Here is a 57,671-nt window from a genome sequence, read left to right on the forward strand (position 1 = left end):
GCACGACGACCACTGCCCCGGCAAATAACACGCCGGTGCTGGTTGAATACTACGGCGACTCGATCATCTGGGGCTGGCTGCCGAACAACGACTGGGTACGTGTCGAGAGCCCCGCTCCTGCGGTGTTCGCCGCCGATACCGGCCTGACGGTACACAACATGGGCAGCCCCGGCCGCCTCGCGGAAGCCGCGCTTGCCGGCGACGGCGTCTATCCGGCATGGAACCAGCAAATGGCACAGTCGAAGGCGACGCACGTCATCATCGAATATCACTCGCACGACACGGTGGCCAACACAACGTCGCGCGTGCGGCAACTGATCCAGATCGCCAAGGCCAATGGCAAGAAGGTGATCGTCGAAACGATCGGGCCGGGATATCACTCCGGCGACCTGAGCTTTGAGCAGATCACCCAGGCGCAGCGCGACGCGGCAGCGGCCGAGAACGTCCCCGTCATCGACCAGACCGCCTACCTCCAGCAATACCTCGCCAGCAGCGGCAAGGGCGTGTGGGACATTTGCCCGGACGGCCTGCATCCGGATCAGACGACGTACATCCTGAAGGGACATTACGCGGCCAAGCAATTTGCAGCCATGAAGTAAGCTCGCGCCGGAAGGCAACAACGGCATAATACGTACCGACTCAACGCTGAGAGGACGGACATGATGATGCTTCGATTGCTGCACTTCCGGATGACGACGGGCTGGCTGCTATTCCTTGCGGCGGCAAGCACGGCCGCTTTTTCGCCGTCGGCGCACGCATGGAGCAATCACGCCCTGGGGACATGGCAGGCGCTTGCGTCGGCTGACGAAGTCGCGAATGCCGCACCGGTTCGGGTCGAAGGCCTGGACGCTTTTCTGGCTGCGGAGGGGCCGGCGCTCGAACGCCTGCTGGATGCGGAAGAAAGCTGGGCCAGGAGCAATGTGCCGCACTACCCTGCGCGCCCCGCCGCCTTGGCCTTCAAGGCGGATGGCAGCGCACCCGAGATGCGCCGCCGATTCATCGCGGCACTGCGGATCAACCCGGCATCCCGGCTGACGCTCTTCATGCAGGTCCGCCCCGGAACCGCGGTTCCCGCGTCGGCCGCCATGCCGAGGTCCGAAGTAACGACGGTCGGCCAGCGCGACGATCACAACAAGGCCGCCTTCCTGCGCTTGCACGAGGGCGACCTGGTCACCCCACTGGACGTGACGGCGACCGCATCGGACGAGCCGGATTTCGGTTTGGACATCGGCATTTGGGCGGACAACGGCACCAGCTACGGCAGACAATACGGCTTCGGGAAACAGCCGTTCGGCAATCCCGCGCTCGAATTTTCCAGTCAGGCGCCGATGCACATGGGCTTTTTTCACGAGCAATGGATCGTGTACAAGGCCGCGCCATTCCTGCTGCGTACCTATCCGGAATACCGGATCCACCTCTACCAGACCCTGGCGCGCCACGCGCTGCGTAGCGGCCATCCCTACTGGGGCTGGCGGTTTGCGGGATGGGCGCTGCACTATGTGCAAGACCTGACCCAGCCATATCACGCCCGCGTCGTCCCCGGCGTCGGAACGGCCACGCTGCTATGGACCAACTCGCTCGCCCTGCTCGGAATGACGACGCAGAAGGAGCATGCCATCACGCTCGTATCGAACCGGCACCAGGCGCTGGAAAACTACCAGGTCCGCCGAATGCGGGATGCCTATGCCAGAAAGGATGACAAGGACGCACTCCTGCTTGCCGCACGCGACGCCACCGATGACAAGCGCTATCCGCGCTACACCGATGCCGCAGTACGGGCATCCATCACGCAGCAATCGCACGCCGCCGCGGACGCCACCGACGCCGCCCTGGAGCGCGGAATACCGCCGAAATACATCTCCGATCCCGATTACGTGATGACCGCCTCCGGTTCCGACGTCGACCTGTATGCGCTGGTGTCCGCCGGCCCGCAAGCGGCGCGCGACGAGATGACGACGCTGGTTGCGGGACTGATGAAGAACTTCGGCATCCACTCGCGCCTGTTCATCCGCGCGCTGGCTGAAGGGGCGCAGGCCGGAGCCAATTGAGGTTCGCAGGGAGCACAAGCTTCGGGAGACTGCGCCCTTCCTCGCTCAATACCTGTCCCAAGGCGGCACCGGTCCGAAATGCGCCATCAGGTGATCGATGAACGCGCGCACCTTCGGCTGCATGTATTTGTTCGGCATATAGGTCATGTAGAGCGACATGCCGGGATTGGCAATGCTGTCGGGCAGGATCTCCTGCAAGCGCCCGCTCTTCAGGTACTGGCCGACGATATAGGTCGGAAGCATCAGGATGCCCATGCCATCGAGTGCCAGCTGGATCATCACCTCGGAACTGTTGACCCGGCATTTCCCCTGCAGGTGGAGATGGACTTCCTTGTTGCCGACGACATAGCGCCAGCCGCTGCGCAAGGCAGGTATGTCCTGATAGACCAGGCAATGATGCTCACGCAAGTCCTGCGGCGTCTCCGGCGTGCCGTGGCGTTCCAGATAGGCGGGAGCAGCGCAGGTCACCCAGCGCACCGGCGCGATCTGGCGCGCAACCATGTTCGGCGCCGGACGATCCGTAATGCGTATCGCCAGGTCGTAGCCCTCTTCCACCAGATCGACCACGCGGTCGCTCGCATTCAACTCCACTTCGACCTGGTCATGCTGCTGCAGGAAAGCGCCGAGTGCCGGCGCAAGATGCAGTGATGCGAAGATCACCGGCGATGTCACGCGCAGCACGCCGCGCGGTTCCGCCTGCAGGTGCGTTACGGTTTCCGTCGCGGCATCGATCTCCTGCGCGATGCGCGCGCAATGCTCGTAATAGGCGGCGCCGATTTCCGTCAGGCTCAGGCGGCGCGTGGTGCGGTTCAACAGACGCACGCCCAGCGCCTGTTCCAGGCTGCTGACCTGTTTGCTGACCAGCGACTTCGAGGTCGCGAGTTCCAGCGCCGCCGCAGAAAAGCTCTTGGCTTCCACTACCTTGGCAAAGGTCATCATTTCCGCCAGTCGTTCCATAGTAGTTCCCTTTGATTGTCCACCCATGGAAACAATATTATTCCAATTTGCATAATTGTAAATCCATGAGAACAAATCATACTGTGCTTCATGGGGCCAAACGCCTCTAACCGATCGAAACAAGGAGATCGCCATGCATGCCACAGTCCACAAGACCTTCGCGGCCGACAAGCATCATGATCGTGATGACGCTGCGCCCGAATCACTGCTGAAACTCAACCCCGCCGGGGAATTGGTCCGTCTGCAAGCCAAACAACATCTGCGCCTGCACAAGGCGACCGGCTGGACCGTCCGGGTGCTGGCCGGTGCTGTCTGGCTCACGCAGGACGGCGATATTCGCGACATCGTGCTGCAAGCCGGCGAGAGCTACGTGCTCGACCGCAAGGGCCCCGCACTCCTGTCGCCGTTCAAGGATGCGCAGATTTGCATACAGCGCGACACAAGCCGGCAAGCGGTATCCCGCAGCCCGCTGACGAGCAGCCTCTCGCCGGCCACGGCCTGCGCATTACTGGCATGAAACGGAGGCGATCATGCGCAGCCTTTTACCTGTTACGCTGACTTGGAGGCAGGTCCTGTCGTTCGCCCCCGCCGCCTCGTCGCCTGCGATGCTGCAGTCCGAGGTGCACGATACCTGGCGCTTGCACGATGGCACAGCAGTCACGCTGCGCGCGGCGCGCGAGGACGATGGTGAACTGATGCAGGCATTCGTGCGCGGACTGTCGCAGGAGAGCCGCTACCATCGCTTCTTCTATCCCGCGCATGAGCTGCCGCCGAAAATGCTCGACCGCTTCACGCATAACGCGCCGGCCGCTGCAATGACGCTGCTGGCCTTCATTCAAAGGCAAGGCCGTGAAGTGATGATCGCGATGGCGCAATACGCTGCGGATCCCTATCCGAAACGTTGCGATTTCGCCGTTGTGGTCGGCGATGCATGGCAGCGCGAAGGTCTTGGCACCCGTTTGATTCAAACGCTCGTCTGCCTCGCACGCGAAGCCGGTTTTGAACGCGTCGAAGGCGACATCCTGGCAGAGAACAGAGCAATGCTGCGCCTGATGTCACGCATGGGATTCAGGCTGATGCAGCATGAGGATGGCCCGACTCTGGTGAGAGCAACGAAGGCGCTCGATGTGCCGGGATGGAAATGCTCTCCACTCACTGCACTGGCAAAGGCGGGCAACCAGGGATCGCGCATGCCATCGGCGGCATGCGCCTGAGACTGTGGACGTCGATCAGTATTCGACGTCCGCGCCCTTGACTCCGAGCTTGTCCGCCAGCATCTGCTTGAGCGCATCGGCGGGCGCAATCCGCCAGTCATCCGGCAGGCGGATCTCGCAACTGCCCACGCCATCGCGAATGTAACGCATCAGCAGCGGCAGGCCCGTCTCCGAGCGATAGGGCGACAGGATGGACTTGATCTGCGACGCATCGATCTGCGACGCCAGCGCAAACGAGAACTGCCGGCCGAACTGCACGCGCGCCATCGCGATGTCCATCACCTTGTCGGCGGTCACGCGCAGGCCGCCCGAGAAACGGTCCTCGGACACCTTGCCCTGCACCGCAAGGAATTCGTCTTCCTTGAACAAATGCCGGTTCGGCTCATACAGTTCGTTGTACACGGTGACGTCAACCGTCGCGGTACCGTCATCCAGCGTCACCACCACCATCTTGCCGCGCTGCGTCATCTGCACGCGCACGCCGCTGATGATCCCTGCCAGCACGCGCGCGTCGCGCGAGGGTTCGAGGTTGACCAGCTTGGTCTTGACGAACTTGCGCACCTCGTGCGCATAGGCATTGAACAGGTGGCCGGACAGATAAAAGCCGAGCGCCGCTTTCTCTTCGGTCAGCCGCTGCTTCTCGGTCCAGGGCGGCACCTTCACATATTCCGGCGGCGCCTCCATGTCGCTGTTTTCATCGCCGAACAGGCTCACCTGATTGATCGAGGCTTCCGCCTGCTCCGCACATTCCATCGCAAAGTTCACCGACGCGATCAGCACACCACGATCGACGCCGAAGCAATCCATTGCGCCGCCGCGGATCAAGGCTTCGATGGTGCGCCGGTTCATCTGCTTCTTGTCCACGCGCTTGACGAAGTCGAACAAGTCCTTGAACGGCCCACCCGCTTCGCGCGCGGCGACGATGGCTTCGATCGCATGCTGCCCCGAGCCCTTGACCGCGCCGAGGCCATAACGGATCTGCATCGCCTTCTTGCCCGGCTCGCCGACCGGCATGAAGCGGTAGTCGGACTGGTTGATATCCGGCGGCAGCAGTTGCAGCTTGCAGATATCGATCGCGTCCTCGACCAGGATCTTGATCTTGTCGGTGTCGTCCATCGCGAGCGACATGTTGGCTGCCATGAACGCGGCGGGATGATGTGCCTTCAGGTAGGCCGTGTGATACGACAGCAAGGCATAGGCGGCCGCATGCGACTTGTTGAAGCCGTAGCCCGCGAACTTCTCCATCAAGTCGAAGATCTCGTCGGCTTTTTCCTGCGACAGTCCGTTCTTGGCCGCACCTTCCCGGAAGATCTGGCGATGTTCCGCCATCTCTTCCGCCTTCTTTTTACCCATCGCGCGACGCAGCAAGTCGGCGCCGCCGAGCGAGTAACCGCCGATCACCTGCGCCATCTGCATCACCTGCTCCTGATACACCATGATGCCGTAGGTTTCGGACAGGATGCCCTCGGTACGCGGATCGGGATAATCGAATTTCTCGCCATGCTTGCGTCGGCAGAAATCCGGAATCAGGTCCATCGGTCCCGGACGGTACAGCGCCACCAGCGCGATGATGTCCTCGAAGCGGTCGGGACGCGCATCCTTCAGCATGCCTTGCATGCCGCGGCTTTCCAGCTGGAACACGGCGACCGTCTTGGCCTTGGTCAGCAGTTCGTAGGATGCCCTGTCATTCAGCGGCAGCTTCTCCAGCGCAAAGTCCTTCATCGCCGGATCGAGCTGCTTGATGTAGCGCACCGCGCGGTCGAGAATCGTCAGCGTGGTCAGGCCCAGAAAGTCGAACTTCACCAGGCCGACCGCTTCCACATCGTCCTTGTCGTACTGCGATACCACGCCGGTGTCGCCACCCTGCGTATAGAGCGGGCAGAAATCGGTCAGCTTGCCCGGCGCGATCAGCACGCCGCCGGCATGCATGCCGATGTTGCGCGTGATACCTTCCACCTGCTGCGCGAGGTCGAGCAACTGCTTGACCTCCTCTTCCTTCTCCATGCGCTCCTTGAGCAGCGGCTCTTCCTCGATCGCGTCGGCCAGCGTCACCAGCTTGCCCGGCTTGAAAGGAATCAGCTTCGAGATGCCGTCGCAGAAGTTGTAGCCCATGTCGAGCACGCGGCCGACGTCGCGCACTGCGCCCTTGGCCGCCATGGTGCCGAAGGTCGCAATCTGCGACACCGCATCGCGGCCGTAGCGGTCCTTCACGTACTGGATCACGCGGTCGCGGTTTTCCTGGCAGAAGTCGATGTCGAAGTCAGGCATCGATACGCGCTCGGGATTGAGGAAGCGCTCGAACAGCAGGTTGTACTGCAAGGGATCCAGATCCGTGATCTTCAGTGCATACGCCACCAGCGAACCGGCGCCCGAGCCGCGGCCCGGCCCGACCGGCACGCCGTTGTTCTTGCCCCACTGGATAAAGTCCGCCACGATCAGGAAGTAACCCGGGAAGCCCATCTTGATGATGGTATCCGTCTCGAACTTCAGGCGGTCTTCATAACGCTGCCGGTTCTTCTCGCGCTTTTCCTCGTCGGGATACAGTTGCTGCAAGCGGACTTCCAGGCCTTCCTTCGCCTGCTTCACGAGGAAATCGTCGAGCGACATGCCGTCCGGCGTCGGGAACAGCGGCAGCTTCGGCTTGCCCAGTTCCAGTTGCAGGTTGCAGCGCTTGGCGATCTCGATCGAGTTCTGCAATGCCGCCGGTATGTCGGCGAACAACTCGGCCATCTCGGCCTGCGTCTTGAAGCACTGCTGCTCGTTGAAGCGCTTCACGCGGCGCGGATTGGCAAGGATCTCGCCTTCCGCGATGCAGGTGCGCGCCTCATGCGCAATGAATTCTTCCGGCTTCAGGAACTGCGTCGGATGCGTCGCGACGACAGGCAGCTTGAGCTTCGCCGCGAGTGCCACCGCCTGCCGCACATGGTTGTCCATGTTGGGCTGGCCGTAGCGCTGGATTTCAATATAAAAATGGTTCGGAAAAATCGCCGCCCAGCGCTGCGCGCAACGCGCTGCCGCATCCGGATTGCCGTTGTCGATGGCAATCCCGACATCGCCGCTATGCGCGCCCGACAAGGCAATCAAATCGCTCGCCGCGCCGTTCTCCAGCCACTCGGTGCGGATCTCCGCGCGCCCGCGATGCACGTTCGTCAACCACGCTTTGGTCAGCAGTTCGCACAACTGCAAATAGCCGGTGCGATTTTTTACCAGCAACAGCAGTCGCGACGGCTTGTCGCGGTCGTCGTCGTTGGTGATCCAGACGTCGCAGCCGGCAATCGGCTTGACGCCCTTGCCGCGCGCCGCCTTGTAGAACTTCACCATGCCAAACAGATTGGCCAGATCGGTAATCGCGAGCGCGGGCTGACTGTCTTTTGCAGCCACTTTGACAACATCGTCGATGCGCACGAGGCCATCGACGATCGAGAATTCGGAATGGAGACGGAGATGAATGAATTGCGGCGAGGTCATCACGCTATTTTACCGTGCTTGGGCGCTTCCGATTGGCAATCCGGAAGCTGTTGCGCGTCGCATGCATCGCTTGATTTTTCGGCGCCCGACGATTTGACGGTGCGGCGTCTATAATGGCGGCAAATCAAGGACTTACTGCCTCCCTATGCCATCAAGCAACACCTACGTCAACATCGCCGCCTACAAATTCATCACCTTCAACGACACCGTCGAAAAGCGTCCGCAGTTCAGCGCGCTGTGTGAAGAGCTCGGCCTGAAAGGCACCATTCTGCTCAGCCCGGAAGGCATCAACCTGTTCCTCGCCGGCCTGCGCGAACCGATCGACCGCTTCCTCGCCTGGCTGCGCGCAGACGAACGATTCGCCGACATCGAGGTCAAGGAAAGTTATTCCGACCGCCAGCCCTTCACCAAGATGCTGGTCAAGCTCAAGCGCGAAATCATCACGATGAAGAACCCCTTGATCAAGCCGGAAGAAGGCCGCGCGCCCGCAGTCGATGCCAAGACCCTCAAGCGCTGGCTCGACCAGGGCCATGACGATGCAGGCAAGCCGGTCGTGATGATGGACACGCGCAATGCATTCGAAGTCGATGTCGGCACCTTCACCAACACGATCGATTACCGCATCGAGAAGTTCAGCGAATTCCCCGAAGTCGTCGCCCGCGACAAGGACGAACTCAGCGGCAAGACCGTCGTCACTTTCTGCACCGGCGGCATCCGCTGCGAGAAGGCGGCAATCCACATGCAGAACGTCGGCTTCGACAGCGTGTATCAACTGGAAGGCGGGATCCTGAAGTATTTCGAAGAAGTCGGCGGCGCGCATTACACCGGCGATTGCTTCGTCTTCGACTACCGGACGGCATTGAATCCGCAACTGGAAGCAACCGACACCAAGCAATGCTTCGCATGCCGCGCGGTCGTCACGCCGCGCGAGCAATTATCGCCGTATTACGTTCCGGGGAAGTCTTGTCCGCATTGCAGGAAGGCGACGCCGCAGGCATAAGCGGACAGTCCGCATCGCAAAACTTCCTCTTGACATGTTTTTGCTACATTGCATCTTTGCGGACGCGCTCCCACTGTTGAAAGAGTGAGCGCGCGCAAACATTCTCGTATTCAAGCTGTTCCCAAGCATCATCCCTTTACTTATCGCAAGGTCGGCACTGCAAGCCGACCTATATTTCCCTTGTCATCAGGATTTCTTACTGGGGAGGTAGTCATGCGCTGTTCGATAACGAGGGGTTTCCTCATTGCATTGTTGCTTGCCGGTTGTGGAGGCGGAGCGCCTGGCGACGAAATGAGCTCAGCCTTCAAGGCGGAAACTGTCGCCGTTCCCAAAGCGGTCGTCGCCGACGATTACCAGCCTATCGTCCAGGAACTGTACATCGCCTACTTCGGGCGCCCGGCCGATCCGCAGGGACTTGCAAATTTTGCTGCGCAACTTGTGTCCACCCAGGTGTCCACCGACATCCAGCAATTGGACGCGACATATAGCAGCAATCCGACTATACGGACGCTGGTAGACAGCTTTGGCAACAGTGATGAATCAAAGGCACTTTACACCGGCGATACGACGTCCTTTGTCACGTCCATCTACAGGAACATCCTGAGCAGGACGCCCGATGCAGAGGGATTGAATTTCTGGGTTACCGCCATCGACAACGGTACGTTGACCAGGGCTCACGCCGCCTTCTCGATGATGGCTGGCGCCCTGGCAAACCAAACCACGCAAGGACAGATTGACGCGGCATTGGTCAATCGACGCGTGCAGGCCGCATCCAGCTTCACCTCTGCCCTGACCACGCCGGAGTTAAAGACTGCGTATCAGGGTAATACCGCCGCAGCCATCGCACGCGACATGCTCGCCACGATCACCAATACCAGCGACGCCTCGGCAATCCAGTCCGGCATATCGTTAACCTTGCCGTTGCTGACGCAGGCAGCGACGGCACCGACAGCGGGCGAATTGCCCGCTGCGGTCCCTGCAGCCACACTGACCATGTCATGCATTGACGGACCAAGCGTCCAGTGCAGCGGCGATACCGTCCTGAGAACCGAAAACGGCGTTGCGCTCACCGGTTCCGGCGTGCAGGCACATGGGCGATCCACCAGTGACTTGGCAGTGCCAAATCTGACCATGACCGGCGCCTTCGGGCTTGCAGCAGCAACGGCAGGCATGGCTGAGGTGCGGCTGACAAAAGACGTCTCCGGTACCGTGTCCACCACGGCGCTGCTGCTGAAAGACCTTGGTTTGTCCTGGGACGGCAACACCGAACGCCCGCCAATCATTGAAACGTTCCGCACCGCGCAAGGCCATGTGCAGCTCGGCTCGAACGGCGCGCTGGCATCCATTGCGCTTCCACCGAGCACGGATCTGTCCTTCTACAACTACGCGACAACCGGCACTGCGGCGACGCAAGCCAACTATGCCAACAATGCCTACTTCCCGCGTACCGACCCCTCACGCTGCAGCCCAGGTACTGTTCCGTGCCCGACCGTAGAGACCGCCGGCGTCAGGTTTACCGCAGGTGACTGGAAATCGGGTGGCAACAATCCGGATATGACCAATGCCACCAGACTCCATGAGGACGGAGACATCCACGCCGGCAATGGCGTCCCCAACGCGGACGGGTCCGCGACCCTGCTGCCCGGCGCGACCGGGACCGGAGTCCCGTTCCCAGGCGCCAAGGGCTACCGTGAAATATTCAACTGGGGTTTGCGCTATGCAAATCTCTCCACCTGGCTCACTCAGGACACGGTCCAGATGGGAGACTGGGGAGCGATCGGCGATGAGCACAACAAGAACCGGCGCGGAGTGGTTGCATTCGGAGCGGTAACGGATCCAGCAATCATTCCGGCATCGGGCAGCGCGACCTATTCCGGCCTGGTATATGGATGGGAGGGCGGCAGCAACACGCTTGACCCCGACGTATTCCGCGGCGTGGCAACCATCACGGTCGACTTCGCGACACGCCGGGTGAATATCTCATTCACGAAAACTGCCACCTATGACTCGGCCAATGCATACGTCGCCATCCCAAGTTACGTCGCAGCCGCAATGGGAACGACCGGGACCAATGTAGCGAATTACTTCAAGGCGGGAGTTACCACCACGGCCTTCACCGGCGGCCTGAGCGGACGCTTCTTCGGACCGCTGGTCAGCACGGGAACGAGCGGAGTCGGTCCGGCCGAAATCGGTGGCGCCTTGACTCTCACGAGTGCGTCGACAAGCGCAGCGATGATCGGAGGCTTTATTGGCTGGAAGCAGTAAGGGCGAGCGGCGAACCAGCTTAGGCAATTCCAGCTGGTTCGCCGAACGTTCCCGCGCCGCGTGTATCACCTCGACAGCGGCAACCCGGCGCTACTACGCGCCACCTGGCTTGAAATAGGACGCCACCGTGTGCAGGTCTTCGGTAGTCAGTGTTCCGGCCGCAACGCGCAAGCGCAGGTAACTGATCAAATAGTTATAGCGAGCCTGCGCGAGGTCGCGCCTTGTCGCAAAAAGCTGCTGCTGAGCGTTCAGCACGTCCAGATTGATGCGCACGCCACCCTTGACGCTCTGCTGCGTTGCCTCCACCACCGCTTGCGCGGACTTCACTGACTTGACCAATGCATCAATCTTCGATGCACTGCTCAGCGTCTGGTTGAATTCCTTGCGCAACTCGACCAGCACTTGATTGGTCTTGGCATCCAGGTCGGCTTTCGCCTTCTCGCGGTTCGCCACCGCCTGGCTGCTTTGCGCGGCGACGGAGCCACCCGAGTACAGCGGAATATTCAATTGCACACCCAGGCTCCGCACGGTCGAATCCTGATTACGCGTCGTCAGTGTTTCCGACTTGCTGTCGCTATAGCTGGCCACGAAATCCAGACGCGGTGCATGTCCCGCGCGCGCCTTATTAACCTCCTGCTCCGCAGCTTCAACCGCAAAACGCTGGGTCGCAATTTCAGGGTTGTGCTCCTGCGCAATGGCGCGCCATTCATCGAAGCTGGCCGGCTGCATCGGCATGACGCGAAAATCTTCTGACAGCGCATCCAGGCCGGTTACCTCGGTGCCGATGATGGCAGCGAGGAAATTTCGTGCATGCGTCAGATTGTCCTGCGCCTCGAGGACCTGCGCCTCGGCCACATCGTACTTCGCCTGCGTCTCGAGCATGTCGGTCTTGGTGCCCTCGCCCTTTTGGAACATGCGTTCGTTGACTCGCTTCTGTTCTGCGAAGGTATCGCGCTGCGCGATCATCAACGCAAGCTGGTCTTCGGCAAACTTGGCGTCGGCATAGGCGCCAAATAACCGAATCATGAGATCGCTCTTCTTGAAAGCAAATTGCGCATCGCTGATGCTCGTCTGCGCCTCACCCTGGCGATACCGCGCCAGCGCTTCAAGATTGAATAAGGGCTGGCGCAGGGACACTACGCCCGACTCGCTGGTATAGGCCGGGTGGGTCGTGCTTAACTGCCCAATGATATTTGGCGCAGTGGTATCCGCTCGGTTCTTGTTCTTCGAATAGCTCATGCCCACGCTGGGCAGCAGATTCGCACGGCCGAGCACCCTGTACTGCTGACCAGCTTCATTTTCATGAACCGCCGATTGGAAGGTCGGGTCGTTCTGCACGGCGGCCTCGTATGCTTCGATCAGACCGAGTGCGCATGCCTGGCCAGCCTGCATTGTCAATACCGTCGCCAACGCCGTAGCGAGCAAGCGTTTTTTGGGAATGGACCTCACGCTTACTCCTCGGTCAGGGCCGTGTGGGCGCGATCAAGCACGGGCTTGAACAAATAGCTCATCATCGTGCGCTCACCGGTCTTGATAAACAACTCCACGGGCATACCGGGACGGACCTGCAGGTTGGACAGCAACTTCTTGCCTTCCGGTGTCACTGCGACCTGCACCTTGTAATAGGGCATGCCGGACTTTTCCTCGACGAGACGGTCCGCCGACACCTGCGTCACAACACCCGGAATCTGTGGCGTCTTGTTGCGATTGAAAGCAGCGAAACTCATCTCGACTTCCAGATCCTTATGTACCTTGTCGATCAAATGCACCGGTATCTGCCCTTCGACGATCAAGGGATCCTCGTTGGGCACCAGATCCATCAACCGGAAACCGCCGGGAATCACACCGCCACGCGTGAACACGTTCAAACCCACGATCGTGCCGTCCACCGGCGCCCTGACCACCGTGTTTTGCAGATCAAAATCGAGCCCGGTAAGCCGGCTTGCCAATGCCTCCGCCTCTTTCTGGGTATCCGTCAGTTGCGTACGCACTTCTTTTTGATAGTCCTGCAGCCGTTGCGCGCGACGCAAAGTCAGCTCCGCGATTTGACGTTGTCCGTGACCGATATTGCCAATGTTCTCGGCAATGCCTCCGTTGACCTGCGCATAGGTCCGCTCCAGGTCAAGCAAGCGATTGCGGGCGACATATCCATCCTTGGCCAGATCGCGCAAGCCTTCCAGTTGCTCCTTGAGGAAAACCTGTTGCTGCTTCTGACTTTCGAGGGACTCCTTCAGGCCCGTCAATTGCGCCTTCAGTCCGGCAATATTTTCATCAATCGCGGCCAATTCACTCTGCAGCGACGACTGGCGCGATGAAAACAATTGCGATTGCAATGCGATATTGCTGGCAACGCGAGGATCATTCTTCGCCGATTCCAGCTCCGGGGGAAAGGCAATCGTCTTCTTGCCATCGCGTTCAGCGATCAGACGCGCTTCAACAGCCCGATCGGTAAAGTACTGCACGCGAGTCATCTCCGCCGCCGACTTCGCCTGCACATCGTTCATACGCACCAGCGGCTGACCGGCTTTCACCACGTCGCCTTCCTTGACGAGGATGTCCTCGATGATGCCGCCGGTTTGATGCTGGATGATCTTGCGGTTGCCGGACACGATCACGGTTCCGGAGGCAGGCGCGCCCTTGTCGAGTGGTGCAAAGGACGCCCACAGCAAGAACCCGCCCACGCCCAGCAGCACGATGAGCCAGCCGAGCCGCGCATAGCGCGACGGATCGGTTTCCAGTTTGACCGGGGATACATCCTGCGCTTCGACGTCGGTCGCGACTTCTTTTGTCTTCAAGAGTTTCATGGGTATGCTCCTATTCCGCAACGGCAGCAGCGGTAACCTGCTGGGGCGCGCGTGCCGGCGCTTGTTGTTGCGGTTTGGCTTGTGCCTGTTGTGCCTGTTGCTGCGCCGGAACCTGGCCCGGCTTCTGGGCTTGCGCCAGTGTCGCCAGCACGTCATTTGTCGGACCAAACAGTTGCGCAACGCCGTCGCGCAACAACAGCAGCTTGTTGGTCGCGCTGATGACGCTGGTCCTGTGGGTGACTAGCACGACGGTCTTTCCGCGATTGCGCAGGTCGACAATAGCGGCGACCAGTGCCTGCTCTCCGACTTCGTCAAGGTTGGAATTGGGCTCGTCCAGCACCAGAAGGGACGGGTCGCCATACATGGCGCGGGCCAGGCCGATGCGCTGCTTCTGCCCGCCGGATAGTCCTGCGCCGCCATCGCCCAACGGTGTGTCATAGCCTTTCGGCAGGTGCAGGATCATGTCGTGCACGCCGGCGCGCTTGGCCGCATCCACCACCTTGTCCGAATCCACTTCGCCGAAGCGCGCGATATTTTCCGCAACGGTACCGCCGAACAGCTCGATATCCTGGGGCAGATACCCGATATACGGACCCAGTTCATCCTTGTTCCACTGGTAGATATCGGCGCCATCCAGGCGCACCTTTCCCATTGCGGCCGGCCAGATGCCGACCAGCAGGCGCGCCAATGTCGATTTGCCCGATCCGCTCGGGCCGATCACGCCCAGCGAGTCGCCTGCCTGCAGGGCGAGATTCAAGCCCCGGATCACCGGCACCTGAACACCCGGCGGTGCGGCGGACACCGATTCCACTGCAATTGCGCCCTGCGGCGCGGGCAGCGGCATGCCAACAACGCGTGGCGGATTGGCTTCCAGCAGTTGCGTCAGACGTGCATAGGCGCTGCGAGTGCTGCTCCACTGCTTCCAGACGCCGATCAGCATCTGCACAGGGCTGAGTGCGCGTCCCATCAGAATAGAGGCGGCAATCATCATGCCCGGGGTGATCTTGCCTTCGACAGCCAGCAGCGCGCCAAAGCCGAGCACCAGCGATTGCAGCGAAGTCTGGAAGAACTTGGTGATCGCACCGACGATGCCGGCCTTATCGCTGGCTTCGGCCTGCAATTGCAGGAAACGGCCGTGCAACTTGAACCAGCGGTGAATAAGGCTTTGCAGCATACCCATCGACTCGATCACTTCCGCATTGCGCAGATTGTTGTTGGCCAATGTGCTCGACATGACGGCCAGCGTGTTCGCTTCGGACAGCGGCTTGCGTGACACCTTCTCGTTGATATAAGCCAGCGCAATCAGGATCGCGGTACCGCCCAAGGCAAAGAATCCAAGCGAGGGTTCGAACAGGAAGATCACCGCCAGATAGATCGGAAACCACGGCGCATCGAAGAAAGCGAACAAGGCATTCCCCGTCAGGAACTGGCGAATGTTCGTCAGGTCTTGCAGTGCCTGCCCAGGATTGCCGCCACCCTTGCGCAGGTTCTGCTCAAACGCCGCCGTGTAGACGCGCTTGTTCAGCCGCATGTCGAGCTGTGCGCCAACCCGCACCAGCACGAAGGTACGCACATAGTCCAGCGCACTCAAGAACAGGTAGGCGCCCAACATGATGAGCGTCAGCATCAGCAGCGTGATCTCATTACGGCTGGGTATCACGCGGTCATAGACCTGCAACATGTAGAGTGACGGCACCAGCATGAGCATGTTGATGATCAGGCTGAAGACGCCCACGGTGCGGAAAGCACTCTTGAAACTCAAGAGCGCCTGCGTGATTTCATTCTGGGGAATCTGGAATTTTGGTTTCATTTTGGTTTCGGTCGATTGCAAGACACCCGATCCTGGCCGATTGAACAAGGCTAGCGAGAAGCTAAAAAACGCCGTCTTATCAACCATTTGCCAACTTTAAATGTGACGAATATCACATTTTCGGAAGCTTACCACAGAGGAAGTTGAAACTTAGAATATTTTTTCCGGGAACCTCTTTTGGCATTCAGGCGTGGCTCGTACGCAACGTGGCGGGCGTGCTGAGAGGAAGCAAGAAGGTCCGGAAATGGCTGCTAGCGGCCAGACAACCTGGTGGAGCTCAAGTCCGGGCAAAAAACATTTTCCTGCAGGATAGTAAGTGCCTGCTTAGCCCGTGACTATGACAACAGCAAAATAGCATTGCGCTTGGATGCGAAATGCCCAGCCGGTCCGGCGATGGGAAAGTGGTGGGGGAAGATGTCGGCGGCGGCAGGACTGCATCGTCCTGCACGCTCGGGGAGTGAAGCGATTACGGCTTGCGGAACAGCATGTAGGTGCCGACATCATCCCGTGGATAGGTCGGCTCGATACGGCGTGGTTGGGTTGCGAGAAGTTCGAGCGTAGGGAACAGGCGCTGATAAAGCGGCACCGGCCGCCCGATCGTGCACATGCCATTCGGATCATCAGTAGCACCGTCGCAATGCGACGGATCGGTTTCTTCGCAGATCAACAGATAACCACCCGGCTTCAGGATGCGAAGAATCTCTTTCGCTGTCGCCTCCGCCACCGGATTGGTCAGATGCTGGAGAACGGTAAAGGTCAGGACAAAGTCCATGCTCGCCGTCGCTGCCGGCAGCTCCTGGAGTGAACCGACCTGGACGAAGTTGATATTCGGAAGCAGGCGCGTAGCTTCCTCGACAAAATGCGCCTCACGCTCAAAACCGGTCACCCGGTCAGCGAATTCCGTGAGGACGACGGTCATGCGGCCGAAACCCGCCCCGACTTCGCAAGCAGACTGAAAGCGCCAAGCGCCTACGGCATTCCTGATCAAGGCACGCACATCGGCGTGCTCGCGGTAGGTTCGTGCGGCAAACGCGGCATCGCGCACATCGACGACATGCTGCTGTTGCCAAACAACGCGTTGAGGGGAAGTGGTCATATTTCGAAAAACAATTAGTGGCGGAGGTGATTCATTGCTGCAGGTGGTGACGGATCAAGGGTGGCGTGAAAATCGCGCTCCCAAGTCATTGTTTTCTCGTCAACCAGGCGAGTTTAGCATGAACGCGAAACTCGCCGGATTTCAGTACCGCTGGCACCGACCACCAAGTAAAAACCCCACCGCCTTGTGAGCAGTGGGGTTCAATTTGTTCGGCTTGCCTTGCCGCCGCCAGATTGCTCTGGCGGCGGCAGGAAAGCTTTTCAGCAGGTGCTGACGCCTGTTGGTATTACAGCAGGAAGTCGGAACCGGTCAGGCTGTCGACACCGATCAGCATGATCTGCATGTCGGCTGCACCGTCGTTATCTGCATCGATTTCGACGATTGCATTGCCGCCCGTGACCGTGTAACGAACTTGACCATTACCAATGCCCGTTTGGTCGAAGCTAGCGGTACCGATAAACTCTTGTACGCCAGCCCAAGTCAGGCCACTCAGGTCGATCACGTCACCACCAGCGATACCGCCATCGGTGAAGTCATTAATCACGTCGCGAGCTGCCGAACCGACACCCGAATCACCATCAGCGAAGATGAAGTGATCATCGCCTGCGCCACCGGTCATGGTATCCAGACCTGCACCGCCAGTGATGTTGTCACCGCCTGCAGCCGCTACGATCGTGTCGTTACCAGCACCACCGTCGATGGTGTCGGCATCTTCGCCGTCGTACAGGCTGTCGCCGTTGCCGCTACCAGTGATGGTCAGACCTGCACCGGCGTTGGTCACTGCAGTCACTGCAAAGTGCGAGTTGGTGCCGTTCTCACTCAGCGTCAGGCCATCAGCTTGCGCGGCCGTCAGCGTCACGGTGAACGCATCAGTACCAGCCGTACCTGCAGCGATCGTGTCGAGCGTGCCCAGATCCATCGATGCGAGCGAGATGCTGCCCGTTGCATGCAACTTCAGGGTCGCGTTAGCGGCCGATTCGGTGATGCCGCTGAAGTCATACGTTCCGGAATCCCCAACATTGACCGTCACGCCGCCGTTCGTCGTACCGTTAGCCGTGATCGTATGATCCGTAGCTTGCGCTGCGGACAGGGTCAGGGTCTTCGTATCAGCAACGGTGACACCAAAGCTGCCGAGATTCGTACCGGCGTTCAGCGTAGCGTCGGCCGCAACTTGTGCCGTCAGACTACCCGCAGTACCGCCGGCGGTGTTGTTACCGGCAGTGATATGGGTAAGGTCGTAAGCTGCTGCACCATCCAGACCGGTTACAACAACCGTACCACCGGTTTGACCGCCAGCCGTGGTGTTGTCACCACCGATGGTATGGCCAGTTGCCTTGGCTGCGGACAGGGTCAGCGTTGCACCAACGTCGACGCTGGTCGTGAAGCTGCCCAGGTTACCAGTGAAGGTGACGTTACCGGCGACGTTCGCCGTCTTCGTGCCCGTGACAGTAATCGTGCTCAGATCAGCGCCAGCCGTTGCGTTCAGCGCGGTCACTGCGACATTGCCAGCGCCCGAGATGGTTTCGCCAGTCAATACTGCAGCAGCACCGGTCAGGGTAGCACCGGAAGCAACGGTCACAACTGCCGTGCCGAGGTCGCCCGTGAAGGTCAGGTTGCTTGCCACGGTCGTGGTCACAGTACCATCCGTGTAGTTGGTTGCACCACCTGCATGGGTACCAGCCGTCAACGCGGAGAGGTCGGCTGCTGCCGTCAGACCGGTCACAACGATCGAACCGCCGTGATGTCCGTCACCCGTAGCGTTGTCGCCAGTCAGCGTGCCACCGGCGGTCGCGATACCAGTCGCTTGTGCAGCAGTCATCGTCACGGTCACGTCTTGGGCAATCGTCGCCGCCAGGTTTGCGGAACCGAGGTCGGTGCCTGCGTCCAAGGTCGTGTCCGCAGCAAATGCGACCACAACTGAACCGCCCGAAGCAGTTACGCCACTGATGTCATATGCAGCCGCGCCGTTCAGACCGGTGACGATAACGTTTGCTGCGCTGTTATCTACCGATGCGCCGTTAGCTACTGCAGCCGACATGGTGAGGTCGCCGCCACCGCTTACCGTTACGGCAACATCGCCGAAGTTACCGGTGAAGGTGACGTCATTCGTTGCACCGGTGGTAACCAGCGTGCCATCGATCGTGCCCGAACCGCTCACGCCAGACAGATCAGCGTTCAGCGTGTCGATCAGGTTAGCGACATGCAGCGTGCCGGTAACCGTTGCAGAATGGCCAGAGATGGTATCTGCATCCAGGGTCAGGGTGCCGGAAACATCGGTGAAGCTGTAGCTGCCCAGTGCGCTGAAGCCCGTTACGCCCTTGATGTCGGCCGTTTCAGTACCAGCGATGGTTATCCGGATCAAGTTGGAGCCGGTAACGATGATCTTGCCGTCCGCGACCATTTGCGCCAAATCAGCAGTTTGGCCGTTATCGGCGTTAGCAATCTCGATGTTGTGGTTCTGGCTGATAGTAACCGGGGAACCAGTCGTTGCAGCACGCAATGCAGCCAGCGTCTTGGTTGCGAAGTCGCCCACGACGCTCAGCGAAACATCATTGCTGACCGTGTCGGTGCCGTCGCCAGACGTGTAGGTAACATTGACTGCGCGGCCTGCGATTGCAGTCGACAGATCGACCGTCAACGAACGGATCAAGGTCTGAACCAGAGCGTCAGTTGCGCTGCTATTGAAGGTGATCGTCATGCCAGTGCCGGCAGCAGGTGCTGCGGACACGGTACCGATGATCGTTTCCACGCCGGCGCCGTCAGCAACAGCAACGCTGGTGCCGATGAGGCGAGCTTGGCTGGCAACTGCTGCGTTGGTGGTGTTGACCAGACCCAGCGTGTCGCCGGAACCGATGCCGGACACTACCAAGGTGCCGCCAGTGATGGCCGAACCGTTGGATGCGAAAGTTGCATTGCCCGTTGCATCGATGTTGACGATGCCCACGTTTGCCACTTCGACTTCGCGGTCATCTGTTGCGCCAAGGTTGGCAATGGCTGCGGCGTCGTTCAAGTCGAACAGACGGGTGACGGAACCAGTTGCACCAGATGCATCGGCGACGGTAATGGTCACGTTGGCATCGCTGGCGCCTTGTGCTGCTGCCAGGCTGGTGTTGTCGATCAGCTGGTTGATCAGCGTGTTGGTAACACGTGCGCTGTTGAAAGTAATGATAGCGCCGTTTGCTTCGCCGTTATCGAACGTGCCTGCAGTGCCGCCAGTCACGTCGGTATAGGTGTCAACGATCGTACCGATAACTTCGTCGGTGGTGGTGCCGAGCAGTGCCGAATCAGCGATGATGGCATTGCCGACGCGATAGAAATTGGTGCCGTCAAACGTCAGAGCTTGCTTCGCAGCACCGAAGGTATTTCCAGTCGCAGCGATGGTCAGCGTGCCACCATTGAAGTTTGCTTCCGGATCTGCCACGTTGAAGTTGATGTCCACCAGATCGCCGGTGTTTGCGCCACCGTTGTCATCGATTTGAACAGCATCTGCGGTCACAACCGGTGATTCGTTGACATCAGTAACGGTCAGCGTGACTGCTTGCGTTGCGGTGTTGGTGCCATCGCTAGCGACGACGTCGAAGCTGTAGGAAGCCTTGGCTTCAAAGTTTGCAGATGCGTTCAGCGTAACTGCACCGGTCGCAGCATCGACGGTCAGGAAGGCTACATCAGCGCCAGCCAGACTGTAAGTCAACGGATTGCCATCCACGTCGCTTGCCGCTGCCTGGTAAACGACGGTGGCAACATCAGCGTTTTCAACCACAGTCGCGGTTGTTGCGCTCGTGATAACAGGCGCTTCATTCACGTTGGTAACGTCGAGCGTGACGGCCTGGCTGGTCGAAGCGGTGCCATCGCTGGCAACGACGTTAAAGGTGTAGGAAGCCTTGGTTTCGAAGTCGGCCGACGCCTTCAGCGTCACTGCACCGGTCGCCGCATCAATGTCGAACAGGGCTGCGTCATCGCCGGTCAGGCTGTAGGTTACCGTGTTGCCGTCAGCATCGGTTGCTGTGGCTTGGTAGACAACGGTAGCAACATCAGCATTTTCAGCCACAGTTGCGGTTGCTGCACTGGTCACAACCGGCGCATCATTCGCGTTGGTGACTGTCAGGGTGACCGCCTGGCTGCTTGACGTAGCACCATCGCTGGCAACAACGTTGAAGCTGTAGGAAGCCTTGGTTTCAAAGTCAGCCGACGCCTTCAAGGTCACTGCGCCGGTCGCAGTATTGATATCGAGCAGAGCAGAGTCGGCGCCAGTGAGACTGTAAGTCACTGTATTGCCATCTGCATCACTTGCAGCTGCCTGGTAGACAACGGTAGCAACATCGGCGTTCTCAGCGACCGTGGCGGTTGCGCCGCTGCTAATTACCGGGGTGTTGTCGTTGGCGTTGGTGACGTTGATCGTCACGGTTTGCTCTGTGGAGCTGAGGGACGCATCAGCCGCCTTCACGCCCAGCGTGTAGCTGGTAGCGGTTTCATAGTCCAGAGCAGCAGCACCAGCAGCGGTCAGCGTGATTGCGCCGGTGGTGGCGTTGATCGCGAAGTAGCCAGCGTCATTGCCGGAGGTAATGGCGAATTCAATGACATTGCCGTCCGGATCGGTACCGGTGACGGTGCCAACTACAGCATCAGCAGCGGAACCTTCAGCGATGGACAGGGTAGCAGCCGTGACGGACGGAGCATGGTTCGTCATGCCATACAGCGTGGAGACGATGTCGTCTTGCACGGTGCTGATGTCGGTCGTCGCGGTAATCGTCTTCAGCAGGTCACGTGCAGCCTGAGCAGCAGCGTCGCCCGAATATGTCGCGCTTTCGGTCGTGATGGCAGCGGTGAAGTCGTCAGCGACGGCCAGCATGTTGGTGATCTTCGCGGCGTCCTGTTGGCCTTGCGTGGTCGTGTTGGCCAATGCGCCGGCCATCATCGAAATCGCGGCCTTGCCCATGGTCAGGGTGCCGTTGTTGATGCTTTCAACCCAGAACGAATATCCGGCAGCGTCGGGCAGACGGCCGAGCACGTTTTGGTAGAAGGAGAATACGAAGTTTTCAGCCGAAGTGCCGTACAGATTTGCGGACTCGGTGCCACCGAAGTTGTCAAGAATCGTTTTGACGCCCACATTGGTGGAGTACGAAGCATTGAACGCCTGGATGTCAGTCGGCGCGCCGTTTGCGAGCAGGGAGTCAGCCATGCTCTGCAAGCCAGCGGGATCAGCCGGACGGCCGAAATAGGCGACGTACAGTTGCTGTACTAGCGGGAAATAATCTGCTGCTATTGCCATGGTATGGTCCTTAAGGAAATTGTTTAAACCAGGTTTGTCTGCTACTCAGGGCACACAGCGCTGTGTACGGCCTGAGTGCTTTTTGCAGAACTGGGAGTATATTGCCACACAGCCACCCCATTGTTGTGACGGTTGTCACATTGAAAGAAATATTGTTGTATTTCTGCAGGTGATATCAGGCGGAAAGTTTTCGGTCCTGAATCCGGTATTGGGGGCACATTGGCAGGCACGGCCTGGGAGCTCATGCTGCAACGCAGCACCTCATGTTTAATGAGGTGAATAGATTAGTGCAGACGCTTGACGAACAGAAAACGGCGCGCAGGAAGAGCCGAGTCTCGACTGGCGAGGCCCAGCTAATTCAAATAGTTGGGAAAAAGTGTCGGCCGATGAAATACAACCCCAACCGCCGTCAGCCCGTCACATCATTGCATGACCCCGGTGGAAGCAGCTCAAGCTCGGAGCTTTCAGATCACCCCCGACCAAGACAAAAGAGGCTTGAAGGGAACTCTCGGAAGCAGGCGGCTTTCTTCGCCGATCGTCGGATTTATCGTGACCAGGCGGTGCCGCCGTACGCAACAGGACCGGTCGTATTGGTCGTATTGAAGATATAGCCGGCCTCGTTGGCACCCGCTCCGCCCAGATACCCACGAATATTGGCGTTCGAGCTTGCGGCCGTACTGATCAGCTCGCCCCCGGCCGTCACCCCGCCCTGTGCATTTACCCTGACTGTCGTGCTGTCTGGAGCAACCACCGTGAGGCTGGTGGAGAAGGCACTCGTCGCAAAATCAACGGCCAGGCGCGCATCCTGAACGCTTGCCGCAACTGCCGTTTGATTGGGCTTGCGGATAAACGCTTCGCTGCTACCCAGTGCAAATTCAGCACGCCCTTCCTGCGGCTTCACAAATTCGGTGTCTTTCACCCGGGCGATCATGTATGGGCCAATGATCTTGTACTGGGCATACGCACCGCCTTTGATCTTGGCCAGGAACTCGGAATCCGGAGTGAGGTTGGCGACAGCCTGCCACCTTCCCCACAATACCTCGGGCGGACGGGGCACCGGGTTTTCAGTTGGAGGCGTTGACGGCCCCTCGACGATTGGTGGCTGCGGTGGGGTGGGCGGCTCCGTAACCGGCGTTTCTGCCGGCGGCAACTGGTTTCCGGCAAGAATGTCGCTACTCTTCTTGGCTTCCAGGCTAACGTCAGTTGCCGTATGCGGCGTAGAAGCGGCGGCCTTGCTTACCGGCTCGTCGTTACGCGGCGGAGCAACCAGATCGGGCGAATTGCCATTGCTGCGCAACAGCCGGGGCGCATCCTGCCCTTTCTGAATTTGCAAGAGCTGGCCGGTCTGCTCGGCGAATAATTCGCGGCTGTTGCCACCTTCGCAAGGCCCGCCGCCCTCCGGCCCGCATGCAGCACTAAAACCGCTCACCACAACACCGCCTGAAATGACGGCTACGCGGGAGGTTTGCTGATCGGTAAATACGGTGAAATCGGTTCCACGCACGCCAATGGCGGCGACCGGGGTGTTGAAGCGGAAATTTTGACGCGCTTTCTTGACAGCCTGGCCGGAAATCGTCCGTGCGACACCACTGAGCAGTTCCAGCTTGACTCGGGTATTCTCCGGCTTCTTCGTATCGACGTGGTAAGTGACGATACGAGCGCGACTGCCCGGGCGCAGAATCAGGAAGCCATTGTCGACGGTCTTCATATATATATAGCCGTCGGCACCAGTCACGAATTCCGCCCCTTCCTGAATCGCATCACCGAGCGAGACCTGCCGATTATCAACCTGTACCTGGCCTGTGACAAAAACGACATGTCCCGCCTCTCCTGCCTGAACAAGGCTTGAGGCAAATAACAGACCAATGGTGGCAATTAATCGACGCAACATGGGACTTCTCCTGATGAGCCATTATGTGCTTTCAAGCACTACTTTCTGTGATGGCGATCACATTTTACCCCGAGAAAGGCGTATCGTTGTATTTTCATACCTTTGGGGAAATGCCGCGACCGCCAGAACCTTCGGCAATCGACATCTCGGTAAATTCGGGCGAACAAGATATGGCGCTTTTGATTAGGCGATCGGCCGCCACCCCAATCTATGGCGTGCCGCCTATAAAGAACATGGGATAGTCCTACAGGAAACATGGCGTTATACTTCCCGGCTACAATTTAATGCATCTACGGCCCCCTGGCGTGCCTGTCTGTGTTCCCTGTCACAGTTCCGATAAAGCAAGCGACTAATTCCGCATGAATTTTCCGACAGTTGCCGCAATGCGCTTCATGATCGCGCTGATCGCGGTTCTTTTGACGGTCTGGTCGGAATGGTTCCCCGCGCCGATGCACTCTTATTTTGCGGACGAATGGCTGCGTGACCACTTCGTCCGCTCCCAGGCTTCCGCAGTTCCGGAATCCCGCATCGCAATCATCGATATCGACGAGGCCAGCCTGGCGACGGTTGGCCCCTGGCCGTGGCCAAGGAATCGCATCGCCGACCTGCTTGAAAAACTCATCGGCGAGTACGGTGCACGCGGCGTTGCTCTCGACCTCGTTTTTCCGGAACGAGCCGATGCCGAGGGTGACATGCGACTGGCAATGCTGGCACAGCATGGACCTGTCGTATTGGCTCAGGCGTTCGACTACGTTCAGCGCTCGTCCGCTGTACGTGTCGGCCAGATTGCCGGGGGAACCACCGCAATTGCGGAAGGGAAGATGGCGGTTGCGACCGGTTTTATCGGCAATCACGCAGGACTGGCGGAAGCCCGTCATGTTGGCAATATCGGTTTCATCCCGGACGATGACGGAACGATCCGCCGCTTGCCGATGATGACACTCTTTGACGGGCGCGCATATCCGACCTTGTCCAAGGCCTTGCTGGACTGTTGTGGAAACCCGGATGAAATCCGCATGCCTGAAGCGGTGGGCGACTTTCGGCGCGTTCCCTTTCCTCGCGATTGGTCGGCATATACAGTGGTGCCGGCCATCAATATCTTGAACGGTTCAGCGCCTGTTACAGCAATCAATGGACGGCTGGTCATTGTCGGTTCGTCATCGCTTGGGTTGACCGACCGCGTTGCGACGCCGCTGAGCGCATCCACTGCGGGCATGCTGGTTCATGCGGCAGCGCTCTCTGCGTTCCTTGATGTATCGGCCGGACATGCGCCGGCGGTCTGGCCCGGGCAATGGCTCGCAACGGGATTTGTGATACTGGTTGCATTGCTCGCTGCCTACACATTTCCACGACTGTCGGCAGTAGCAAACGTCGGTTTATTGATGACCGCGTCAATCGCTTGGCTCGGATTGGCCTATTGGATTGCGCCACATGATGCCCGATTTGCGACTTCCGGACCGCTGGTATCGAATCTCTTCCTGCTGGCGGTCGCAGTTCCATTGGACTGGCAGCTCGCACAGCGAAAATCGCGTCAATTGCTCGGAACACTCCGTCAATATGTGGCAAAGGCCGTCGTGGACGAACTCCTTCGTCGCGACCTGAAAGATCCATTGACGCCGCAGCGCCTGAACGTTACGACGCTGATTGCGGATATGCAGGGTTACACCGGCCAGGTCGAATCACTTTCCATGGAAGAAGCCGCGCAGTTGACGCGTGACTTTCTCGCTTGCCTGACGCGGCCTGTTCTCGACAAGCATGGGACATTGGACAAGTTTACCGGCGACGGCCTTGTTGCTTTTTGGGGAGCCCCCTTGCCCGTCGACGACCACGCGGACCTGGCACTGGACGCTGCACAGGAAATCGTGCAGGAAGTACAACGCTTCAGTGCCATCCGCGAACAGGAGGGCAAACCGCCTCTGCGCGTGCGAATCGGCATCGAAAGCGGAATTGCCATGGCAGGAGACTTCGGCACGACCTCGCGCAGCATCTACACCGCCGTGGGCGACAGCGTGAACGTCGCCTCGCGGCTGGAGCAACTGGCACGCGAATTCCCGCATGACATCATTGTCGGCCAAGGCACAGTCAGCCGGGCCAAGCGCCACCGTTTCAAGTTCCTCGGCGAGAAACTATTGCGGGGGAAAGAGCATCCGACCATGCTGTACACGGTGGAGCTGGTCGCATGAGACGAACCGCCTGGATTGCCTTGCGCATTTTCCCCATCGTTCTGGTGTTTTGCGCATCTGTATTTTGTGCGCCCGCAATGGCCGGGGATACCCGGCTTGCCCAGCAGGACTTGTACCTCGATGCATTACACTCGATCAGTGAAGGCCGCGCGAATGATGCCAGCGATGCCTTGACACGCATGATCGAGCTCGAGCCGCAGCATGCAGGGGCATGGCTCGATCTGGCAATCATTCAATGCGAACTGGGGCATGCGGCCGAGGCCGAGCGCCTGTTCGAGGCGATCGAATCGCGTTTCTCGCCTCCGCCGGGCATTCAGGAAGTGATCAACCGTCATCGAGCCGAAGGATGCAAGGGCTGGCAGCCGCGCAGCCAGTTTTCCATGGCGCTTGCGAGAGGTATCGACAGCAACGTCAACCAAGGCGCAAGCAGTCCCAACTTCAGCATAGGAAGTGGAGCATCGCGCCTCGACTTGCAGTTGGCGCCCGAGTTCCTGCCGCAACACGATCAGTACACGCTGCTTTCGGCCGATTATGCGCGCGACCTCACCCAGAACGGCAGCGTCGGTTTCGTGCAGTTGCGCGCACGTGAAAACGACACGCTCACTCGCTATAACACGAGGTCGCTGCGTTTTGGCGTCGAACATCCCTGGCGCGTCGGTAACTGGGGCCTGAGGGGCACGGCTTCATTCAGTTTCCTGACACTGGGAAGTCAGTTATATCAAAAGCAAGCACAGGTCCAGGCGCGTCTGACGCCGCCACTTCCTGCCTCCGAACGCTTTCGCTTTAGCTTCCTGACAAGTTTGAGCCGTGTTCAGTACTCAACCCTGGTGAATTTCGATTCCAACACGATTGAGACGGGCGGCGTCCTGAGTTATCAGGCCGGGAAAACACTGACACAGGCGAGTGCTGGTTACTTGTCGGACCAGGGAGGTTCCGGACGGCTCGGTGGCGACCGACAGGGTTGGTTCGCCAATGTACAGACACAAGTTCGCCTGCCTCACGACATGACTGGGGAACTGGGATGGAGCCGCCAGCGCTGGCTCAACGATTCTGCCTATTCGCCAGGTTTGATTGACCAGGTTCGACGTCAGGACACACAATTGTGGCGCGCGGCCATAACCGTCCCGATAAAACCACAACATGAGGTTCTTATTGAGCTACGAGAAGTAAGGAATAACGAGAATATTTCGATTTTTCAATATAATAGCCACCTATTACAGGTCAGCTGGCGGTGGCAAAGCTTCTAGCGCCGAAACAAGATATGGCGCAACCAATCATGCGCGCCGTGACAAGGCATGACAGGATTATTCGGGATTAGGCATGGTGTGGGAGCTGGTATTTTTCTTGGTCGGGACCGTCGCGATTTCTGCAGGGTGCCTGGTTCCCGCAAGTTGGCTCCCTACTCTCCCCAACGATAAGCTGCTCCATTTCCTGGCATACGGCGGCATGGCATTGCTGGCCGGTCGCATTGCGCAGTCCAGTACTGAATTCGCAACTTGGTTGATCGGCCTGTTCGTGGCGGGCTGGGCAATCGAATGCCTTCAACAGCTCGTGCCGGGACGAAAATTCTGCTGGCGCGATCTTGCGGCTAATACTGCCGGCATTGTAGCAGCGGGCTTGCTCTCGCATTTTCTGTTCGGCACATGAATTTGTTGAGTATCTTGTTTTCTCATTCACTGAAGCCTCGGAGCAAGAACTGATGACGTTGGAAAAAAAGGAGCGTCCCGGTTTGAAGTCGAGCGATTTGGCGCAGGAAGCGGCGGAACTGGAGACATTGCCTGGCACGGAGGACGAACTCCAGCCTAAAAAGGTCAATATCAAGATTCACCTTCGCAAGATTCCGCTGCTCGCCAATCTGACCGAAGAGGAAATGACGAGAGTGAAGGCGGATCTGCGCATCCGTCAGTACGCGCGGCGCGAAATCGTGCTGCAGAAGGGCGGAACGGGTGATAGTCTGCTGTTCCTGCTTTCGGGCCAGCTCCAGGTAATCGACATTACCGAAGACGGCCGCGCAATCGGCTTGAGAATTTTGACGCCGGGCGATTTTTTCGGCGAGATTGCCGTTATCAACGGGTCCAAACGTTCCGCTTCCGTGGTTGCGCTGACGTCAGTACTGGTCGCCCTCCTCCCGAGCGCAACCGCTCTGCATCTGTTCTCTCATTCGCCATCGGTGGCGAACCTGATGCTGCGCCACTTGGCGCAGAAGATTCAGCGCGATTCTGAGTTCCGCGCTTTGCTCAGCATCCACAATACGGCCAAGCGCATTTACACCTTCCTGGCACTGCTAAAGAAAAAAGAAGCCGACAACCTGGAGGTCGTGGAAAACCTGCCTACCCATCAGGACATCGCGAACATGATCAATACGAGCCGGGAAACGGTGACGCGAACCATCCTGACCTTGGTGAATCAAGGCATCGTCAAGAAGGATTCTCATCGCTTGATCATCGTCAACCCTGATGCCTTGCAAAAATTGGTGCAAAGCTAAAGCATCGCAAGTCCTCTGCGCTATAATCAAGCGTTTTTCATTGGCACAAAAATAACGAATTCCCCGGCGCAGCGCGTCCCGGATTCCGACACGAACAGCGCTCGGTATTGGGGGCGGCGTGCGCCGCGCGAATCTCAATGGCAAGAACATGCTTGCCATCGCAGCAAATTTCTCCCAAGCTCAATTCCAATGAACGATTTGTTCTACAAAGCCTACGAAGACCGCCATCGCGGTTCACGCGAATTGATCCTCTCGCGTTTGCGTGCCTACATTCCCTTCCTCAAACCTTTGGCCGCCCTCTACCAGCCCGCCGACGCCATCGATCTGGGATGCGGTCGCGGAGAATGGCTGGAATTATTGGGAAAAGCCGGGTTTGAAGCCACGGGCGCCGATCTCGACGAAGGCATGCTGGCCGAATGCCGTGCGCGTGGATTGAACGCGCAGCGGGCAGACGCTCTGGATGTCCTGCGCGCAATGCCCGACAATAGCAAGGCGCTAGTATCGGCATTTCATGTTGTCGAACATATGCCTTTCAACGAGGTGCGCCTGCTCGTGCAGGAAGGACTGCGCGTCCTGAAGCCGGGCGGCTTGCTGATTCTGGAGACACCGAACTCGGAAAACCTGATGGTCGGTGCTTACGAGTTTTACAAGGATCCTTCGCATACCCGTCCTGTTCCCTGGGAATTGCTTCAATTCGTGGTGGAGCACGCCGGCTTTCAGCGCAACGTCATCATGCGCCTGCAGGAACGCCCAGAGCTGCGCAGCGGTTTGAACATCCGTCTGATCAACGTACTCAAAGACGTCAGCCCTGACTATGCGGTAGTGGCGCAAAAAAACGCAGGCAGCGAGACCCTGTCGGTGTTCGATCATGCGTTCAGCTTCAACTATGGCCTGTCTCTGGAATCGCTTGCGCAACGTTATGACTCGCAGATCAACAACCGGATAGCGGAAGCCAAACTCGCGGTGGAACGCACGGACGCCCGTCAGGCGCAGGATCTCCAGCAAGCATACGGCCGCATTGCTCAGCTTGAGGAACGTCTGGCGCGTCTTGAGGGGCAGGTGCACGCGGTGTTTAGCAGTCGCTCTTGGCGCGTCACAGCGCCGCTACGCTTTGTCGTCAGCGGCCTTGTCCGGATCAAGACGGCTGTCCGCGCAAGCCGGTTTGTCAGCGGCAGCAAACGACGCATCAAGTCTGGCTTGCGCCGGCTTGGACAAACAGTGCAGCGCCAGCCGCACCTGCGGCAGGCTGCGCTCGATATACTTAACCGAATGCCGGGCCTCAAGCGACGCCTGCACGGCATCGTGTATGCTGCGGGCGATACGACGGTCGTGACACAGACAGAAAGGGAGCCTGAATATCTTGGCCCGCGTGCGACGCAAATATATACGGAGCTCAGGAAAATCATGGGCCGGGAAACAAGCTGATGCGTATCGTCATCGATCTTCAAGGCGTCCAGACGGAGAATCGCTTCCGCGGCATCGGACGGTATATTTCCTCATTTGTTCTCGCATTGGCGCGTAATGCGGGAGAGCATGAGATCTGGCTGGCGCTGAACGCCTCCTTTCCAGAAAGCGTTTCCGCCATCCGGCACGAATTTCTCGGCTTTGTGCCGAGTGAGCGCATCCGGATTTTCAAGACGCCGACACCCACGTCGGAGATCGATCCCGCCAATGCCTGGCGTGTCCGCGCCGCGGAGAAGATCCGCGAGCATTTCATTCAGCAATTGCGACCCGACGTCGTTCTGATTACCAGCCTCTTCGAGGGGCTCTTCGATAATGCAGTGACCTCGGTGGAGGCGTTTTCGGACGGCACGAATACGGCGGTAATCCTGTACGACCTTATCCCGTTCCGCAGTCCGGAGACCTATCTGCCCACGCCAGCTCACCGGCAATACTACGAGCGCAAGGTCGAGTCGCTCAAACACGCCGGCTTGCTGCTCGCGATTTCCGATTATTCGCGCGAAGATGCCATCGATGCATTGGGTCTCAGGCCAGAGAGCGTAGTGAGCATCTCGGCAGCCATCGATCCGCGCTTCACGACACGGAACTACAGTGGGCAAGCGGCGGCTGCGCTGCGTTCACGCTATGGCATCAAGCGCAAGCCGGTCATGTATGCGCCCGGTGGTTTCGATCCGCGCAAGAATTTCGATACCTTGATCCAGGCCTATGCATTGCTTCCGCGAGATATCCGCGCCGACCATCAGCTGGTCATTGCAAGCAAGATCAGCGATGGTGATCGAGCCAGACTGACAGGCTTGCTCGAACAGGCAGGCTTGAGTGAGGATGAACTCGTCCTAACGGGGTATGTGTCCGATGACGATCTCGTCGGGCTCTACAATCTCGCGACCCTGTTTGTATTCCCGTCCAAATATGAAGGCTTCGGGCTGCCGGTCCTCGAGGCGATGGCATGCGGCGCACCGACCATCGGTTCCAACAGTACCAGCATCCCCGAGGTGATCGGATGGGAGGAGGCAATGTTCGATCCCGCCTTCCCTCGCTCTATTGCCGACAAGATGCAGCAGGTTCTGACTGATGAAGCGATGCGTCTGCGTTTGCGGACGCATGGCTTGCAGCAAGCCGAAAAGTTCTCCTGGGATGCGAGTGCCCAGCGTGCGCTCGCCGCCTTCGCCGCCTGGCAACCGGCTCTCGTGGCACAGCGAAATGCGAGCGCCAATGCAGGCGAGGATGAGGACCTTGCATCCATTCTCGCGGCGATCGCGCGGATCGACAGCACGGAACCGCCCCAGGATCAGGACCTCGCCGCAGCAGCCGATGCGATTGCATTTAACACTGCCGGCAGCGCACCAAGGCAGTTACTGCTCGACATTTCGGAGTTGGTCGAGCGAGATGCAAAGTCCGGCATTCAACGCGTGGTGCGCAGCATTTTGCTGGAGCTGCTGAAAAACGCGCCGGCGGGCTATGTCGTGCGCCCGATCTATTTTGACGGCAGCAGATACCGTCACGCACGCGCATTCACAGCGCGGTTCCTTGGCCGCCCAGCGAATGAAGAGGTCGACGAGGTCGCGGAATTCAACCAGGATGACATTTACCTCGGCCTCGACCTGCATGCACACTTCACGCGCGCATTGCATCCGCTGCATTTGCAGTTGCGAAGCCTCGGCGTGCATTTGTACTTCGTCGTCTACGACATTCTGCTGGTGCAGCGACCGGACTGGTGGCACCCCGGCACGTCCGCCGTTTTTGAGGAATGGCTAAGAAGTATTGCGCAGGTTGCCTCGGGACTGGTCTGTATTTCAGAGGCCGTCGCCGACGACGTGCGCCAGTGGCTGCACGACCATCGGCCGCCGCGCCCGGAACTGCCTGCCGTAAGCAGTTTTCATCTCGGGGCGGACGTTGAAAACAGTGTGCCGAGCCAGGGAATACCGGAAAACGCGGCCAATGTGCTGCACGCACTGAGCGCTGCGCCAAGCTTCGTGATGGTCGGCACGCTCGAGCCACGCAAAGGACATGCGCAGACCCTGGCCGCATTCGAGGTGCTGTGGTCACGCGGCGTGAATTCGAACCTGGTTATTGTGGGTAAGAACGGCTGGCTGGTGGATTCGCTTGTCAGCAGGTTGCGCAGTCACCCGGAATTGAACCGGCGCCTGTTCTGGCTGGAAGGTATCAGCGACGAATACCTGGAGCAGGTCTACGCTGCCAGCACTTGCCTGGTCGCCGCAAGCGAAGGGGAAGGTTTTGGTCTTCCACTCATCGAGGCCGCTCAGCATCAGTTACCGATTCTTGCGCGCGACATCCCGGTCTTTCGCGAAGTGGCGGGTGAGCATGCATTTTATTTCAATGGACTGGATGCAAACGCGTTGGCCGATGCGATCGGCGCATGGCTGAACTTGCATGCCAAGGGGATTTCGCCACAATCCAACAATATGCCCTGGCTGACTTGGCGGCAAAGTGCAAATCAACTGCTCGCCAGAATCTTGCCGCCGGATGTACCTCGTTAGGCCGCCGCCATGAAAAAAACCGACAACAGCTCGTTCACTGGCCGGCTCAAACGCCTTGTATCCAACATCCTTCATATCAATCGCTTGTATCAACGAGCCGACGCCCATGAGGAGCGTCTTGCCTGGTTGATAACGGTTGCGCACTCGTCGCAGAAACGCATCGATGCGCTTGAAGGTATTGCGATCTCGGTTCGGGAACGTCTTGATGCGCTCGAAGCCGCTGCCAGCGTATCACGGGAAATCGCGATTCAATCGCAGCAACGCCTGGATGCTCTTGAACGGACCGCGATCGAACGTCTCGTACGACTCGAAAGACTTGAAACCACGGTCACCCCGGTGGTCGAGAAGGCTTTCGTCGAGCACGTCCATTCCGAACTGCTGAGCTTCCAGAAACGCATTGATCAGGAAAAGGTCTTCAGCTCGCCGGCCAATCGGCGGCCGCGTCTGGCATACGTGTCTCCCCTCCCTTCGGAACGCAGCGGCATCAGTGACTACAGCGCGGAACTCCTGCCTGAGCTTGCACGCTATTACGACATAGACGTGATCGTCGCCCAGCCAAGCATTTCCGATGCATGGGTGGACAGTTACTGCCCGGTACGCAGCGTTGCATGGTTCGAACACCATGCATCCGATTATGCGCGCGTACTTTACCAGTTCGGGAATAGTCCCTATCACTCGCATATGTTCGAGATGTTGCGGCGGCATCCTGGCACCGTTGTCCTGCACGATTTCTTCCTCAGCAGCGTCCTGGCTTACGAAGAAAGTACGGGAGCGATGCCCGGTATATGGACGCGTGCGCTGTATCACTCGCATGGCTATATGGCAGTGAAGGAAAGTTTCAGCACCAAGGGTTTGGAATACGCCAGGAATATCTATCCCAGCAATCTGGAAGTGCTGGAGAATGCGCGCGGCATCATCGTGCATTCCGAGCACTCCCGCCAGCTGGCGCGTCAATGGTATGGCGAGCATGCGGCCGACGATTGGGCGGTCATCCCGCATTTGCGCGTGCCTGCGACAACGATCGACCGGTCCGGCGCACGACAGTCGCTTGGCATTGGCGAGCAGGACTTCCTGCTGTGCAGCTTCGGGTACATCGACCCGGTAAAATTGAGCCACCGTCTGCTTGACGCATGGTTGGCATCGAGTTTGCACCATGACCCGAGCTGCCGTCTTGTCTTTGTTGGCGCAAATCATCCGGGTGAATACGGCGAACAGATTGCGGAGCGCATTCGCAATAGCGGATGCCAGAACAGAATACGGATCACCGGCTGGACCGACGACGCAGTGTACAAGCAGTATCTACAGGCAGCGGATGGCGCCGTGCAGTTAAGGGGGGTATCGCGCGGAGAAACATCAGGCTCGGTCCTGCACTGTATGAACTACGGCCTGCCCACCGTCCTCAATGCCAGCGGATCGATGGCGGAACTGCCCGCAGATGCAGTGTGGCGATTGCCAGACGTATTTGACGATGCGGACCTTGTTGCCGCGCTGGAGACGTTACGGCAAGACAGGGCGAGACGAACGGAATTGGGAGCCGCGGCAAGGGAGCTCATTCGAACCAGGCATGATCCCAGCCATTGTGCCGAGCTCTATGCGAAGGCGATCGAGGTTTTCTACAGCGCCACAGGTCCGCACGCGGCGTTCCAGCCCCTCCCGGATGCGCCACGGCACGTGCCAACCTTGCGTCAGTTGCTGGTTGATGTCTCAAACATCGCCCGCAACGATCTGCAGACAGGAATCGAGCGCGTCGTACGGGCACAGCTTTCCGCATTGCTGAACAATCCGCCACCTGGTTTCCGGGTGGAGCCGGTATATCTCAGCGACGAAGGCGGGAAGTGGCACTACCGGTATGCGCGCACCTACACGAAAAAACTGCTTGCCATCGTGTCGGCGGCACTGGAGGACGCCCCAGTGGACGTGGCTGCATCGGATGTGTTCTACAGCCCCGATTTTTGCCCCGATGCGGTCGTCGAGGCTGCGAAGAGCGGCCTGTATGCCGACTGGCGCGCACTCGGCGTGGAAGTGAGCTTTCTGGTCCACGATATCCTGCCTGTCCTGCGGCCGGAGTTTTTCCCGGAGCATGCGGACCAATTGCATGCCCGGTGGCTCGACGCGGTTGCGGAAAATGCAGACAGATTGATTTGCATATCTCAGGCCGTTGCCGATGAAACCAGCCTGTGGTTGAGGCAGCACGGTCACGCGGATTTGGGCCGTCTCAAGTTCGCGGTCATCCACCATGGCGCCGACATTGCGGCTTCCTTTCCTTCGTGCGGAATTCCTGAAGACGCCGGCGAGGTTCTCGCGCAGATCGCAGCAATGCCTAGCTTCCTGACGGTCGGCACGATTGAACCGCGCAAGGGCCATCTCCAGACATTGGCGGCGTTCGAGCAATTATGGCTCGGCGGCGAACAGGTGAAACTGGTGGTTGTTGGCAAGGCGGGCTGGACTGCGCTGCCGGACAGCCAGCGAAAAAGCATTCCGGAAATCGTTGACCGCCTAGAGCATCATCCGGAACTCGGCAAACGCTTGTTCTGGCTGCATGAGGTGAGCGATGAATATCTGCAAAAGATCTACGCTACCTGCACCTGCCTGATTTTCGCCAGTGAAGGCGAAGGTTTCGGTTTGCCGCTGATCGAGGCAGCACGCCACAACCTGCCGATCATTGTGCGCGACCTTCCGGTATTCCGCGAAGTTGCGCAGCGAAATGCCTATTACTTCCAAGGCCTGAGCGCCGGCGATCTTGCGTCCGCCATCAAGGAGTGGATGCGCCTGCATGACGCCGGAGAAGCCCCCTCCTCTTCCGGACTGCGGTGGCGTGCATGGGAAGAAAATGTGCGGCAGTTAGCGCACGCACTCACGGAAAATACCCCCATCACTACGGCAAGCTCTCCGCTTGCGCCCGTGAATCCGGGCGCCTCACAATCATGAACCCCTACGGAGATCGGCTTTGCAAAGACTGAATCCTGCAACACCTGCTTTCAATCGCCTGTCAGCGCTTTTGTGGAAGGATCTTTCGCCGGCACTGACCTACGGACTGGCGACGCTGATTGCCGTCGTTTTTGTGTGGCATATCTACCCGCTGAGCTCGCTCGCCGGCCATGGTAAATTTTTCGAGGAAGGCGACGCGTCCCAGCACGTCGCCGGATGGCTGTTCTATGTTCGGGACAGCTGGCACTTTCCATTGCTGCACACTGAACGCCTGAATCATCCGGATGGCGTCAGCGTTGCATTCACCGACAGCATTCCGCTCGCGGCACTTTTCTTCAAATTGTTTGCACGCTGGCTGCCGCCGGGATTTCACTATATCGGGCTGTGGCAGGCTTTCGCCTTCCTTACCCAGGCAATTGCGGCAGCCTTCCTGATCCGGGCATTGGGAGCGCGAAATCTCATGGCTGTCGTGTCTGCCGTATTATTTGCGATTACCTGGCCGCCGCTTTTGTTCCGGGGGGCCGCACACATAGCGTTGATGACCCACGGCATCATTCTCTTCAGTCTGGCGTTCTATTTTCTTGGCCGGCAAGGCCGCTGGTCCGCAAATCGCACCACAATTGCGTTCATCCTCATTAATGTCATCGGCCTGGTCGTCCATCCCTATTTCCTGGCATTTTGCTACGCGCTGTTTATCGCATTTCTCGCGGATCAGGCGATGGCCGGCGAAGGCTGGAAGAAGCAGGTGCCGCGGCTGCTGGCATCCGTCGCGGTTATTTGCGCGATTGGTTTCGTGCTAGGCTATTTCGGCAAGCGCACCCAAACTTCGGGCTTTGGCGTCTTTTCCATGAATGCGTTCGCGCCGTTTTGCGCCAGCGATCTCGGCGGCTTTTACTGGTGCCCTTTTGACGGTAGCGGCAGCCAGGGCGAAGGCTTTAACTACTTCGGGGTCGGCGCCCTCCTGATGCTGTTTTTCCTGATTGCGACCCAGTGGGACGCAATCAAGGGGCAGTTCAAGCGTTATCCCGCGCTGACAACCACCCTGGCGCTGTTCGTTTTCTACGCTCTTTCCAACCGGGTGTACGTCGGACCATTCAAGCTTCTGTCTTATGCACTGCCGTCATTCCTCGATGGCCTGACGGGAACCTTTCGCGTGAGCGGGCGCTTCTTCTGGGTCGTCGGATACATGATTCTCTTCGGGATGCTGACAGCGCTGCTCAGGAAACCATCCTGGCGAGGATTGGCCATCGTCGCGATCGCCTTGCCGCTCCAGTGGATTGACGGGCAACCGTTGCAGAATCGACTGGCCAACAACGCCGCCCGTCCGGGCAGCAACGATGTGGCACCATGGGCGAGTGTCGCGAGCAACGTGGAGAAGATACATATCTACCCGGCGTTCGGATGCCAGACCACGAACGATACCGAGATTTACTGGTTCTTCCAGCGTGTCGCGGCGCACTATGGGAAGTTGCTTGATACCGGTTATATTGCCCGGCCGAATGTGGACTGCGCAAAGAACAAGCAGGAGTTCGAAGCCGCCTTCCAGGATCGGCATCTCTATGTAATGTCGGTCGACTCGTTGCAGAACCCGGCTGCGCTGCCCACCGGCTTCACGACGGCATTACAAGCAGGCAATTGCGTCAAATGGAACAACGCTGTTCTCTGTCAGCCTCATCTGCCGCAGGACTACTGGAAGACAAGCGGCTTGGGAATGGAGGAAGTTCCTGACATGACGGCAAGCAAGGAAAAATAGAAACGGTCACAATTTTCCTCTTGCGTGAAATTTAACATTCCCCGGACAATTGCAATAAACTCATGCTAACGGACGGGCAAAATTCGTTGAGATTGCGCAATTGCCGGAGCGACATACAACACGCTTTTGTAAATGACGGATTTGTCGCCGCTTGACGTGGCAGGAAATCGCTCCGCCAGGTTTATTCAAACATTCACCTCCCAAAGAATAGGATGCACGCACCGTGGGGCACTTAATAAGCTTGGTCGTTCCCGTCTATAACGAGGAAGCGATCATTCTCGACAATCTTGCAGCGATCCTCAGTGCTGCAGGTGACGACTGGTACGAACTGGAACTCATTGCGGTTGACGACGGTTCGCGGGATCGCAGCGCCATGGAAATCGCCAAAGCTGCTGCGATGGATGCGCGCATCCGTTTCATTTCGTTCACCCGAAACTTCGGCAAGGAGGCAGCAATACACGCTGGCCTCGCTGATGCCAAGGGAGAGGCCGTGATCGTGCTGGACGGCGATCTCCAACATCCGCCGGAGTTGATTCCCCAAATGGCGGAGTATTGGCGGAAGGGCCTTTCCGTGGTTGAGGCCGTCAAGATCGACCGCGGCAACGAAACGATTCGCGACGGCCTGTTCGCCCATGCGTTCTATGCCCTGTTCCATCGTTTCGCCGATCTCGACCTGAAAGGCCATTCCGACTTCAAATTGCTCGACCGGGTGGTCGTGGATACTTATCTCGCGTTCCCGGAACGCCAACGCTTTTTCCGCGGCCTGATCAGCTGGGCCCGGTATCCAAGCGCGCAGATCCCCTTCTCCGTGCCCGAGCGCGCCGGTGGCACGACGCAGTGGAGCAAGCTGAAGCTCTTGCGATACGCGATCAACAACATCACCAGCTTTTCCAGCCTGCCACTGAAACTTGTGTCGCTGCTCGGCATGGTGACACTGGCCTTTGGCGGCGTCATAGGCATCCTGAGTCTGATAAGAAAATTCGAAGGCAAGGCCATCGACGGATTTACGACTGTGAATCTGCTTGTCATTGTCATTGGCGGCGCGATTCTCATCAGCCTGGGAATCATCGGTCATTACATCGCCCGTCTTTATGACGAGGTGAAAGGACGGCCTGCCTATCTCATCAAACCATCGAAAAAGAACGAGACATGAAAGAAGTGTTCAGCGAATTTCCGAAGACGCGGCCCTACCTGCCGAAGGAAATCGAAGAGATCTACGGTGCGCATTACAAGTCCAATCGTGAAGGCGGCACCACAGCCGCGTCCTTGTCCCAGAGACTGGAGGCATGGATGCACAGGAAAGTGGCCATGGACCTTGCCAACCGGCCGCCCGCAAAGCTGTCCACACTGGAAATCGGCGCCGGCACGCTGAATCAGTTGCAGCATGAGCCCGAGGCCGGCCCCTACGACATCATCGAACCTTTCAAGGATCTGTATGCAGGTTCGCCTTTGCTGCGACGGATTCGTTCGGTTTATTCCGATATCGCGGAAGTGCCTGCCGAGCAGAAGTATGACCGGATCACCTCGGTCGCCACCTTCGAGCATATCCTGAACCTGCCGGAAGTGATTGCCCGCGCCGCTTTGCTGCTGAAGCCGGATGGCACACTGCGCGCAGCCATCCCGAGCGAAGGAACGGTTCTCTGGACGCTGGGCTGGAAGCTGACGACAGGACTGGAATTCAAGCTCAAGTATGGACTGGACTACGGACAGTTGATGAAGCATGAGCATGTGAACAAGGCGCGAGAGATCAAGAATGTACTCGAGTTCTTTTTTGATCATGTCGATTGCAGTTGTTTCGGGCTGGTGAGATCGATATCGCTGTACCAGTTCTATGCTTGCCGCAATCCCATAATCGAACGTTGCCGCAACTATCTAGGCGAGTAAGCCTCCCGAGGCATTCAGGTCGCCCTGCGACGCATTCTTTCAGTACACGGCATGGGTCAATTCTTTCGCTATATCATCGTCGGCGTTGCCAATTCCATGGTCGGATACGGCGTCATCTTCGGCTGCATGTATTTGCTGGGGCTCTCGCCGGAGGCAAGCAATGTCGCAGGCTATGCGGTGGGCCTGGTTGTTTCTTATGTATTAAACAGGACATATACCTTCAACAGCAAGCAGAGCCGGCGCGCGGAATTCATGCGCTTTCTAGTCGTATTCGCCATTGCCTATGGACTGAATTTCGTCGCGCTGCTCATCCTCATACATCAGCTCGGCCTGCATGAAGGCGCAAGCCAGATTGTGGCTGGCGTTGTTTATGTCTTATCCGCATATGCGATGAACAAGTATTACGTTTTCAAAATTCCAAGAATGGACAGGCCTTAATGGGCACCATAACCGTTACCAATCTGGGCAAAGCCTACAAACAGTATTCAAATCACTGGGCGCGCCTGAAGGAATGGCTCAGTCTGTCCGGCAAGCCACGGCACGAGCTGAAGTGGGTGCTCAAGGACATCAATTTCCGGGTGGCGCGCGGTGAGGCGGTTGGCATCATCGGCATCAACGGCGCCGGCAAAAGCACCTTGCTGAAACTGATCACGGGTACAACACAACCAACCACCGGCAGCGTAGCAATCAGCGGCCGCGTAGCAGCGATGCTGGAGCTTGGCATGGGCTTTCACGCCGACTTTACGGGCCGCGAAAACATCTACATGTCTGGCCAATTGATCGGGTTGACATCCGAAGAGATTTTCTCGCTGATGCCGCAGATCGAGGCCTTTGCCGAAATCGGCGATTACATCGATCAGCCGGTGCGCGTGTACTCCAGCGGAATGCAGATGCGCCTCGCCTTTAGCGTTGCCACGGCCAAGCGGCCGGACATTCTGATTGTGGATGAAGCGCTGTCCGTGGGCGATGCCTATTTCCAGCACAAGAGTTTCGACCGTATCCGCAGCTTACGCCAGAGTGGCACAACCTTGCTGATCGTTTCCCATGACAAGGCGGCGATCCAGTCGGTCTGCGACCGGGCCATCCTGCTTGACAGCGGGCGGCTGACAAAGGAAGGCGCACCCGACGAGATCATGGATTTCTACAATGCGATGCTGGCAGAACGTGAAAACCAGACGGTGCGCCAGGAAAAACTGACGTTCGGCAAGGTCCAGACCGTTTCCGGCAGTGGCGAAGCCACGGTTGTCGATGTCGCGCTGCTGAACGAAATGGATGAGCGCGTGGAAGCGGTTGACGTCGGCACGGCGGTCACGCTGCAGATCAGGGTGGCGATACATGCGCCGATCTCACGGTTGGTGCTGGGTTACATGATCAAGGACCGTCTCGGGCAGTCGATGTATGGCACCAATACCTCGGTCAAGAGCCTGCCCCTGGAGGATGTGGAAGCCGGCGAGGAAGTGACCTTCCGCTTTGCGTTTCCGATGAACCTTGGGCCAGGCAGCTACTCGGTCACCACGGCAATTTCCAGTACTGAGACCCATCTGGTCAACAATTATGAGTGGCGCGATCTGGCCCTGGTCTTTACGGTAATGAATCTCAGCCGCGAAATCTTCGTCGGATGCGCATGGCTGGACCCGATTGTGAAGATTGAGCGCAAGCAAATGCAGCCGCTGTTACAAGAGCAGTGACCGACTGAGGTCGCTTTCCATCCTCGGCAAGCATGGCAACCGCCTATTCCGCTCACTACATCGGTCGCTTCGCCCCCTCCCCGACCGGCCCCTTGCACAAAGGATCGCTGGTCGCGGCCATTGCCAGCTATCTGGATGCGCGCGTGCATGGGGGACAATGGCTGGTGCGCATCGAAGACATCGATGAAGGGCGCACTGTTCCCGGTGCCGCGGAGGCTATCCTGGAGTGCCTGCGCGGATTCGGCATGCAATGGGATGGCGAGGTGGTATGGCAAAGCCGGCGCAAGGATTTGTACCAGGCTGCCTTCGACCGCTTGGGCGATCATGTTTATCCCTGCGGCTGCACCCGGCGTGAAATCGCGGATTCACGCATCGGTATCGCGAGCGACGGTGCGGCGGTCTATCCGGGGACTTGCCGCAATGGCCTTGCTCCCGGGAGAACGGCGCGGGCTTTTCGCTTGCGCGTGCCGGATGGCGCCGAGGCATGCATACGATTTGAGGATCGCTGGGTGGGCAGCGTGACGCAGAATCTGGCGAGCGAAGTCGGCGACTTCGTGCTCAAGCGTGCCGATGGCTTCTGGGCGTACCAATTGGCGGTGGTGGTGGACGATGCCGCCCAGGGCGTGACGCACGTCGTGCGTGGTGCGGACTTGCTGGATTCGACGCCGCGCCAGATTTATCTCCAGCGCTTGCTCGGGGTGCCGACGCCGTCTTACCTGCATGTGCCGGTGGTGACGAACGCTGCGGGAGAGAAGCTGTCGAAACAGACCGGGGCACGGGCGCTGGATGTCGCGCGGCCTCTGGATGAGCTGATCGCCGCTGCGCGCTTCCTGCAGTTGCCCGTCGATCAGGCAGATAGCGTCAACGGGTTCTGGCAGCAGGCAATCGCGGCGTGGTCGGCGCGGTTTGCGACGAGGTAAAACGCGCTTGCTGCAGAACTTAGCGGAATTCAGCGCTTGGGCGTTCCGCCCAGCAGTGCGGCCACTTTGGTCTTTTGCGGCTTCACCGGCGCGCCTTGCGCGTCGCGATTTTCCGCTTCCGGAGCAGGTGCGGCGGGTTCATACGGCTTCAGGAACCACGGGTCGATCTTTTCCTTGCGCGGCCCATAAGAGCCACGGCTGTATTGCGACGACCCACGGCTGCTTGACGGTGCGCGCTCCTCGGCATCTTCATGGCGCGGACGGCGTTCTGCGGAACGTGCCGGCACGAAGCCGGACAGTTCCAGGCGCGAGATGTGGTGCTTGATCAGCTTTTCGATATCCGCCAGCGAGCGCGCGTCCTTGTCGGTGAACAGCGAGATCGCGTCGCCCGATGCACCGGCGCGACCGGTGCGGCCGATGCGGTGCACATAGTCTTCCGCGTTGTACGGCAGGTCGAAGTTGATCACGCAAGGCAATTCGGCAATATCGAGGCCGCGCGCGGCGACGTCGGTGGCGACCAGTACTTCGATGGAGCCTTGCTTGAAGGCTTCGAGCGCGGCCATGCGTTCGCCCTGCGTCTTGTCGCCGTGAATCGCGGATGCCTTGATGCCTTCCTTTTCCAGATGGCGCGACAGGCGCGATGCACCGATCTTGGTGTTGGAAAACACGATCACCTGCTTCAGGTTGCGCTCGCGGATGATGTGTGCGATGGCATCGCGCTTGGCTTCTTCCTCGACCTTGTAGAGCACCTGGGTGACGTTGTCGGCGGTGGCATTGCTGCGCGCGACTTCGATGGTGATCGGGTCCTTCAGGAAGCTGTTGGCGAGCTTCTTGATCTCCGGCGAGAAGGTTGCCGAGAACATCAGGCTCTGACGCTGTTTCGGCAGCAGGTTGATGATGCGTTGCAGGTCGGGCAGGAAGCCCATGTCGAGCATGCGGTCGGCCTCATCCATCACCAGGATCTGGGTCTGCGACAGGTTCAGCGTTTTTTGCTGCACATGGTCGAGCAGGCGGCCCGGCGTGGCGATCACGATTTCGACGCCGGCGCGCAGCGCGGCAGTTTGCGGAGCCATGTCAACGCCACCGAAGACGACGGTGGAGCGCAGCGGCGTGTGGCGCGAATAGGCCTTCACGTTGTCCGCGACCTGATCGGCCAACTCGCGTGTGGGCGTCAGGATCAGCGCGCGCACCGGATGGCGCGCAGGCGATGCACTGGTGCTGGCATTCGCGAGCAGCAACTGAATGATCGGCAAGGAAAATCCGGCCGTCTTGCCGGTACCGGTCTGCGCGGCGCCCATGACATCGCGGCCTTGCAGCACGATGGGAATCGCCTCGGCCTGGATCGGCGTCGGGTGAACATAACCTTGGTCGGCGAGCGCGCGCAATATATCGGGCGAGAGTCCGAAGTCTTCAAAGCGGACCGCAGGCGCGGAAATTTGCGAGGGTGCTAACAGGGTGTCTGACATAGTAATTTCGGTGGACCTGCACGAGGCCGTGAATCAAGCGCGGCGACGGACACAGGCCCGGAAACGCCGCTTCGGAAAAACAACCCTTCATTATACGCCTGCGCATGCTCGCACCGTGGCTTTGCGGCTTGACAAGAGGCTATGCGGCATGCAACACGACGTACGAACGGTCTTGCTCTGACCAGCAAGGGTGCGAAAAATTGCATGCCGATGCGTGTGACAGGAGCGATTCCTTGACTTGAGCGGGTCAATTCACTACAAAATCCGGGCAAGTTTTATCCCGATTTGGATATTTTCTTGAATAAAGTCCATTTTGGGACTAAAGTGAGTGCAGGAAAACCAACAGCAATTTCTCGGCCTCCATGGGCATCCGCATCGAAACGCCAGCCAGCAAGATCAGTCCGGAAGCGATATCCGCCGCTGCGGTGCGCGCTTTCGGCAATATTGCCCGGCTGTGGCAGCTCGACCTCGACGAACAGCTCACCTTGCTGGGAAGTCCGCCGCGCTCCACGTTCTACAAATGGAAAAAAGCGCCGGAGGCCGCGCACCTGGGACGCGACACGCTGGAGCGGATTTCCTACATTCTCGGCATCTACAAGGCCTTGCAAATCCTGCTGCCGGAGGAGAAAGCGGCCGACAGCTGGATCAGGAAGCCAAATACCGCGCCGCCGTTCGGCGGCAAGAGCGCTCTCGATCGCATGTTGTCCGGCAACGTCGCCGATTTGTATGTGGTGCGTCAGTACCTCGACGCGATGCGCGGCGGATGGGCGTGAGCGATCCGGCTGCGAATTTTGCGCTGGCGCAGGTCGATTGGCATCCCGCCTTTCGCATCGTGCCCTCGCGCTTCCCATCGATCAATCTGTTCGATCGCGTTGCCTCGCCCGAGGATTTCGATGCGCTGTATGCGCTGGAGGCGATGACCAATGATCGGATTCGCGACGAGATCGGCGAGATTGAACTGGTGCCGAAGACAGAGCGTCTGTACGGCCCCGGCAGCGGCCCGATCATGGCGGCCTTCACCCACTTGAATCCTTCCGGAAGCCGTTTCAGCGACGGCAGCTACGGCGTGTTTTATGCCGCACGCGACAAGGAGGCGGCGATTGCCGAAACACGCTATCACCAGGCCAGGTTTCTCGCGGCGACAAAGGAAGCGGCGATCCAGTTGCAGATGCGGGTCTACCATGTGGAAGTGTCGGCCCGGCTGCATGACTTGCGCGCACTTGACGCCAATGACCCGGTCTACCATCCGGACTCGTATGCGGCCGCACAGACGGTGGGACGTCAGCTCAGAATGCGGGGTTCACCGGGACTGAGCTATCGCAGCGTGCGCCGCGAAGGCAGCGAATGCGTGGCGGTCTTCCGGACCACGGCGGTGTCGAACTGCCGGCACGCCAGTCAGATGCTCTACCAGTGGAATGGTGAGAAATTCTCCGACGTGTACGAAAAGGTGATGTAGTCCTTATGCCACTTATGCGATCGCTGCATGCCTGAGCGACGCCGTCGCATCCGGATGGAACCACTGCAACTTCTCCTGCAAGGCGACGACTTCACCGATGATGATCAGGCAGGGCGACTTCATCTTCTTTTCCGCGGCCAGTTGCGGCAAGGTTGTCAGCGTGCCAGTCACCACGCGCTGCTTGTCCGTCGTGCCTTGTTCGACCACTGCCGCCGGAACATTGGCCGCACGTCCGTGTGCAATGAGCTGACGGCAGATTTCAGGCAGCGTTCCGAGCCCCATGTAGATCACCACCGTCTGACGCGGATGGGCGAGGTTCACCCAGTCGAGATCGAGACTCTCGTCTTTCAGGTGACCGGTGGCGAACACGCAGGACTGCGCGTAGTCTCGATGGGTAAGCGGAATACCGGCATAGGATGACACGCCGCTGGCGGCAGTCACGCCCGGCACGATTTCGAAGGGAATGCCTTCATCGGCAAGCACTTCGGCCTCTTCGCCGCCACGTCCGAAAATGAATGGGTCCCCGCCCTTCAAGCGCACCACTTGCTTGCCCTGGCGCGCGAGCCGCACGATCAACGCATTGATCTCGCCTTGCGGCAGCGTGTGACAGCTCTTCTCCTTGCCGACGTAGATCAGGTCGGCGTCCTTGCGTATCAATCCGAGTATGCCGTCGCCGACCAGATGATCGTAGACAACGGTATCCGCCTGCGTCAGGAGACGCGCGGCGCGCAGGGTCAGCAACTCCGGATCGCCTGGACCGGCACCGACGAGATAGACAATGCCTGGACACCGCCGTTCACCGACGGAATCAAGGCGCTGCAGAGTAGTAGGCCGCGTGCTCATGAATGAGTTTCTCCAAGTGACTACAAACTAGTGTCCTGAATTTGAAATTCGTTGAATAAAACCGATGAAATGCGCGCCATCCTTCGTTGCCAATACGCACAAGGCAGCCGGCTTTGGTCCGATTTGCGCCTTGTCTGACGCCCAACGCGTCAGTATTATTGTTCAACGAACTTCTAACTCAGGACACTAGCTTGCAACACCCTGAAAAAATTTGATGTGAGTTAAGGAAATCTGAATTCCATCGGCGCAACCTAGGCCCATCTTGAAAAACGGTGGCTAACCTGAATCCTGGACTAGTCCGCACCGTGCCCGGTTTTTGTCGAAGTAATCGCAGTTCTCATCATCCCTTTTTTGAGGAGTAGAAATGAAGCCGATCATTCGTCCACTCGCGGCATTGCTGGCAGCACTGCCACTGGCAGTCGGGGTGGTTCACGCGCAAGAAAAGCAGCCCCATGAAGGTGCGGAGCTGAAGTATCAGGCAGGCGGTTCGCCGATGGCTGCCGAAGAGATGCACCAGAATATCAACCCGAAAGCACCGCCCATGACCAAGGCGGAGTTCGAGCAGGCCAAGCAAATTTATTTCGAGCGCTGCGCTGGCTGCCATGGCGTGCTGCGCAAGGGCGCGACAGGCAAGCCGCTGACCCCGGACATCACGCTGGCCAAGGGCACCGATTACCTGAAAGTGTTCATCGCCTATGGCTCGCCGGCAGGCATGCCGAACTGGCAGACATCCGGTGATCTGACCGAGAAACAGGTCGACCTGATGGCGCGCTATGTTCAGCAGGAACCGCCGACCCCGCCGGAATTCGGACTGAAGGAAATGCAGGCGACGTGGAAGGAATACATCCCGGTCGCCAAGCGGCCGACCAAGAAGATGAACAGCTACAACATCGCGAACATCTTCTCCACCACGCTGCGCGACTCCGGCGAAGTGGCACTGATCGATGGCGACACCAAGAAGATCATCAACATCGTCAAGACCGGTTATGCGGTGCACATCTCGCGCATCTCCGCCTCGGGACGTTACCTGTATGTGATCGGTCGCGATGCGCGCATCAACCTGATCGACTTGTGGATGGAAAAACCAGATAACGTCGCCGAGATCAAGATCGGCCTCGAAGCACGCTCGGTCGAAACCTCGAAGTACAAGGGCTACGAAGACAAGTTCGCGGTCGCAGGTTCGTACTGGCCGCCGCAGTTCGTGATGATGGAAGGCGAATCGCTCAAGCCGCTGAAGATCGTGTCCACGCGCGGCATGACGGTCGATAACGAATACCATCCGGAACCGCGCGTCGCATCCATCGTGGCCTCGCACTACAAGCCCGAATTCGTGATCAACGCCAAGGAAACCGGCAAGATCATGCTGGTGAACTACCAGGATCTGAACAACCTGAAGATCACCACGCTGGATGCCGCCAAGTTCCTGCATGACGGCGGCTTCGATTCGACCGGCCGCTACTTCATGGTGGCTGCCAATGCATCGAACAAAATCGCGGTGGTCGACACCAAGGAAGACAAGCTGGCTGCGCTGGTCGATGTGGGCAAGACGCCGCATCCGGGACGCGGCGCCAACTTCACTCATCCGAAGTTCGGCCCGGTCTGGGCAACCAGCCACCTCGGCGACGAAACGATTTCGCTGATCGGCACCGATCCGGTGAAGCACAAGGCGCAGGCATGGAAGGTGGTCGCCAGCATCAAGGGTCAGGGCGGCGGATCGCTGTTCATCAAGACGCATCCGAAGTCGAAGAACCTGTGGGTGGATACGCCGCTCAATCCCGATGCCAAGGTCAGCCAGTCGGTCGCGGTGTATGACATCAACAACCTCGACAAGGGCTTTGAAGTGCTGCCGATCGCGGAATGGGCCAACCTCGGCGAAGGCGCGAAGCGCGTGGTGCAGCCGGAGTACAACAAGGCCGGTGACGAAGTGTGGTTCTCGGTGTGGAATGCCAAGGACAAGGTCTCGGCAGTGGTGGTCGTGGACGACAAGACGCGCAAGCTGAAGACCGTGATCAAGGATCCGCGCCTGATCACGCCGACCGGCAAGTTCAACGTCAACAACACGCAGCATGATGTGTACTGATTGAGGTCATGAATCCGCGGGGTGCTGCAGCATCGCACCCCGCGATTCGGCTTCTCCGAATAATGATCCTGAAGACGGCAGAGCGAACAGCGACATGAAGCGCACCAAACGCACCAATCGCACCTCCGCGAATGCATGCAACACGAAGCGATCGGTCGCGCGGAAGATGCACGATCCGCCGCGCCGCCTGCACCTGTTGGCGAACATCCTGCTGTTCGCATCGGCATCAAGCCTCTTCAACACTTCCCCCGCAGCGGATGCTGCTTCCTATTCCCCCGATCCCGCACGACGCAACGCGCTCATCAACATGGTGCGCCAGGACTGCGGCTCCTGCCACGGCCTGACGCTCAAGGGCGGCCTTGGCCCTGCCCTGCTGCCTGAAACGCTGCGCGACAAACCGGTGGAATCGCTCACAGCGACGATTCTGCAAGGCCGTCCCGGCACGCCGATGCCGCCGTGGAATCCGTTTCTGACGGAAGAGGAAGCCGAGTGGATCGTGACAAATTTACAGAAAGGATTTCCAGGTGAGCGCTAGATCGTTAATGGCTTTGGCAGGAGCGATAGCGCTGAGCTTGATGACCGGCTGCGCCGGCCCTGCCCTGCGCGGCACCGGCGACCTTGGCGTGGTGATTGAACGCGCCACCGGCAGCGTGCAGGTAGTCGATACAACGAAGCGCGTCTCGATCGCCTCGGTCCAGGGATTGGGCGACCTGTCGCATGCATCGCTGGTGTACTCGCGCGATGGTCGCTATGCCTATGTATTCGGCCGCGACGGGGGCCTGTCGAAAGTCGACGTACTCAAGGGCGTGATCGAACGGCGCGTGGTGCAGGCGGGCAACAGCATCGGCGGCGCGATCTCGCAGGACGGCACGCTGCTCGCCGCACAGAATTACACGCCCGGTGGCGTCAAGGTATTCAACGCCGAAACGCTCGAACTGCTGGCCGATATCCCCGCTGCTTACGGCGCGCAGGGACAGCGCGCGAAAGTGGTCGGACTGGCCGATGCGCCGGGCAACAAATTCGTGTGGAGTTTGTTCGAAGCGGGCGAGATCTGGGTGGGCGATTTCAGCGATCCGCGCGCGCCGCACATCGAAAAGTTCCGCAATGCCGGACGCGAACCCTACGACGGCATGATCACGCCGGACGGACGTTATTACATCGCCGGCTTGTTCGGCGAGGATGGCATGACGCTGCTCGACCTGTGGCATACAGAAAAAGGCTTGCGCCGCGTGCTCGAGGGCTACGGCAAGGGCGAGGAAAAGCTGCCCGTCTACAAGATGCCGCATCTGCGCGGCTGGGCTGTCGCAGGGCGCTTTGCTTATCTTCCTGCAATCGGCCGGCATGAGGTGCTGGTGCTGGACATGGAAACCTGGCGCGAGGCGGCGCGCATTCCTGTTTCCGGCCAGCCAGTGTTTGTGATGGCGCGACCGGACGGCAGGCAGGTATGGGTCAATTTCGCCTTCCCCACCAACAGCCACGTAGAAGTCATCGACGTGGAAACGCGCAGCGTGGTCAAACGACTGGAGCCAGGCAAGACGGTGCTGCACATGGAATTCACGCCACGAGGCGAATCGGTATGGATTTCGGCGCGTGACGACAACCGCGTCGTGATCTACGATACCGCAACGTTTGCGAAACGCAGCGAATTGCCGGCCACTGCGCCGAGCGGCATTTTCTTCACCACGCGCGCCGCGCGTACCGGACTGTGAGAGGCGCGCCCGCCATGCCATTCTCCCAGTCCGCCACGCTGAGCGAGCGGGACTTTGCCCTGGTAAATGCATTCCAGCGCGACTTTCCGCTCCTGCAGCGCCCGTTTTCGGCACTGGCCGACATGCTGGACACCGATGAAGCCACGGTCATCAGCAGCTTGCAGCGATTGCAGAACCGCGGCGTCATCAGCCGTGTCGGCGCGGTGTTCCGTCCGAATGCGATTGGCGCCAGCACGCTGGCGGCATTGTCCGTGCCGGCCGAGCGGCTAGATGACGTGGCCGCCTATATCAACGCGCTGCCGGAAGTGAATCACAACTACGAACGCGAGCATCGCTACAACCTGTGGTTCGTCGCGACTGCGCCCTCACGGGAGCGCCTGCGGGCGGTCATGCAGGAGATCGAGGACCACTGCGACTGCGGGACGCTGCTTGTGCTGCCGATGCTGCAGGACTATCACATCGACCTTGGATTCGATCTTGCGTGCGGCACGAGCGGCCGTGAATACGCTTCTGCTCCCGGCCTCTCACGCGGTATCGAGGCTCTGAGCGAAGCGGAGCAAGGATTGATCGCCGCCTTGCAGGATGGCCTGCCGCTGGTTGCGCGTCCCTTCGAACAGCTCGGAGTGCCGGAAGCAGAGGCGATCGAGACCATCGCGCGCTGGCTGGACAGGGGCGTGATCAAGCGCTTCGGCGTCATCGTGCGTCATCATGAGCTGGGCTATACAGCCAATGCCATGGCCGTCTGGGATGTTCCGGATGACATCGCCGACGACATCGGCCGAGGGATCGCGTCGAACGGCTGCGTGACCTTGTGCTATCGGCGTGTCCGCCAATTGCCGCAGTGGCGCTACAACCTGTTCTGCATGGTGCATGGCAAGGATCGCGCCGAAGTCGCGGCGAGCGTTGCAGCACTGAGCGAGCGCTGCGGGCTGGCCTCCTACCCGCACGAAGTCCTGTTCAGCTGCCGCCGCTTCAAGCAGCGTGGCGCGCATTATGTCCCCGTGCCCGAGGTCGCCCATGGATGACATCGATCGCGCCATCATCAACCAGTTGCAGGGCGGGCTTCCGATCTGCGAGCGACCGTATCTGGAAGCAGCCCGCGGCATCGGTATCGGCGAGGAAGAACTGATCGAGCGCCTGGCGCAACTGCTGGAGCGAGGCGTCCTGACGCGAGTCGGTCCCTTGTTCCAGATCGAGCGCATGGGCGGCGCCTTCACGCTGGCCGCCTTGCACGCGCCCGAGGATCGCTACGATCAGATCGCCGAGCGCGTCAATGCCTTGCCGCAGATCGCACACAACTACACGCGCACACACGAACTCAACATGTGGTTCGTGATTGCCACCGAAACGCCCGACGAAATCGATCGCGTAATCGACCGGATCGAACAGGACACCGGCTGCACCGTGTTCAACTTCCCGAAGTCGCGCGAGTATTTCGTTGAGATGAAACTGAAGGTTTGACAAGGCCATGGACGCTATCGACCGCGCGATCATCGTCGCCACCCAGCAAGGTCTGCCGCTGGTGGCGCGCCCCTACCATGCCATCGCCGAACGTCTAAATCTTGATGCCGAAGAAGTGATGGCGCGCCTGCGCCGCATGCAGGATGCGGGCGTGATCCGGCGCATCGGCGTGGTGCCGAATCATTATGCGATCGGGTATCGCGCCAATGGCATGACGGTCTGGGATGTGGCCGACGAGATGGTCGATGAACTCGGCGAGCGCGTGGGCAGGCTGGATTTCGTTACCCATTGCTATCGTCGTCCGCGCCGCCTGCCGCAATGGCCCTACAACCTGTTCGCAATGGTGCATGGGCATAGCCGCGAAGAGGTGGAAGCGCAGATTGCCCGGATCAAGGATGTGCTGGGCGACCATGTTCGCGCCCATGATGTGTTGTACAGCACTCGAATTCTCAAGAAAACCGGCCTGCGACTGGTCGGATAAAGGAAAGCACCATGTTTCGTATCAGCCAATACATGCGCGAACTCGCGCATCCGACGCCGATGGGTCCGAAGCGTAATCCGCCCGGTCCGGTAGTGATCTGGAATCTGATCCGGCGCTGCAATCTGACTTGCAAGCACTGCTATTCGATCTCGGCCGACAAGGATTTTGCGGGCGAGCTGAGCACCGACGAGGTCTATGCGGTGATGGAGGATTTGCGCGCCTTCGGCGTGCCGGTCCTGATTCTCTCGGGCGGCGAGCCGCTGCTGCGCAAGGATATCTACGAAGTTGGAAAGCATGCGAAGAAGATGGGTTTCTACGTCGGCCTCTCGACCAACGGCACGCTGATCAACACCAGCAATATCGACCAGATCGCGGCGGCCGGCTTCGACTATGTCGGCATCAGCCTGGACGGCATGCACGAGACGCACGATATTTTCCGCCGCAAGGAAGGCGCCTTCGATGCATCCCTGCATGGCGTGCGATTGTGCCGCTCGGTCGGCATACGCGCCGGCGTACGCTTCACGCTGACACAGGACAATGCGCATGACCTTCCTGCGCTGCTGCAGCTGGTCGACGACGAGGGCATCGACAAGTTCTACCTGTCGCATCTCAATTATGCGGGGCGCGGCAACAAGAACCGCGGACATGACGCCTTCCTGCAGACCACGCGCAATGCAATGGATCTGCTGTTCGACACCTGCTGGGAGAACGTGAAAAACGGCATCGAGAAGGAATTCGTGACGGGCAATAACGATGCGGACGGCGTGTACCTGCTGCACTGGGTGCGGCGGCACATGCCGGAGCGCGAGGCGCACCTGCGCGCGAAACTGTCGCAATGGGGCGGCAATGCGTCCGGCGTCAACGTGGCGAACATCGACAACCTCGGCAACGTGCATCCGGACACGATGTGGTGGCAGCACAATCTCGGCAATGTGCGCGATCGCAAGTTCTCCGATATCTGGCGCGATACCTCCGACCCGCTGATGGCCGGCCTGAAATCCAGCCCGCGTCCCGTCAAGGGGCGCTGCGCGGAGTGCAGCTATCTCGATGTGTGCGGCGGCAATACCCGCATCCGCGCGCTGCAGCTGACGGGCGATCCGTGGCAGGAAGACCCGGCGTGCTATCTGAGCGACGAGGAGATCGGCCTGTCGGGACCGCGTGAACGCGTGCAGATGACACCGTATATCAAGATCCGCGCGGCAGGTGCAGCATGAGCAAAGGCTTGACGAGTTTCGCGGCAGCCGTGCTCGCCTGCGCCAGCGCAATGGCGTCGGCCGCAACGGACACGGCAACACTTTTTCAAACGCATTGCGCGTCCTGCCACGGGCCTGACCGGCTGGGCGCGATTGCGCCTGCCCTCCTGCCGGGCAACCTGGAGCGCCTGCGCCGCCCCGAAGCGGTGAAGACGATTTCCGAAGGCCGCATCGCAACGCAGATGCCGCCCTTTGCCGACAAGCTGACCACGGACGAGATCAAGCAGCTCGTCGATTACATTTACACGCCGCCGGCGGTCACGCCGACCTGGGGCATCAATGAAATCCGCGCCTCACGCCTGCAATACCACGCACCGGGCAGCCTGCCCGACAAGCCGGTGTTCAAGGCCGACCCACTCAACCTGTTCGTGGTGGTCGAACTCGGCGACCATCATGCGACCATTCTCGACGGCGACAAGTTCGAGCCGATCGTGCGTTTTCCGACGCGCTTTGCCTTGCATGGCGGACCGAAATTTTCGCCCGACGGACGCTACGTCTATTTCGCGTCGCGCGACGGCTGGATCGCCAAGTACGATATCTGGAACCTGACGCTGATCGCGGAAGTGCGCGCCGGCATCAATGCGCGCAACCTGGCGGTGTCGAGCGACGGCCGCTATGCGATCGTCGCGAATTACCTGCCGCACACGCTGGTGATACTCGACACCAAGGACCTGACGCCGATCAAGGTGATCGAGGTGAAGGACCGCAACGGCAAGAGCTCGCGCGTGTCAGCGGTGTACGACGCCGCGCCGCGCAAGAGCTTCGTCGCGGCGATGAAGGATATTTCCGAAGTGTGGGAATTGAGCTATGACGAAAAGGCGCCGCCGGTGTACGAGGGTTTCGTGCATGACTACAAGATGGCCGAAGCGCTGGCTACGCCGGGACCGTTTCCGCCGCGCCGCATCGAGCTGGATGACTATCTGGACGACTTTTTTTTCGACGCGCATTACGACAACATGATCGGCGCATCGCGCGAAGGACGCGGCCAGGTGGTCAATTTAAATGTGCGGCGCAAGATCGCCAGCATCGACCTGCCCGGCATGCCGCATCTCGGCTCCGGCATCAGCTGGGAATACCATGGACGACCGGTGCTCGCCAGCCCGAACCTGAAGGACGGTGTTGTGACGGTGGTCGACATGAAAAACTGGCAGACCATCAAGCACATCAAGACACTCGGTCCGGGTTTCTTCATGCGCAGCCATGAGAATACGCCCTACGCGTGGGTCGACGCCTTCAACAGCAAGGACCACCGCGACGTGATCCAGATCATCGACAAGCAGAAGCTGGAAGTCATTGCGCTTCTGCGCCCCAGCCCCGGCAAGGTAGCCGCGCACACCGAATTCACGCGTGACGGAAAGTATGCGCTGGTCAGCATCTGGGAAAACGATGGCGAGCTGGTGATCTACGATGCGCAGACGCTGAAGGAAGTGAAACGCCTGCCGATGAAGAAACCCTCGGGGAAGTACAACGTCTACAACAAGATCACGCGCTCGTCCGGCACAAGCCACTGAGTGCGTCGGAAGCCGGCCGCAAGCGCTATGCTTGTTGCGGCCGGCTGCACATCATGCGTGCTTCCAGCGTGATTACCGGCTCACTTCTTGCCACGCCCCGGTGACTTCGCGGCACTGATCCGGAGGTTCTCCGCGACTGCGGCCTGGATCAGGACCTTGAACGCCTCGGCGTCGAGCACTTCTCCCTCCCGGATATCGATGGCGCGGCGCGTGTTTCCATCGAGGCTCGCATTAAAGAGGCCCTGCGGATCCGGCAGGGAAGCACCCCGTGCGAAGGTCAGCTTCACCGTCTGTTTGTAGGCCTCGCCGGTGCAGACAATCCCGGCGTGCGACCATACGGGTACGCCCATGGGACTACTGGGCTTCACCCATTTGCACTCCTCCACGATGTCCGGATCGGCCTCGTGGATGAGGCGGCGAACCTCGGTCAGCGTCTCGGCGCGCCAGCCGCCGACGGACCGGATTCGCTCGTCGATGAGATCGGAGGCTGTGATGGCGGTCGCGGACTCCGCGCCTGTCTTTGGATCACTTTTCTTTGATTTCAGCGGCATGGTTCATGCTCCAACTTGTTGTGGCACTCAATCCTGAAGATGGCCGGTGGTGAAGTGACCCGTGTCAATTGATGCGTTGAATTCTTTACTCATACGCCCCCAGTAATTCGATTATTCATTTCTCTTAACCTCACTCACAAACTCCGCCGTCTCGCGAATCAGCCGATAACAAGAAGCCTCCTTCGCAGTCACGAGTTCGTTTAGTCGATCCGAGTCCTTTGTAGCGACAACCAAATCCGAAAATTTCTGAATCGATTCTTCAACAGATGCCTGAAATGCAGCCTTGTCGGGCGAAAAGTTCAGTCCGGACTGGGCGTGAGTCCTGAACATGCCAGCTCCTGCTCCCGTGAGCTTGGCAATGTCGCTCTTCGCCGATTGGATTTCTCTTCTGTTCATCACATAGAAGAAGGCGGCGCATTCAGCGTGTCTCCTCGCAAGAACTGCCTGTTCCGGTCGGTCCGGCGCGAAAGAATAGGTCTTCTGGTAGCGGTATAGCAAGTAAACGGCACCGACCGCAATCAAGAAGAAAATCAGCGCTGAAATGAATATCTTTTTAGGGTGTGCCATACAAACAGGTGAATTTAATGGACTATTGGCGAGTGCCGTTCGGCGTCTCGGCCAAATTGCGAGTCACGATGGCACTGTCAGGGCAGCCAGAGAAGTTGGTCTCTGTTATGGTGACCGGCCCATACCATTGATGAACACCAGCAAATCCGCCTGTCTGCAATATCCAGGCCAATTTGCTCTTTGTATCGATGAGCGCCATATGCTCAAAACCGTCCCTGACATGACTCGCATGGCTTTCGAATTGAACCAGCACGGAGGTCTGATCGCGATTTCTAAACTGCTCCGGCTCCGACGTTCGAGGCACATCTTTCTCTATACCCGCATAGGTAATGCCGTATTGCTTGGCAAGAGCATCTACAGGCGGACACTGCGCACATGCAGTATTTCCAAGCGCAAGTGCAATAACGAAGATTTCTACACGCATAAATACTTAATGTCTTTGTTCACGGGAATGCATGCTTGCACGTCAATGCGCAACTGCAAGTTAAATCTCGAGTCATCTTTCGAAGAGTAGCTTGATTAAGCCAAATACCACTGCGCACACAGCCAAGACGATAATTTTCCCAAGAGGTAGCGCGTACATAGTCGGCGTATCGTCGAGCTCCCTTTTCAGGCGTTTCTTGCCCTCGGCCTTGTTGTCCATCAGACTTTCCATTAAAGGATCCAAGTAGCGATCTCCAAGCCGCATGGGCCTGGCTTCGAAAGATCGGCTGATTTAACGGGAAACATACAAAACCGGGAAGCCGGACACCATCGGTGCCGTTTCATTTACCGCCCAGTTTAGGCCGGGATTGCATTATCGGCAACAAAAAGGCCAACCAGATTGAACTTATCCAGTCAGTTGGACAGTCTGTTAGCCATGCCAGCTTATGCATTCCACCGCTTGTGCCGACTCACTTCTTCTCATCCGCCGTCCGCGTCGAGCGGCATACCCGATTACGCCCCTGACGCTTCGCATCATAGAGAGCCGCATCGGCTGCCGAAACCAGTTCGTCGGCATTGGCGCCGTTGCCGGGAAAATCGGCGACGCCGAAGGAGATGGTGGTGGGTGGCAGCGGGGCGTCCTGGTGGAACAGGCGCAAGGCTTCGACCGCGCGGCGCACGCGCTCGGCGAACTCGGCAGCATCCTCGGCCCGCGTTTCCGGCATGACGATCACAAACTCTTCTCCGCCGAAACGGCAGACGACGTCGCTCGCTCGCGCCTCGGCCTGCAGCTCGATGGCGAGTTCCTTCAGGACGGTGTCGCCCGCCTGATGGCCGTAAACGTCGTTGAAGCGCTTGAAGTGATCGATGTCGCAGACGATGATGCTGAAGGATTTTCCGTAGCGTCGGCTGCGCTCCAGTTCGTTCTGCATCACGCCGTTGAGCGCGCGCCGGTTGAACAGGCCGGTCAATGGATCGCGCTCGGCGAGGCGGGCCAGTTCCGCATTGGCGTTCTCGAGGTCTTCCGTGATCGCCTGCACGAAGTGCTGGTAGCGCAGCAGGATGCGCATGTGGTTGTCTTCGTACAGGTTGCGTGATTCGTCGGCGGGCGCGCTCTTGGCGTGCATCGCCTTGCCGGGAGCCGGCGATTCGCGCATCGCGACCACGACCATGGCGGCATTGCGCAGTCCGGCCGCGTCGGGGCGGCTGCAGAATTCGCCCGCGGTGATGAAGCCGGCGGTCGGTGCCAGTCGTTCGAACGGCAACAGCTCCAGGTCGATATCGCGCTGCAGGACGAAATGCCGCATGATGCAGGAATAGATGTGGATCGCTTCCGGTCCGAATGCGCGCACTTCCTTCTCCAGCGCTTGCACGCGCTGTTTCATCGACTCGATCCGCGCGTAGCCGAAATGCACTTCCTCGCCTTCCTGCAATTCGGCGGTAAACAGAATGCTGCCGTCTTTGCGCACCTGGTAGGGGACGCGTGCATGCAGTTCGCCATGCCGTTCCACCAGCAGGGGAAACTCCATGACGTTCAGGAAAAAGTTGTCTCCGGAATCGATGCCGAGATAACGCTTGTAGATGTCGATCGCGGGCTTGTGGTCGATCATCGACACGACCGAGCCCTGTGCCTGGGTGATGGTCAGCTTGCGTCCGATCGGTTGCCAGCCGAGATGCACCGCTCGGCTGATTTCAAGCGTGCCTCCGCATAGTGCAACCGCAACGAAACCGGCGTGGATCATGCGATGCCGGGAAAAGACCAGCATCCGCTTCAGCGAGATATCCGCCGAGCCGCCGCCGAAGACGGGAAGCCCCGGCGACGCCGTGTTGATGGACGCCAGAAGGAGATCGCAATTGAAGGCCAGCGGCGTGGCCAGCAGCAGCACGCCTTTGATGGAAGCAATCCTGTCGCCGAGCGCATCGACCAGGCGCGTTGCCGCGTCGGCCTCCTCGCCGGCATGGCAGTCCTGTTCAATCAGGACCAGTTCGGCGGTATCGAAGCAGGACAGTGACACCACGGACCGCGCGTCGCACACCTGGCCGCGACTGATATGACCGAAGGTGCTTGCGCCGACCACCACGATGTCTTCGCGCAGCGCGCGCAAGGCATCCATGATCTCGGTGATCCATTGAATGTCTTCGTCCCTGTTGTAGACCTGCACCAGCACGCTTTTCGCAGCACGCACGGATGTCAGCAGATCCGCCTGTCCCAGAAGGGCATGCAGTTCGCCAAGGTCGGAAAAGGCTC

At 59.1% G+C, this 57,671-nt stretch carries 44 protein-coding genes (2 of these 44 running past the window's edge); 29 read left to right on the plus strand and 15 right to left on the minus strand.

The window, feature by feature from the left end:
- Both E6W33_RS12300 and E6W33_RS12305 read left to right on the plus strand, forming a co-directional pair.
- Positions 1–599, plus strand: the 3' portion of a protein-coding gene (locus tag E6W33_RS12300; RefSeq protein WP_136417610.1) for an SGNH/GDSL hydrolase family protein. It extends 334 nt beyond the left edge of the window; the window shows 599 of its 933 coding nt (coding positions 335–933); its start codon lies beyond the left edge, outside the window; the stop codon is at positions 597–599.
- A gap of 60 nt (positions 600–659) precedes the next feature.
- Entirely contained in the window at positions 660–2,048 is a 1,389-nt protein-coding gene (locus tag E6W33_RS12305) for a hypothetical protein (RefSeq protein ID WP_136417611.1), read from the plus strand.
- Positions 2,049–2,093: 45 nt separating this feature from the next.
- Here E6W33_RS12305 and E6W33_RS12310 read toward each other — a convergent pair whose 3' ends face one another.
- Positions 2,094–3,005: a LysR family transcriptional regulator gene (locus tag E6W33_RS12310; protein ID WP_168798624.1), complete on the minus strand. Its 912-nt coding sequence runs from the start codon at positions 3,003–3,005 to the stop codon at positions 2,094–2,096.
- Between the two features lie 133 nt (positions 3,006–3,138).
- On the opposite strand from E6W33_RS12310, the gene E6W33_RS12315 reads away from it, so the two are divergent.
- Both E6W33_RS12315 and E6W33_RS12320 read left to right on the plus strand, forming a co-directional pair.
- Complete coding sequence (locus E6W33_RS12315) at positions 3,139–3,522, plus strand: DUF2917 domain-containing protein (protein ID WP_136417613.1); 384 nt, start codon at positions 3,139–3,141, stop codon at positions 3,520–3,522.
- A 13-nt stretch (positions 3,523–3,535) separates the two neighbouring features.
- On the plus strand, positions 3,536–4,219 hold the full coding sequence (locus E6W33_RS12320; protein ID WP_136417614.1) for a GNAT family N-acetyltransferase: 684 nt from the start codon (positions 3,536–3,538) through the stop codon (positions 4,217–4,219).
- A gap of 15 nt (positions 4,220–4,234) precedes the next feature.
- Here the strand turns inward: E6W33_RS12320 and dnaE are convergent, their stop codons facing one another.
- Positions 4,235–7,687 (minus strand): DNA polymerase III subunit alpha, encoded by a 3,453-nt coding sequence (gene dnaE, locus E6W33_RS12325; RefSeq protein WP_136417752.1) that lies wholly within the window; start codon positions 7,685–7,687, stop codon positions 4,235–4,237.
- Between the two features lie 145 nt (positions 7,688–7,832).
- Between dnaE and E6W33_RS12330 the strand changes: the two genes are divergently transcribed.
- Together E6W33_RS12330 and E6W33_RS12335 are read left to right on the plus strand one after the other, a co-directional pair.
- Positions 7,833–8,687 carry a sulfurtransferase gene (locus E6W33_RS12330; protein ID WP_136417615.1) on the plus strand — a complete coding sequence of 285 codons (855 nt, stop codon included), beginning with the start codon at positions 7,833–7,835 and terminating at the stop codon, positions 8,685–8,687.
- Between the two features lie 291 nt (positions 8,688–8,978).
- A complete protein-coding gene (locus E6W33_RS12335; protein WP_168798625.1) occupies positions 8,979–10,952 on the plus strand; it encodes a DUF4214 domain-containing protein in 1,974 nt (657 codons plus the stop codon).
- A 93-nt stretch (positions 10,953–11,045) separates the two neighbouring features.
- Here the strand turns inward: E6W33_RS12335 and E6W33_RS12340 are convergent, their stop codons facing one another.
- The 6 genes from E6W33_RS12340 to E6W33_RS12365 all read right to left on the minus strand — a co-directional run bounded on the left by E6W33_RS12340 (position 11,046) and on the right by E6W33_RS12365 (position 23,822).
- Positions 11,046–12,401, minus strand: coding sequence for a TolC family outer membrane protein (locus E6W33_RS12340; RefSeq protein ID WP_247869628.1), 1,356 nt, complete (start codon positions 12,399–12,401; stop codon positions 11,046–11,048).
- A 2-nt stretch (positions 12,402–12,403) separates the two neighbouring features.
- The gene (locus E6W33_RS12345) at positions 12,404–13,756 is read right to left on the minus strand and encodes an HlyD family type I secretion periplasmic adaptor subunit (protein ID WP_136417617.1); all 1,353 of its coding nucleotides are present in this window, start codon (positions 13,754–13,756) and stop codon (positions 12,404–12,406) included.
- Between the two features lie 10 nt (positions 13,757–13,766).
- Positions 13,767–15,566 carry a type I secretion system permease/ATPase gene (locus tag E6W33_RS12350; RefSeq protein ID WP_136417618.1) on the minus strand — a complete coding sequence of 600 codons (1,800 nt, stop codon included), beginning with the start codon at positions 15,564–15,566 and terminating at the stop codon, positions 13,767–13,769.
- 466 nt (positions 15,567–16,032) lie between these two features.
- A complete protein-coding gene (locus tag E6W33_RS12355) occupies positions 16,033–16,662 on the minus strand; it encodes a class I SAM-dependent methyltransferase (RefSeq protein WP_136417619.1) in 630 nt (209 codons plus the stop codon).
- Between the two features lie 286 nt (positions 16,663–16,948).
- Entirely contained in the window at positions 16,949–21,931 is a 4,983-nt protein-coding gene (locus E6W33_RS12360) for a cadherin domain-containing protein (RefSeq protein ID WP_136417620.1), read from the minus strand.
- 544 nt (positions 21,932–22,475) lie between these two features.
- Positions 22,476–23,822: a FecR family protein gene (locus E6W33_RS12365; RefSeq protein ID WP_136417621.1), complete on the minus strand. Its 1,347-nt coding sequence runs from the start codon at positions 23,820–23,822 to the stop codon at positions 22,476–22,478.
- Between the two features lie 359 nt (positions 23,823–24,181).
- Here E6W33_RS12365 and E6W33_RS12370 point away from each other — a divergent pair, with 359 nt between their 5' ends.
- From E6W33_RS12370 to gluQRS, 13 genes are all read left to right on the plus strand, one after another.
- Positions 24,182–26,005 (plus strand): adenylate/guanylate cyclase domain-containing protein, encoded by a 1,824-nt coding sequence (locus E6W33_RS12370; RefSeq protein WP_136417622.1) that lies wholly within the window; start codon positions 24,182–24,184, stop codon positions 26,003–26,005.
- Positions 26,002–27,252 carry a tetratricopeptide repeat protein gene (locus tag E6W33_RS12375; RefSeq protein WP_136417623.1) on the plus strand — a complete coding sequence of 417 codons (1,251 nt, stop codon included), beginning with the start codon at positions 26,002–26,004 and terminating at the stop codon, positions 27,250–27,252. The genes E6W33_RS12370 and E6W33_RS12375 overlap by 4 nt, the downstream gene beginning before the upstream one ends.
- Before the next feature lie 73 nt (positions 27,253–27,325).
- Positions 27,326–27,652 carry a VanZ family protein gene (locus E6W33_RS12380; RefSeq protein WP_136417624.1) on the plus strand — a complete coding sequence of 109 codons (327 nt, stop codon included), beginning with the start codon at positions 27,326–27,328 and terminating at the stop codon, positions 27,650–27,652.
- Positions 27,653–27,704: 52 nt separating this feature from the next.
- The gene (locus tag E6W33_RS12385) at positions 27,705–28,490 is read left to right on the plus strand and encodes a Crp/Fnr family transcriptional regulator (RefSeq protein WP_136417625.1); all 786 of its coding nucleotides are present in this window, start codon (positions 27,705–27,707) and stop codon (positions 28,488–28,490) included.
- A gap of 189 nt (positions 28,491–28,679) precedes the next feature.
- Entirely contained in the window at positions 28,680–29,915 is a 1,236-nt protein-coding gene (locus tag E6W33_RS12390) for a class I SAM-dependent methyltransferase (RefSeq protein WP_136417626.1), read from the plus strand.
- A complete protein-coding gene (locus E6W33_RS12395) occupies positions 29,915–32,449 on the plus strand; it encodes a glycosyltransferase family 1 protein (RefSeq protein ID WP_136417627.1) in 2,535 nt (844 codons plus the stop codon). Before E6W33_RS12390 ends, E6W33_RS12395 begins: the two co-directional genes overlap by 1 nt.
- Before the next feature lie 9 nt (positions 32,450–32,458).
- Positions 32,459–35,377 carry a glycosyltransferase gene (locus tag E6W33_RS12400; protein ID WP_136417628.1) on the plus strand — a complete coding sequence of 973 codons (2,919 nt, stop codon included), beginning with the start codon at positions 32,459–32,461 and terminating at the stop codon, positions 35,375–35,377.
- Between the two features lie 19 nt (positions 35,378–35,396).
- Complete coding sequence (locus E6W33_RS12405; protein ID WP_136417629.1) at positions 35,397–37,130, plus strand: DUF6311 domain-containing protein; 1,734 nt, start codon at positions 35,397–35,399, stop codon at positions 37,128–37,130.
- Positions 37,131–37,353: 223 nt separating this feature from the next.
- The gene (locus E6W33_RS12410; RefSeq protein ID WP_136417630.1) at positions 37,354–38,283 is read left to right on the plus strand and encodes a glycosyltransferase family 2 protein; all 930 of its coding nucleotides are present in this window, start codon (positions 37,354–37,356) and stop codon (positions 38,281–38,283) included.
- Positions 38,280–39,014, plus strand: a complete 735-nt coding sequence (locus E6W33_RS12415; RefSeq protein ID WP_136417631.1) for a class I SAM-dependent methyltransferase — start codon at positions 38,280–38,282, stop codon at positions 39,012–39,014. The genes E6W33_RS12410 and E6W33_RS12415 overlap by 4 nt, the downstream gene beginning before the upstream one ends.
- Positions 39,015–39,065: 51 nt before the next feature.
- Entirely contained in the window at positions 39,066–39,452 is a 387-nt protein-coding gene (locus E6W33_RS12420) for a GtrA family protein (RefSeq protein WP_136417632.1), read from the plus strand.
- Complete coding sequence (locus E6W33_RS12425) at positions 39,452–40,702, plus strand: ABC transporter ATP-binding protein (protein ID WP_136417633.1); 1,251 nt, start codon at positions 39,452–39,454, stop codon at positions 40,700–40,702. The genes E6W33_RS12420 and E6W33_RS12425 overlap by 1 nt, the downstream gene beginning before the upstream one ends.
- 32 nt (positions 40,703–40,734) lie before the next feature.
- Entirely contained in the window at positions 40,735–41,622 is an 888-nt protein-coding gene (gene gluQRS, locus E6W33_RS12430; RefSeq protein ID WP_136417634.1) for a tRNA glutamyl-Q(34) synthetase GluQRS, read from the plus strand.
- A 29-nt stretch (positions 41,623–41,651) separates the two neighbouring features.
- Here the strand turns inward: gluQRS and E6W33_RS12435 are convergent, their stop codons facing one another.
- Positions 41,652–43,088 carry a DEAD/DEAH box helicase gene (locus tag E6W33_RS12435; protein WP_136417635.1) on the minus strand — a complete coding sequence of 479 codons (1,437 nt, stop codon included), beginning with the start codon at positions 43,086–43,088 and terminating at the stop codon, positions 41,652–41,654.
- Between the two features lie 362 nt (positions 43,089–43,450).
- Between E6W33_RS12435 and E6W33_RS12440 the strand changes: the two genes are divergently transcribed.
- Positions 43,451–43,861 carry an MbcA/ParS/Xre antitoxin family protein gene (locus E6W33_RS12440; RefSeq protein WP_136417636.1) on the plus strand — a complete coding sequence of 137 codons (411 nt, stop codon included), beginning with the start codon at positions 43,451–43,453 and terminating at the stop codon, positions 43,859–43,861.
- The gene (locus E6W33_RS12445) at positions 43,852–44,544 is read left to right on the plus strand and encodes an RES family NAD+ phosphorylase (protein ID WP_136417637.1); all 693 of its coding nucleotides are present in this window, start codon (positions 43,852–43,854) and stop codon (positions 44,542–44,544) included. Before E6W33_RS12440 ends, E6W33_RS12445 begins: the two co-directional genes overlap by 10 nt.
- 12 nt (positions 44,545–44,556) lie before the next feature.
- Here E6W33_RS12445 and cobA read toward each other — a convergent pair whose 3' ends face one another.
- Positions 44,557–45,387 (minus strand): uroporphyrinogen-III C-methyltransferase, encoded by an 831-nt coding sequence (gene cobA, locus E6W33_RS12450; RefSeq protein WP_136417638.1) that lies wholly within the window; start codon positions 45,385–45,387, stop codon positions 44,557–44,559.
- 493 nt (positions 45,388–45,880) lie between these two features.
- Here cobA and E6W33_RS12455 point away from each other — a divergent pair, with 493 nt between their 5' ends.
- The 8 genes from E6W33_RS12455 to E6W33_RS12485 all read left to right on the plus strand — a co-directional run bounded on the left by E6W33_RS12455 (position 45,881) and on the right by E6W33_RS12485 (position 53,882).
- Positions 45,881–47,467, plus strand: coding sequence for a nitrite reductase (locus tag E6W33_RS12455; RefSeq protein WP_247869636.1), 1,587 nt, complete (start codon positions 45,881–45,883; stop codon positions 47,465–47,467).
- A 94-nt stretch (positions 47,468–47,561) separates the two neighbouring features.
- Positions 47,562–48,002: a cytochrome c gene (locus tag E6W33_RS27835; RefSeq protein WP_282183695.1), complete on the plus strand. Its 441-nt coding sequence runs from the start codon at positions 47,562–47,564 to the stop codon at positions 48,000–48,002.
- A gap of 7 nt (positions 48,003–48,009) precedes the next feature.
- Positions 48,010–49,176 (plus strand): cytochrome D1 domain-containing protein, encoded by a 1,167-nt coding sequence (locus E6W33_RS12465; RefSeq protein ID WP_136417640.1) that lies wholly within the window; start codon positions 48,010–48,012, stop codon positions 49,174–49,176.
- Positions 49,177–49,190: 14 nt separating this feature from the next.
- Complete coding sequence (locus E6W33_RS12470; RefSeq protein WP_136417641.1) at positions 49,191–50,201, plus strand: Lrp/AsnC family transcriptional regulator; 1,011 nt, start codon at positions 49,191–49,193, stop codon at positions 50,199–50,201.
- Positions 50,194–50,637 (plus strand): Lrp/AsnC family transcriptional regulator, encoded by a 444-nt coding sequence (locus E6W33_RS27020; protein WP_168798627.1) that lies wholly within the window; start codon positions 50,194–50,196, stop codon positions 50,635–50,637. The genes E6W33_RS12470 and E6W33_RS27020 overlap by 8 nt, the downstream gene beginning before the upstream one ends.
- A gap of 7 nt (positions 50,638–50,644) precedes the next feature.
- On the plus strand, positions 50,645–51,118 hold the full coding sequence (locus E6W33_RS27025) for an AsnC family transcriptional regulator (RefSeq protein WP_168798628.1): 474 nt from the start codon (positions 50,645–50,647) through the stop codon (positions 51,116–51,118).
- A gap of 11 nt (positions 51,119–51,129) precedes the next feature.
- Positions 51,130–52,332: a heme d1 biosynthesis radical SAM protein NirJ gene (nirJ, locus tag E6W33_RS12480; RefSeq protein WP_136417642.1), complete on the plus strand. Its 1,203-nt coding sequence runs from the start codon at positions 51,130–51,132 to the stop codon at positions 52,330–52,332.
- Positions 52,329–53,882, plus strand: coding sequence for a cytochrome D1 domain-containing protein (locus E6W33_RS12485; protein ID WP_136417643.1), 1,554 nt, complete (start codon positions 52,329–52,331; stop codon positions 53,880–53,882). The genes nirJ and E6W33_RS12485 overlap by 4 nt, the downstream gene beginning before the upstream one ends.
- 80 nt (positions 53,883–53,962) lie before the next feature.
- Here the strand turns inward: E6W33_RS12485 and E6W33_RS12490 are convergent, their stop codons facing one another.
- From E6W33_RS12490 to E6W33_RS12505, 5 genes are all read right to left on the minus strand, one after another.
- Entirely contained in the window at positions 53,963–54,433 is a 471-nt protein-coding gene (locus E6W33_RS12490) for a DUF1801 domain-containing protein (protein WP_136417644.1), read from the minus strand.
- Positions 54,434–54,544: 111 nt separating this feature from the next.
- Positions 54,545–55,000: a hypothetical protein gene (locus E6W33_RS12495; protein ID WP_136417645.1), complete on the minus strand. Its 456-nt coding sequence runs from the start codon at positions 54,998–55,000 to the stop codon at positions 54,545–54,547.
- Between the two features lie 22 nt (positions 55,001–55,022).
- Positions 55,023–55,424, minus strand: coding sequence for a hypothetical protein (locus E6W33_RS12500; RefSeq protein WP_136417646.1), 402 nt, complete (start codon positions 55,422–55,424; stop codon positions 55,023–55,025).
- A gap of 72 nt (positions 55,425–55,496) precedes the next feature.
- Positions 55,497–55,643: a hypothetical protein gene (locus E6W33_RS27030; RefSeq protein WP_168798629.1), complete on the minus strand. Its 147-nt coding sequence runs from the start codon at positions 55,641–55,643 to the stop codon at positions 55,497–55,499.
- A gap of 250 nt (positions 55,644–55,893) precedes the next feature.
- Positions 55,894–57,671: the 3' portion of a diguanylate cyclase gene (locus tag E6W33_RS12505; protein WP_136417647.1), read on the minus strand. The gene runs 16 nt beyond the window's last position; only the last 1,778 of its 1,794 coding nucleotides appear in the window; the start codon falls outside the window, past its right edge; it ends in the stop codon at positions 55,894–55,896.

It is taken from the genome of Herbaspirillum sp. ST 5-3, assembly GCF_004804275.1.
Taxonomy (GTDB): Bacteria; Pseudomonadota; Gammaproteobacteria; order Burkholderiales; family Burkholderiaceae_D; genus Noviherbaspirillum.

Bases quoted from the DNA above. Each gene is read 5' to 3' on its own strand.
- E6W33_RS12310 (WP_168798624.1), bottom strand. From the start codon at position 3,005: ATGGAACGACTGGCGGAAATGATGACCTTTGCCAAGGTAGTGGAAGCC.
- E6W33_RS12470 (WP_136417641.1), top strand. From the start codon at position 49,191: ATGCCATTCTCCCAGTCCGCCACGCTGAGCGAGCGGGACTTTGCCCTG.
- E6W33_RS12455 (WP_247869636.1), top strand. From the start codon at position 45,881: ATGGCTGCCGAAGAGATGCACCAGAATATCAACCCGAAAGCACCGCCC.
- E6W33_RS12375 (WP_136417623.1), top strand. From the start codon at position 26,002: ATGAGACGAACCGCCTGGATTGCCTTGCGCATTTTCCCCATCGTTCTG.
- E6W33_RS12385 (WP_136417625.1), top strand. From the start codon at position 27,705: ATGACGTTGGAAAAAAAGGAGCGTCCCGGTTTGAAGTCGAGCGATTTG.
- E6W33_RS12435 (WP_136417635.1), bottom strand. From the start codon at position 43,088: ATGTCAGACACCCTGTTAGCACCCTCGCAAATTTCCGCGCCTGCGGTC.
- E6W33_RS12360 (WP_136417620.1), bottom strand. From the start codon at position 21,931: ATGGCAATAGCAGCAGATTATTTCCCGCTAGTACAGCAACTGTACGTC.
- E6W33_RS12445 (WP_136417637.1), top strand. From the start codon at position 43,852: ATGGGCGTGAGCGATCCGGCTGCGAATTTTGCGCTGGCGCAGGTCGAT.
- E6W33_RS12465 (WP_136417640.1), top strand. From the start codon at position 48,010: ATGGCTTTGGCAGGAGCGATAGCGCTGAGCTTGATGACCGGCTGCGCC.
- cobA (WP_136417638.1), bottom strand. From the start codon at position 45,387: ATGAGCACGCGGCCTACTACTCTGCAGCGCCTTGATTCCGTCGGTGAA.
- E6W33_RS12335 (WP_168798625.1), top strand. From the start codon at position 8,979: ATGAGCTCAGCCTTCAAGGCGGAAACTGTCGCCGTTCCCAAAGCGGTC.
- E6W33_RS12415 (WP_136417631.1), top strand. From the start codon at position 38,280: ATGAAAGAAGTGTTCAGCGAATTTCCGAAGACGCGGCCCTACCTGCCG.
- E6W33_RS12485 (WP_136417643.1), top strand. From the start codon at position 52,329: ATGAGCAAAGGCTTGACGAGTTTCGCGGCAGCCGTGCTCGCCTGCGCC.
- E6W33_RS12395 (WP_136417627.1), top strand. From the start codon at position 29,915: ATGCGTATCGTCATCGATCTTCAAGGCGTCCAGACGGAGAATCGCTTC.
- E6W33_RS12495 (WP_136417645.1), bottom strand. From the start codon at position 55,000: ATGGCACACCCTAAAAAGATATTCATTTCAGCGCTGATTTTCTTCTTG.
- E6W33_RS12370 (WP_136417622.1), top strand. From the start codon at position 24,182: ATGAATTTTCCGACAGTTGCCGCAATGCGCTTCATGATCGCGCTGATC.
- E6W33_RS27835 (WP_282183695.1), top strand. From the start codon at position 47,562: ATGAAGCGCACCAAACGCACCAATCGCACCTCCGCGAATGCATGCAAC.
- E6W33_RS12425 (WP_136417633.1), top strand. From the start codon at position 39,452: ATGGGCACCATAACCGTTACCAATCTGGGCAAAGCCTACAAACAGTAT.
- E6W33_RS12390 (WP_136417626.1), top strand. From the start codon at position 28,680: ATGAACGATTTGTTCTACAAAGCCTACGAAGACCGCCATCGCGGTTCA.
- E6W33_RS12420 (WP_136417632.1), top strand. From the start codon at position 39,066: ATGGGTCAATTCTTTCGCTATATCATCGTCGGCGTTGCCAATTCCATG.
- E6W33_RS12500 (WP_136417646.1), bottom strand. From the start codon at position 55,424: ATGCGTGTAGAAATCTTCGTTATTGCACTTGCGCTTGGAAATACTGCA.
- E6W33_RS12380 (WP_136417624.1), top strand. From the start codon at position 27,326: ATGGTGTGGGAGCTGGTATTTTTCTTGGTCGGGACCGTCGCGATTTCT.
- E6W33_RS12330 (WP_136417615.1), top strand. From the start codon at position 7,833: ATGCCATCAAGCAACACCTACGTCAACATCGCCGCCTACAAATTCATC.
- E6W33_RS27020 (WP_168798627.1), top strand. From the start codon at position 50,194: ATGGATGACATCGATCGCGCCATCATCAACCAGTTGCAGGGCGGGCTT.
- E6W33_RS12350 (WP_136417618.1), bottom strand. From the start codon at position 15,566: ATGAAACCAAAATTCCAGATTCCCCAGAATGAAATCACGCAGGCGCTC.
- gluQRS (WP_136417634.1), top strand. From the start codon at position 40,735: ATGGCAACCGCCTATTCCGCTCACTACATCGGTCGCTTCGCCCCCTCC.
- E6W33_RS12320 (WP_136417614.1), top strand. From the start codon at position 3,536: ATGCGCAGCCTTTTACCTGTTACGCTGACTTGGAGGCAGGTCCTGTCG.
- E6W33_RS12345 (WP_136417617.1), bottom strand. From the start codon at position 13,756: ATGAAACTCTTGAAGACAAAAGAAGTCGCGACCGACGTCGAAGCGCAG.
- E6W33_RS12440 (WP_136417636.1), top strand. From the start codon at position 43,451: ATGGGCATCCGCATCGAAACGCCAGCCAGCAAGATCAGTCCGGAAGCG.
- E6W33_RS12400 (WP_136417628.1), top strand. From the start codon at position 32,459: ATGAAAAAAACCGACAACAGCTCGTTCACTGGCCGGCTCAAACGCCTT.
- E6W33_RS12315 (WP_136417613.1), top strand. From the start codon at position 3,139: ATGCATGCCACAGTCCACAAGACCTTCGCGGCCGACAAGCATCATGAT.
- E6W33_RS27025 (WP_168798628.1), top strand. From the start codon at position 50,645: ATGGACGCTATCGACCGCGCGATCATCGTCGCCACCCAGCAAGGTCTG.
- E6W33_RS12365 (WP_136417621.1), bottom strand. From the start codon at position 23,822: ATGTTGCGTCGATTAATTGCCACCATTGGTCTGTTATTTGCCTCAAGC.
- E6W33_RS12490 (WP_136417644.1), bottom strand. From the start codon at position 54,433: ATGCCGCTGAAATCAAAGAAAAGTGATCCAAAGACAGGCGCGGAGTCC.
- E6W33_RS12355 (WP_136417619.1), bottom strand. From the start codon at position 16,662: ATGACCACTTCCCCTCAACGCGTTGTTTGGCAACAGCAGCATGTCGTC.
- dnaE (WP_136417752.1), bottom strand. From the start codon at position 7,687: ATGACCTCGCCGCAATTCATTCATCTCCGTCTCCATTCCGAATTCTCG.
- nirJ (WP_136417642.1), top strand. From the start codon at position 51,130: ATGTTTCGTATCAGCCAATACATGCGCGAACTCGCGCATCCGACGCCG.
- E6W33_RS12305 (WP_136417611.1), top strand. From the start codon at position 660: ATGATGATGCTTCGATTGCTGCACTTCCGGATGACGACGGGCTGGCTG.
- E6W33_RS27030 (WP_168798629.1), bottom strand. From the start codon at position 55,643: ATGGACAACAAGGCCGAGGGCAAGAAACGCCTGAAAAGGGAGCTCGAC.